We start from the raw sequence: 55,758 nt of genomic DNA on the forward strand, positions 1-55,758 counted from the left end.
AGTGGCCGACGCGCTCTCGCGGCGTTTGATTTCAGTTTTTGAAAAAGACGAAAACGGCCATCGGCCTGTGAACGGGCACGACCGGGTTTATGCCGAAAACCCGCATTTTCAAGACCTCATTTTGTTCTACGAATATTTCCACGGCGACACGGCGCGTGGCGTGGGAGCAAGCCATCAAACAGGCTGGACAGGTGTGGTAGCGGCGTTGATTGGGGAACTAGGGTAAGTGTTTTTTTCGACAGGATTAACATGATTTACAGGATGAAAATGAGTGTGTAAAATCCTGTAAATCATGTTAATCCTGTCGAAACCCCAACAAAAGCAAGGCGATTAATACTCAAACATCTCCGTCAGCAACGCGCACAATTGGAAAGCGGTAGTACCGTCCAACATGCCCAAGTTTTTGACCAAGCGTGTTTTGTCAACTGCCCTGATTTGGTCGAGCGCGATTTGGCCGTTTTTGTCTGCGAAAGTGAAATTCAATCGGGAAGGGTAATTTTTTATCGTGCTTGTCAATGGCGCTGCCAGCACAGTCGCCAAATGGCGGTTCAGCACGTCGGGCGATACTATGACACAAGGTCGGGTCTTGGAGATTTCGCTTCCTTGCACAGGGTCGAGCGACACAAGCCATATCTCAAAACGCTTGACTACCATTTCCAATCGGTTGAGTCAAAGTCGTTCGTCACTCCTTCAAAAAGGTCGGAGTCGGGCATATCGCCTTCGGCTTTGGCTTTTTGAAACTGCTCTTCCCATCCCTCGCGCGGCTGTTTTTTCACGGGACGCAGCACAATCGTTTGACCGACCAAAGCCATCTCTACCTCTTCCTCGATGCCACAGGCTTGCAGGATATTGCGCGGAATGAGGATGCCTTGCGAGTTGCCGATGCGGCGAATGGGTTGAATCATGTTTGCGACATTTTGTTATTACAAAGGTATAACTCCTCAACAATTTTTTGAAATGTAACACAGGTAAATTTTCACCCCGCCCGCCCGCCCGACTTTTGCCTCATCAAATTCAAAAAATCGCTCCGCATGACGAATAACTTATTAACTGTCAATCAAAACGACGAAGAAGACATGAATGCCAAACAAGGTACCATCCTCATCGCCGCGCAAATGGCCAGCCTGCTCGAACGCCTCGACGAAGCCACGTTCACGCGCCCGCTGCCGCTCTTTCACGGCAGCACGATTGGGCAGCATTTCCGGCACATCCTGGAGTTTTACACCTGCCTGTTCGACGGCACGTTGTCGGCGCACGTGGATTACAGCAGCCGCAAGCGCAACCCAGCACTGAGCGAAAAACCGCGTGTCGCGCTGACGGTGCTCGACTACATCTCCGACACGGTGAAACGACAGGACGAGCATCAGTGGCTCAACGTGGAGAGTGAGTTTTCCGATGAAATCGTCGCCCACGTCCAGCGCCCGGTATATATGTCGAGCATGGGGCGCGAGTTGCAATACGCCTTCGACCATGCGGTGCATCACCTCGCCATGATTCGCATGGGTTTGGAGGTTTATTTCCCTGAAATCCCGGTGGATGAGGACTTGGGCGTGGCGCCTTCGACTTTGAAATACAAGAAGGGAGGAAAGAGGGCCCGGCTGGAGGATATGATACCAGAGACGACTTATGGGTGATTTCACAAATCCAAGGCCGCCCGGAGTTTGTCTTTCAACTGCTCAAAAACCGCGGGAGTCACGTTGCCCAGTTCGCCAGAAAAAATGGATTTGTCGAGCGTCGCCAGTTTATCCATTTTGAACACAGAGGATTTTTTCAAACCCGTCAGCCCAAAATCAGGGTGAGTGTCAGGCAAGATGAAATCCGCAACGGAAGGATAGGGCGGAGTGGCAGAAGAAATGAAAGCCACGATAACATCGGGGTCAGCAGGGTCAACTTTGGAAACAACGACGGCTGGCCGCCGCTTCGAGGCGCTCAAATCAGTAAAAGGAAATTTCGTGAGAACGATAGTGCCTCTGTCCATAAGCGCGGGACGAAGAATTTAGTATTTCACTTTGAGGTCAGAATCGGCATAAATGTCCTCTTCTTCTGAAGCCAAAAAGTCGAAGGCTGGGTTTTCCGCATAAAGGGCATGGAGGTCTTTGGCCTCGAACGGCGTTTCCTCGTCGTCGTTGTCAGGATAGTCGAGGAAAATCACAATCACTTGCTGTGGCTTGCTGATGTTCAACTTTTTGGAGAGTTTCAGTTTTTGACCGTCATAAATGGCTCTGACGCTTAGCATCGTAGTTCAATTTTTTTCAAAGGTATGGTTTCTACGCAAATTTTCCACAACGTTGGCACGCCCGCGCTTTTGCAAGTCGCATAATATGCTCGACCATGAGAAACTGCTCCACCTCGCGCGCTTCCGATTCCGAAAGACCTGATTCGCGCTTTTTTTCGAGCAGTTCGTCCACGCGGTTTTGCATGGAAGCAGAAGGTTTGAACGCGAGAATTTCCTGCGGCGAAGGGCCGGAAGCGATGAAGTCAATGATTTCGTCGAAGGCTCGATAAGTGACCATTTTGATATTTTTCTACGGCAAAAATACACAAAAGCCAGTTTGCAAAAAAGACAAATAAAACCATGCTCTCAATCAAAAACACCCACCCCGACTTCAACGAACTCGCCTCGAAAGAATGGCTCGTCGCCAACGGCATCGGCGGCTACGCCTCGTCCACCATCGTCGGGGCGAACACGCGGCGCTATCACGGCCTGCTGGTGGCTTCGCTCAATCCGCCCACCGCCCGCACCGTCATGGTGTCGAAGGTGGAGGAGTGCATCGTGTTCAACCGCGATTGCGCGTTCGGCCTTTCCTCGAATCAATACCCCGGCGCGGTGCATCCGCAGGGTTTTCAATACTTCAAGTTTTTTGAAAGAAAACCCCTGCCGCGCATGAAATTCGAGGCGCACGGCCACCATCTGCTGAAAACGGTTTTTATGGCGCACGGCTCGAACACCACCGTGGTGGAGTACGAAAACACGGGCGAGTCCACGTTCAAACTGCGCCTTACGCCGCTGTTCGTCCACCGCGATTACCACTCATTGACGAAAGAAAACTCGTTCGACAATTATTGGGCGAAACCTCAAAACGGCTGCTATGTGCTCTACGCGCATTATGGAGCGCCGCCGCTTTATTTCAATTTCAGTTCGGGCGAATTTGTGGAGAGCCGCCATTGGTTCAAAAACTTCAAGTACGTCCGCGAGCAAGAGCGCGGCCTCGATTTCCGCGAAGACGCTTTTTCGGTTTTCAATGTTGACGTGGTGCTGAAGCCCGGCGCGAAGGCGCACTTGATTTTCTCCGACAACGAAAAAATGGCGAAAGCCGACCCCGAACTTTTGAAAGTCAAAGAATTGGAACGGCTGGGAAATATCGCGCCCAAAGATTCGGACGACCCGTTTCTGCGGGATTTGATGCTGGCAGGGGAACAGTTCATCGTAAAAAGAAATAGCACAGAGGGCTATTCGTTGCTGGCCGGCTACCACTGGTTCACCGACTGGGGGCGCGACACGATGTTCGCCATGCGCGGCCTCACCATCGCCACCGGCAAGCAGGAGATTTCAAAATCCATCCTCGAAACTTTCCTCCGCTCGACCGACCGGGGGATGCTGCCCAACCGTTTCCCCGACAACCCCAACGACACGGTGGAATACAACACGATTGACGCGACGCTGTGGCTTTTCATTGCCCTCTACGAGTACCACCAGAAGTTTCAGGACTTGAGCTTCGTGGCCGAACACTTCGACACGCTGACCGAAATTTTGGAACATCACCTCGCCGGAACGCGCTACAACATCCGCGTCACGCCCGAAGGATTCCTTTCTGGCGGCGAAGGTTTGACGCAATTGACTTGGATGGACGCCCGCGTTGGCGACTATGTGGTGACGCCTCGACACGGCTGCCCGGTGGAGATTCAGGCACTGTGGTTCAATGCATTGCGCATTTACCAGTATTTCGCCGGCACGCTCGGCAAGCCTTACGAAAAGTATCAGGTCATCGGCGACCAATTGCTGGCGAATTTTAAAAAATACTTCGTGCGGTCGAATGGAAGCCTGAATGACGTGGTGACGGTGGACGGTTCACGGTACACGGCAGACGGTTCCATCAGACCCAACCAAATCTACGTCGTCAGCCTGCCATTTTCCCTGCTGGAAAAAGACGCGGAAAAGCGCGTGGTGGAAGTCGTGCGCCAACATCTTTTGACCGACTACGGCCTGCGCACGCTCTCGCCCGAACACCCTGATTTTAAACCCGAATACGGCGGCGACTCGTGGCGCCGCGACACGGCGTACCATCAAGGCACGGTGTGGCCGTTCCTGCTTGGCGAGTATGTCACGGCTTTTTTGAAAGTAAACGATTGGTCGGAAAAAGCACAAAAAGAGGTGCTCGCGCTGCTCGAACCTTTGAAAAAACATTTTTACCAAAACGACTGCATCCTCGGCATCTCCGAAATTTTCGACGGCAAAATGCCGCGCGCGGGCAAAGGCACGGTGCATCAGGCGTGGTCGGTTGGCGCGATTTTGAAAACCCTGCTCGACCTCAAAGAGCGCCACAAAAAAGGCCGCCGCCGCTCGGTGCTCCCTTTCGCTGAAATCAAGAGCATGATTTTTTAAACACCTCTTTTGTCATGCTGTAAGCATCTGTGCGCTCTACGGGTGGGTCGCGCTCGGTTTTTCTCAACGTAGAGTGGACGGATTCCGATAGAATGACAAAAAAAACACTCACTCATTTTCAAACATTCAGAACCATGAAATTCTCACTCATCGTCATCCTCGGCGTAGCCATCGTTGCTGCCCTGAACTCTGCCAGCAAACCTCAAACAAACCGACAACAAACAACTATCAACGAACAACTACCAAATCAACGCACCAAGCATTTCCGCCTCGACAAAAACCGCGTCGCCATTGACGGCTACGACCCCGTGTCGTACTTCAAAACCGGCGGCCCGAAGAAGGGCAGCGCGAGCCAGGCCTACGACTACGACGGCGTGATTTACTGGTTTGCCAATGCCGACAACTTGACCGAGTTCAAGAAAAACCCAACGAAATACGAGCCCGTTTGGGGCGGCTGGTGCGGCCACGCGATGGCCTTGCGCGGCGAAAAAGTGGAAATCAACCCCGAGTGCTACAAAATCGTGAACGGGCGCAACGTGTTGTTTTTCAAAACTTTTTACGCCAACGCCCTGACCAACTGGGAAAAGGAAATCAAAAAAACGCCCGAAAGCACTCTGATGACGCAGGGCGACGATTTTTGGGGAAAAACGATTGTGAAGTAACCCCCTTTTTTTGTCATCCGCCTTCCGGCGGATGACAAAACCTAAGGATACAAAGGCTTCAAAGACGATTAGAAATCAGGAGGGTGTATGCCGATTGCAATGAGGGCCTTGCGGAAGTTAAGGAGAGTAGGGCGATTGAGTTGCAAGCGTTCAACCGTAGCGCGACCAACCGGAGTGATGCCGATAATGTAGGTGAAATCCTCGCTCCATTGAAAGTGCTCGTTCCAAACGTCGTGACGAGGGTTGAAAAGTCGCACCGTTTGCATGGTTAAAGGGTCGAGAGCAGCGATAGAGGTGAATTTGTGTCCGTTGCAGCCTTGGCAAGAAAAGGCGAGATTATCCAAATCATTGCTGCCTCCTTTCATGGTGGGAATAATATGCTCGGCTGCAAATGGGCCGGGAGAAAAATCAGCGGGCGATAAGCAGTATTCACAATGGCCGTTGGCGCGTTGTTGGACAAATTTTTTGACTGCCTTACTCGTCTTCATACTTGTGGTCTCGAGGGCGTATGCCTAGCTCGGACATTATTTGTTGGACAGGTACGTTGCGCAATTTCGCCAACTGAATCAAGTATTTCAGTCGTTCCACGTTGGCTGTCTCGACCACATCAATGAGGGCTATCAATTCCTGATGCTCTGGTTCGGTGAGCAGTTCTTCGTGCAGCCGTTCGTTCAGATAATCGTACCGCTCCCACACTTTGGGGGCGATGCCCAAGTCAAGATTGATTTTTTTGAGCAACTCCAATTCTGAAAGAGATTCGGGGGGCGCGGATTCTCCGATTTGATGTTCCAGCCCTTGCAGTATCAGGTGGTCAATGCTCACACCTTTTCTCGCGGCCTCCTCCCGGAGTCGGTGTTCCATAGTTGTTGGCAAATCCAAAGTAATCGTCATCTTCTTTCAAATTTTCCACAAAAATAAACCATGCTCCGCACATTCAAAAACAACTGGCCTAACTACCTCATCGAGGCTTGGGCGTTGGGGATGTTCATGCTCTCAGCCACGTTTTTCGCCGGCGTGCTGTGGCTGCCGGGTTGGCCGGGTCACGGCATCGAAGAGCCGCTCCTGCGGCGTTCGCTCATGGGCCTGGCGATGGGTTTGACGGCTGTCGGACTGATTTATTCAGGCTGGGGCCGCCGCAGCGGAGCGCACATGAACCCCGCCGTGACGCTGACTTTTTTGTTTTTGAAAAAAATAGAGCGGCGCGACGCGGCTTGGTACATCCTCTTCCAATGCCTCGGCGGCGCGGCGGCTATGTTATTGTTCAAAAGCCTTTTTCCCGCCTTTGTCGGCGCGCCGGAGGTGAATTTTGTGCAAACCCACCCCGGCATCGCGGGCGTGGCGGGCGCGTTCATCGCCGAGGCGCTCATCTCGTTCGGGTTGGTGCTGACCGTCTTGTATTCGAGCAATTTTGAAAAAACAGCGCGTTGGACGGGCGTTTTCGCTGGCTGCCTGATTTTTCTCTACATCACTTTTGAAGACCCGTTTTCAGGAATGTCCATGAACCCCGCGCGGACGCTGGCTTCGGCAGTGGCGGCAGGCAATTTCATGCACTTTTGGCTCTACCTGACGGCGCCTTTGCTCGGAATGTTGGGCGCGGCGAAAGTTTGGAAGGCGTGGATTTGTCGGAAGGCAGAATTTAAATGCGGGTATCACGGGTAAAGCCGCCATTGAATACAAGTTCATGGAATTTGTTGCGGCTCAAAGGCTGCAGAACTGAAAAAGCCGTCACCTCTCTGGCGAGAAATGACGGCTTCGACGGGTTAGGCTCCAATTTTTTCGTCCCTTATCGCCGCATCACAAACTGGCAGGAGTCAACCACCGGGAATTCGCCGATGTCGGATATGTACAGTACTTTTACCTTGATGCTGCCGTCGCTCTGAAATTTGCCATAAAAACGAGGCAACCCTCTGATGCCGGGGCCGATGTCGCAATACCTGTAACTGACAAAGTCGGTTCCATTAGCAATCGAATCTCCTGACGGAGTTTTGTAGTAGTCCAATATTCCTTCTGAAATTGATACACCTGACCCCATGTTGTGCCGATATCGGATATGGTCGCTGCCAAACTCCAAGATTTTGAAAAAGAAAGTGTCCTGACAGGGACAATCGGTCATAGCAGCGTAGTATTCGTTTGGCTCCAACTCGCGGCAGACACGTTGCGCTTCGAAGCGCCCTTCGGGGCACTCGCATTTGTCATCAACGGACACATAGCCGTCGGCGCATTTTTTCTTTTCGCAAGCTGCGATGCCAATCAGTATTGCGGCAGCAGTTAAGGGTATGATAAGCTTTGAGACTTTCATGGAAAATTTTTTTTTGAAAAATGAAACGCATGAAGGAGAGTAAGGAAACGGCAAGCCAAGCCTGCCGCTTCCTTCTTCGAACCTTACTTGAGAATGACTTTGTGCACGGCATTGCCGCACTCGCCCGACATTTGCAGGATGTAAATGCCGGTGGCTGGAGAAATCCCGCCTTGTTCCATGATAAACTGGCGAACATCGCCCGGCTTCTGAACGTCCTTCCATTGCCGCAGCAAACGGCCGGACAAATCGAACAGGCTGATTTGTACTTTTTCGCCAATAGCAATGACATTGCGGTCATCAGATGGCTCTGTCAAGCCGTGACTATCGCAAAGCGGATTGACCGACACAGCCATCCAGCCGTACTCTTTCGTGATGGGCACTATCCCCGAAAGCGGGTCGGGCGGCACAGGCCAAGGGCTGAAAGCGCCCAAGATGATGCCCACCTCTTTTTTCAAGTCATCGGTGCTCAAGGGTGCGGTGTCGGACGCCAGCACCCAGTTGGCTATCTTTCTGGTGCAGCAGTGGTCTTGTTGGCCTCCGAGCAATCCGCCCGGCACATAGCCCGTGAGGTGAAAGTCGCTGTTGACACGCGACCAACTGAAGAAAGAACGCTTGCCCCCGGCCATCAGGTTGGTGAAACTGAATGCATAGAGGTTCACAGGCTTATTTGGCTCAATGTAAATTAGTGTATCGCCTTTGGCCAAGGTAGCCTGCCTCAACTCGCCAGCAGGGCATGCCTGGTCGGAATAAAAGGGCGTCTGGATGAGCGTCTGGATGCTGTTGGCCAGATTGTTCAGCAGGTTGGTGTATTGCAACCCCGTAGTGTCTGGGACAAAGAAAAACGCTATGTCTCTGGCTACGTCCACAGCATTGACCCAAAAATCAGTGTTCATGGTCAAATTGCATTCAGCGCTTACGGCCAGCCTGTTGGCCCGCAGCACTTTTGTGTTGTTCGACCCTTCGTAATGCAGCATCACCACTGCAATGTCCTCGCCTGCCGCCACAGCATTTTTCTGAAACCAACCTTCCGTGTGCCGCTCGGCGTGCACTTCCAACTCGGTGTCGTACTCGTAGTACAAAGTGACCGGCTTGCGGCAACCACAGTCTGCAGGCAGCTCTGCGTAGTCGTTGCACAAGAGGTTGTAGCGCAACTGCCCCCGCATGGGGCTGATATGCAGCGAATCCGGCATGGTCATCCGCCAACTGCGGTCGGTCGGTCCGGCTTTGGTGGCTTCCATCCACACGCAGTGCCACTTGGCCGCGCCTTTCGACTGGCGCACCCACCAGTAATACGCCTTGTTGCCCACTTTTACCTTGCCTCCTGAATTCTCAATTCTGGGAGAAATCGTACCGTCTGCGTTCAATGTGCCTGGACTGGCCGCCTGCACGGTGTTGAAAATCATCTTGCACTTGCACTCATCAATTGGCAAGGGCGGGCGGAGCGACAGGGGCAACTCCGTCTCGCTGTCGGTCGGCAGCGGCGCGCCGTCGAGGTAATACTGCTGGAAAAACTCCAGCCGCTCGTAGAACGGAATGTCCGTTCGGCTCGACAAATACTGCGAAAACGGCGTGGATTGCCCGGGCGTGGTTTGATACCGAACGATAGCATCGTACAGTCTGGTGGACACGTCAATCATCTCCCTTGAGCCGGTTTGGGTGTCGATGTAGAGCCAATGACCACATCTTCGCCGCAATTGTTGGTTGCCAGCACTTCATACACGCTTTGCGTGTTCAGGTTGGCAATCAGCGCAGAGCCTTCCACCGCTGTCGGAGAAAAGTAAAAAATCGTGCTCTGGCCTGCTTTGCGGTACCGAAAGGTCTGACCCGGCTCCGCGCCCCTGACTTCCACCCATGCCTTCGCATAACCTGCTGAGTAAGTCACAACAGATATGTGGTGAACGAAGGGGCTGCGGCAAGTGTCGTTGAGAATGGCTACAAGTCTGGGGTCGAGCGGATGGTCAATATAGACATCCGTGCTGTCGTCGTCTTCAAATTCCTGCTGGGCAAATGTTATGCTTGCAAAAGCAAAGAGGCAGAGGAGCAATAAAAAGGGCTTTCGGATGAATTCAGCGAAAATCTCGGGACGATGGCGCTGTGACAGATTTGTCCGTCCCGCTTTGAGAAAGCGAGTGTTTTGAAACATGGCGGGTAGTTTTTGTTGATGAAAAAATCGGTTTCGATGCGAAGCAAATAAAAAAAGGCGCCTTTCTGCAAATCGCGGGGCAAAGGTATTGGGGGGGGGGATTCAACAAAACCATGGAGCAATTTTAACATATCGAATTTTTGGGATGCGCCAATGTTTTAGAAATTGGCTTTTCGCAAGCCAAAATTTTTGAAACTTTAATTTACACGGGTCTCTTCGCTGGCTGCCTCGTCGCGCTTTACATCACCTTTGAAGACCCGTTTTCAGGAATGTCCATGAACCCCGCGCGGACGCTGGCTTCGGCAGTGGCGGCAGGCAATTTCATGCACTTTTGGCTCTACCTGACGGCGCCTTTGCTCGGAATGTTGGGCGCGGCGAAAGTTTGGAAAGCGTGGATTTGTCGGAAGGTGGAGTTCAGGTGTGGGTATCACGGGTAAAATTTCGGAATTGTAACCTGCGTAAACTTTCACCCACCGCGCCGCCCCGACTTTTGCGTCATAATTTTGACCTTGACAAGAGTTGGTTTTTTGACACGATAACAGGATTTACATGATTCGTGACTTTTTTGTTTTTGAGGAAAAAATCCTGCAAATCCTGTTCATCCTGTCAAAAAACAAAATACTTCGTCAAACAACGCCAAATCACCAAATCCACCATTCAACAAATCCACAACAAAGATGAAATCCATCATAGTCACCGGCGCGTCCGGCAACATGGGTCAGGCAGTCGTCGAGCGGTTCGCCAAAGACGGTCAAAAAGTGTACGCCGTGCTCGGCCTCGGCGAAAACTCCACGCTGTTCAGCGAGAGTGCTATGGCCAAAAACATTGATGTTCAATTCCTCAACCTGACGGACGAAACCGTGTCGGAAGGCTATGTGAAAGGTATCATCGCCAAAGACCCTGCGGTGGAAGCGGCGGTGTGCATCGTCGGCGGCTGGCAACCCGGCACACTCTCGGAAACAACGGGTTATGAGTTGGACAAGATGTTCAAACTCAACTTTTCCACTGCCTTCAATATCGCCAAACCGCTCATGGAATACTTCGAGCGGCGCGGCGGCGGACAGTTCATCTTCATCGGCGCACGCCCGGCTATTAATCCCGCTGAAGCCAAAAATCAAGTGGCCTACGCGCTCTCCAAATCGCTCGTGTTTCGCCTCGCCGAAATCATCAACGACCAAGGGAAATTCAAAAACATCCGCGCCAGCGTCATCATCCCTTCCATCCTCGACACGCCTCAAAACCGCGCCGCCATGCCCGACGCCGACATGAGCGATTGGGTCACTCCTGAATCGGCTGCTGACACCATCGCCTTCTTGCTAAGCGACACCGGCAGCACGATGCGGGAGACAGTGATAAAATTGTATAATCAAGCCTGAGTTGGTTGTTGGTTCTTGGTTGTTAGTTCTTAGTTCGTAGAGCCGAAAACTGATAACCAACAACTATACCTCGCGCCGCCAAGTTTTCAGCATCGTCTAGGGTAACGTTTACTAAACTTTTGAAGTTTAGTAAACGTGATCTCATCCTTCCAACCATGCTGAAAACTTGGCGGCACGAGGTATAACAACCAATAACCGACAACATGGAAGCATACCGATTTGCCCTCCTGCAACGCCTTTCCAACGGCATCGAAATCCTGAGCGCCGTGGTGCTGCTCACGGGTTTTGCCAAAGGAATGTGGGGCTTTTTGGTCCAGGAATGGCACGAAATGCGCCGCCAGACGGAAGCCTCGTTGGAAGGAATATCGAACCTGCGCCCGATGGTGGGCAATTACATCCTGCTCGGGCTGGACTTTTACATCGTGTCCGACATTCTCGCCACCATGCTCCACCCCGATTGGAACGAACTCGTCAGCCTCGCCGTCATCGGCTTGCTGCGCACCGTGATTGGGTATTTTTTGGGAAAAGAAATCGCGGAAACAAGGGGTTGATGAGGGTTGATATACCTCGTGCCGCCAAGTTTTCAGCATGGTTGGAAGGATGAGATCACGTTTACTAAACTTCAAAAGTTTAGTAAACGTTGCCCTAGACGATGCTGAAAACTTGGCGGCGCGAGGTATAAAAGTTGATAACGTAGAATACGCCGCAATTCATCAACCCTTATCAACCCTATAAACCCTTATCAACCCTTATCAACCCTTATCAACTCTATAAACCCTTATCAACCCTTATCAACTCTATAAACCTTTATCAACCCTTATCAACTCTATAAACCTTTATCAACCCTTATCAACTCTATAAACCTTTATCAACCCTTATCAACTCTATAAACCTTTATCAACCCTTATCAACTCTATAAACCTTTATCAACCCTTATCAACTCTATAAACCTTTATCAACCCTGAGGCCACGTTCGGCTCTTGGGGCATAGACAAGGCAATGAATCGGCTGTTTTTATCGGGCAATACCGTCAGCCGTGTACCGTCAGCCGTTGGCGGCCAACCCATCATCATCGGCATCGAAAACGGCGGCATTCACCGGCTGGCCGAATACTCTCCGTGGAACAATGCGCAGCACGGCGGCGGCAAAGGCGTTCAATACCTTGATTTCGTGTGCGAGACGCTCAAACCATTCGTGGACGAACACTTGCGCACCCTGCCGGGGCGCGAGCACACGGGCATCATGGGCAGCAGCATGGGCGGCCTCATCACGCTGTGCGCGGCCATCGAGCGCCCCGAAGTGTTCGGCATGGCGGGGGTGTTTTCGCCCTCGCTGTGGTTTTCCAAAAGCGTTTTTCAAATGGTCAAAAATCGCAAGCCGGTTTTGCCCGTGAAAATCCTGCTCATGGCGGGCCAGCAGGAGAGCCGCAACATGGTGGGCGAGTTGCTCGATATGTACGAGACTTTGCTCGAAGCGGGCCACGAGGAGGAAAATCTGCACTACGATTTGCACAGTGACGGGGTTCATTCGGAGTGGTTTTGGGCGCGGGAGTTCGAGCACGCTTTGCGCTGGCTTTTTGGCGAAAAACCCGGCCACGAGGGCGACGGCGTTTCGAGCGAGTTGATTCAATTTCGCGTGGACAAAAAGAAGAAAGAACTGATTGTCAATGTTTCGCCCAAAATAACGGCGCCACGCCTTGAAGTGCGCGACTACTGCCACGACCGCCAATTCCACCACGCGCTCGGCCACGCCGACAACCGTATTTCTTACGCCGAATGGGAAAATTGCATTTACTCCATACGTTTGCACACCAGCGGCGATTTGGTGTTTTCGCGGCGGGTGAGTTTGGCATAGCCGTCAGCCTAAGGGTTTTGGGTGTTCCCTACATTTGTCATCCTGTAGGGAACTGTCCGCTCTACGAGGGAAAAGTTCGCGTTTCACCCGCATTAGAGCGGACGGATGCTTACAGCATGACAAAAAAGAGTCATAGCCTGACGGCTATGGTGAGTTTAGGGGCTTAACAGAAGTACGACGGATTTGCAAATCCGTTGTACCAAAAATAATCAAAAAATGGAAAAATCCATCTGGTTTTTCGAGGAAGTGGATTTGTACGAGATTCTTTGCCCGTACAAATACAGCGACCACATCAAGTCGCACCCGTTGAGTTGTTACAACAAGACGGACTTCCTGTTTATGGAAGGGGATGCTGCGCGTGAGATTTTTCTCGTGGCGGAGGGGCGGGTGAAGGTGGGTTTTTACGACAGCGAGGGCAACGAGCAGGTCATCGCCTTTCTCGGTCGCGGCGAGATTTTGGGGGAAATGGCCGTGTTTGGTCAAGCGCGTCACAAAGAGTTCGCCCAAGCCGTCACCGACCGCACGATGATTTGCAAACTCCGGGTGGAAAAAGCGCAGGAACTCGTGCGCGACTATGTGCCGTTTTCGCTCACGCTCACCAAACGCATCGGCGAGCGGATGCAAAAACTCGAACGGCACCTGCAAATCCTCCTCTTCAAAGACGCGCGCCAGCGCCTCGTGGAATTTCTGAAAGACCTCTGCCACGACATCGGAACGCCCTACCGAACGGGGGTGAAAATCATGCTCGACATCACGCAGAGCGACATCGCGGCGCTCATCGGTACCTCGCGCAAAACGGTGTCGCTGCTCTTCACCGACTTGGAGGAGGCGGGGCTGGTGAAATTTTTTGGCCGGAAAGAAATTTATGTGGCGGATGTGGGGAAACTCGCGTGATGTTGCCCTGAACTCTCAATCGGCATCGTTTCCCTTTCCACTTTTACCAGAAGACTCTTTGAGTTCTTTCACCGCACGGTCAAAATCAGAAACGTACTCCCTGTCCTGTACGACGCGGAATTTTTCATACTCCTTTTCAGCCAACTGTTTTGCTACTTCTGCCGACACGCTGCCCGCATTGGTGAGCACTTCGTATTCGTTGAATTTCAGGAAGGCGTCTAATTTTTCCACCCAATCGCGCATTTTCATTGGAATCTGGCGGGCAGCCTGATTTTCCGCGTAGTCGAGGTACATCGAGACGATGCGTTCCAAGTCCTTGATTTCCTTTTCGATGAGGTAGTTTTTGGCAACGGCGACATCCGTTTTCAGGATTTTGCCGTGCGGCGCGTTTTTCCAAGTCTGCAAACCCATGTTAGGCCGGTCGGCTCTGGCGCGGCTGGCGATGATTTCGGCGGCGGTTTTGCCCGTGATGGCCCATTCCAATTTGTTCTGCACCGTTTTGTAAAACGTCATCGTCAGGTCGGACTTTGGGTCGTAGTCCATGCTGCATTGGGCGTAGATGTCGGTGATTTTTTGATAAAAACGGCGTTCGCTGGCGCGAATCTCGCGGATGCGCTCCAGCAACTCGTCGAAGTAGTCGCGGCCAAATTTCTTGTTCAATTTGAGTCGCTCGTCGTCCAGCACAAAACCCTTGACAATAAACTCCTTGAGCGTTTTGGTCGCCCAAATCCTGAATTGCGTGGCCTGATAACTGTTCACCCGATAGCCGACGGCGATGATGGCGTCGAGGTTGTAAAATTCCACGTCGCGGGCTACCTCCCTTGCGCCTTCACGTTGAACTATCCGGATTTTCCGGATAGTTGCCCCTCGTACCAATTCTTTGGAAATGAAAATGTTTTGCAGGTGTTCGTTCACCGTGCGGACATCCACCCCGAACAGTTCGGCCATTTTCTTTTGGCTCAGCCAAAAAGTCTCGGCATCATAAATGACTTCCACCTTCACCTGCCCGTCGGGCGCGGTGTAGAGGAGGAGGTCGTTGAATTGCGGAAGGTCGTTCATGGTAGCAGCATTTGACTGATGGCGAAGGTCGTGATTTGAGGCAACAATTCACTCTTGCTGGATGGATAAAAACCCAATGGGAAAATTTCAGAAAAACGTAACTTTGCCAACATGAACGCTCCACTTTCCGCTACAGAATTGCTCAACAACGCTGCTCGACTTGAAACAAGCGATTTTGAGCAGTTTGTTCAAAATGTGTTGGCGCTCCGTGCCCGACGCAAGGGGTTGGGCTTGGAGACAAAAGAGGCTGAATTGCTCAAGAAAATCAATCGAAAAAGCCTCTCGGAAGCCCAGCAAAAGCGATTCGACTATTTGACCCAATCCGAAACACGCACCGAAGCGGAGCAGCAAGAACTCTTGGCGTTGGTAGAAATTGTCGAACAATTCGACGCGGAGCGCGTGGAACACCTCGCCGAATTAGCCCGTCTGCGCAATGTGCCCGTGCGCACCCTGATGCAGCAATTGGGCATCCTGCCTGCTGCGCAACATGGCTAAACAGCACATTCCCCTCTCCCTTCGCAGGTATGTTTTCCAACGGGCGCAAGGCTGCTGCGAATACTGCAAAAGTCAGGCGGACTTTGCCACTCAATCTTTTGCCACCGAACACATCATCCCCTCCGCAAAAGGCGGTAGCAACGACCCCGACAATCTGGCGTTGGCTTGCCAAGGCTGCAACTCGCACAAAGCCGCCAAGACCGAAGCGACCGACCCAATCACGCAGCAGAAGGTTCTCCTTTTTCATCCACGACAACACAACTGGGGCGACCATTTCGACTGGGACGATACATTCACCCAAGTTGTCGGCCTGACACCCATCGGGCGGGCGACGGTAGAGGCATTGCACCTGAATCGCCCGCAAGTGATGCGCTTGCGGGCGGCGTTGTTTTTGTTGGGAGAACATCCGCCACTGATATAATTTCTCCAACTGTTACCCCCGTAACATCCCACCCACCGCGCCACCCGCACCTTTGTCCCAGAAATGATTTATTCGATTAGTTCGATTAAGCCGATTGATTCGATTGGGTAACTCCGTTAATCGAATCAATCGGATGAATCGAATCAATCGGATGAGTCGAAATCAATCGAACCAATCCATGAAATTCGACATCATCATCATCGGCACCGGCGCGGGCGGCGGCACTTTGGCTTACAAACTCGCCCCCACCGGCAAGCGCATCCTCATCCTCGAGCGCGGCGATTTTTTGCCAAAAGAAAAAGAAAACTGGGACCCGCTCGCCGTGGCGCAAGGCCGCTACAAAACCACCGAAATGTGGCGCGACGCGGCGGGCAAGGAATTTTCCCCCTACCAACACTACTGGGTCGGCGGCAACACCAAGATGTACGGCGGCGCTTTGCTGCGCCTCCGCGAGCGCGACTTCGAGGCCACCGAACACTTTGATGGCCTTTCCCCCGAATGGCCTTTGAAATACGAGGACTTCGCGCCGTGGTACGACGAAGCCGAGGCGCTCTATGCCGTGCACGGCACACGCGGCCTCGACCCCACCGAGCCGCCCGCAAAAAATGGCTACCCCTTCCCTGCGCTGCCCTTCGAGCCGCGCATGGCGGAAGTGACCGAGCAAATCCGTCGGCAAGGCTACCATCCCGCGCCGATTCCGCTCGCCATCCGCCTGCCGCAAGACCTGAACGGCCGCACCAACGACCGCCTCCACGTCGAACTCTACGACGGCTACCCCGACCCCACCGGCGCGAAGGCCGACAGCCACGTCGTGGGGGTGCAAGGCGCGTTGCAATACCCGAACGTGACCTTGCTCCGCAATCGAAAAGCCCTGAAAATAAACACCGACGCAAGCGGTCGGCGGGCAGTGAGCGTCACCGTCGCCTGCGAGGGCATGGAGGAAACTTACCACGCCGACACCATCGTGGTGGCCTGCGGCGCCATCAATTCCGCCGCGCTTTTGCTTCGCTCGGCCAACGAAAAACACCCCCACGGCCTCGCCAACAGCAGCGGTCAGGTGGGGCGCAACCTGATGATTCACAACAACGGTATCGTGTTGGCCTACTCGGCCAAGCCCAACCCTTCGACCTTCCAAAAGGCGATTTTGATTCCCGACTTCTATCACGGCGCTGACGGCGACGCGCGCCCGCTCGGAGCCATCCAGAACATGGGCAAAGCCGACCCGCTCTTGCTTGCCGACGCGGTGGGCGACGATTTGGGCAAGGACGACAAGGACGCGGCGCATTTCGCCAGCCACATCATTGACTACTTCATCACCGCCGAAGATTTGCCAAAATCCGAGAATCGCGTCACGGTGGATTCGCAGGGGAATATCCAACTGCATTACACCCAAAACAACCTCGAAGCCTATCGCCGTTTGCGCGAAAAACTGGTTCAAATCATGGACACGGTGGCTGAAAACGAGGGCGTTGGCGGCAGCACGAAATACTACGGCTTCAAACTCGGCATCGGCGGTGTGAGTCACCAGAACGGCACCTGTCGCTTCGGTCACGACCCTCGCACTTCGGTGCTCGACCTGAACTGCAAAGCCCACGCGCTCGACAATCTCTACGTCGTGGACACTTCATTCTTCCCTTCTTCCGGCGCGGTGAATCCTTCACTCACGGCGATGGCGAATGCGTTGCGGGTCGGAGAGATTTTGAGTCATTTGGGGTAATTGGGGTCATTAAAAAAACACGAGCCATGAAATACTTTTTTCAAGAAATAGCCAACATTTTAGGCGCTTCTTACCAATCATGTTTTTTTTGTCATTCTGTAGGAATCCGTCCGCTCTACGGCGGGAAAAACCGAGCGAGACCCGCTCGTAGAGCGGACAGTTCCTTACAGGATGACAAACATAAAGTACACCGCTTCGTACTTCTGCTGCTGGCTTTTTGCCTGCCACTCGTCGTTTTTCCTCAAAAAGTCACCGCCGTCACGGGCGTGAGCATCACCGTCGAAGACCTCGCTCGCGAGGTGGATTTTTTTGTAAAAAACCTTGATTTTCAAAAAATAAAAGAGGAAACGCTGGCGGGCGAGGAAGTCGCAAAACTCTACGGCTTGCCTGAAAATACGGCCAGTGTGCAAATCGTCACGCTGCAATTGGGCACCGAGAAAATCCAACTCATGGACTTCAGCCCCACCCCGGCCCTCCCCGGTAGGGAGGGAGACTCGCGTCCTGTGCCTCCTGACACTCGTTCGAACGATTTGTGGTTCCAGCACCTCGCCATCGTCGTCAGCGACATGGACGCGGCGTATCAGAGGTTGTTGAAAAACAAAGTCGCGCACGTCAGCACGTCGCCGCAGACTTTGCCTGACTACCTGCCCAATGCCGCCGGCATCGAGGCCTTTTATTTCCGCGACCCGGAAGGCCACAATCTCGAACTCATTTGGTTCCCGACCGATAAAGGCAATCCACGCTGGCAGCCGTCAACTGTGAGCCGCGAACCGTCAACCGTTTTTCTCGGCATTGACCACACGGCCATCGGCATCGCCGACACGGACACGAGCATGGCTTTTTACCGCGACGCGCTGGGGCTTGTTCACAGCGGCCATTCGGAGAATTACGGCACGGAACAGGAGCATCTGAACCAAGTGTTCGGCGCCCGGCTCGACATCAACGGGCTTCACGCGGAGGCAGGCTTCGGTGTGGAATTCCTGCGCTACATCGCCCCGCCCGGTGGCCGCCCTTACCCGACGGACAGCCGACCGACCGACCTTTGGCACTACCAGACTGAATTGGAAGTGGACGATTTGCCGAAGATGCTGGAGAAATTGGAGCACCGAGGTTTTAGAAAAATATCCACAGCCGTCGCCAAAATCGGGAACGCCGAGATGTTCCTCCTGCGCGACCCCGACGGTCATGCGGTGCTGTTGAAATCGCAGGAGAAGAAAAAGAAAGGATAGAATCGTTTTCATATTAGGCTTTTAGGTTTGAGCCGCCTCGCGCAAGTGCGCGAAGGCGGTCTTTTTTTATTTATGAAGCACGAACTCACACTTTCCCAACTCTTCCTCGAAGGTAGGGTATCGCATATACTTCAGCGTCACGCGAATCTTGGTGTCGTTTTCTATGAACTTGCCGAATATTTGCGTGTTCGCCAATTTGCCGTTGATGGGACAGGCAAGCCTTGAGGTAAAAGTTGAATTGGCAGTAGTGTATAAACTGTCCCCGTCTGCCATTTTTATCAAGCCACACCCCGTTTCTTCGTATCCCCATCCTAAGTCAAAACGTACTCTAAGGTTGATATCATTACGCTCGATGATTTCCACAAATATGGTATCCGGGCATGCGCAATGCGCCAGCGATGCGTAGTATTCGTTGGGTTTCAAATCCCGGCACATTCCGTTGCCCACAAACTTGCCGTCGGGGCAGAGGCACTGGTCGTCCACGGAGTTGAACCCTTCGGGGCATTTGTTTTTTTTGCAGGAGGCGAAAGCCAAAACTGCCAATAAAAGGAAGAGGGAACATAGCGAACCCCAATCTGATTTTTCTAAAATGCTCATAATTCTTGTGTTTTGTGGTAAAAGAGCAGCCGCCCGGTCAACTGGGTGGCTGCCTGAATATTTTTTAATCAAGGAAAACTTTGAATGATTTTTTGTCCGATGCCGAGACTGCCTGCACAAGATAAACCCCACTTGCTGCAAAAGGCATCTTTTCCCTAAGGTACTGCCTTAAATCGGGGGGAAGTATTTCTTGGTTGGTTTGAAGCAAAAGTCGGCCAGAGGTATCAAAAACCAACAAGCGGTATGTATTCGGCAATGCCGTCTCGCTTTTGGTTTTCAGCGCTTCCCTATCGTCGCCTTCCCCAATAAGACCGCCGCCGTCCGGACATTCGACGACAGGAACGGACATGGCGTAAATCTCATAAGGTATCTGCGTTGCTCCAGTCCAGGGGTCACTTGGAAATGGCCATGGCGCCCAGGCACCGAGGATAATCCCGACTTCGCGTTTCAGTTCGTCTGTCGTATGCGGGCCTGATTCGGAGCCAAGCACCCAATTGGCGTATTTTTTTGTGCAGCAATACGGCTCTTCCTGGCTGCTAAAACCACCCGGCACATAGCCTGTCAAATAATAGCTGCTCAAAGTCCTGCTCCAGCTATACCATGAGCGCTTGCCGCCTGCCAGCAGGCTCGAATTGCTGAACAAATAGAGATTGATAGGTTGGTTGGGCTGCATATAGACCACTGTATCGCCCCAGCTAGCATTTTCTTCCTTGCAGTTTAGGTTTTCGCAGAAATTTGCAGAATAATAGGGCGTGTTAATCAGGTTGGTGATGCTGCTGGTAAGCCCGTTCAAGCCGAGGTTGAACAGTTGCTGCTGTGTTTGATTGAGTGTATCGCCCGATGAAAGCCCAAAAACCACACCTGCAATATTCAAAGCCAACGTCCCTGCATTAGCCCAGAATTGGGGGTTCACGGTCTGCTCACATTCCGAAGTGGCACGTATCACTTTTCCGCCGCCGCCGGGCACGATAGGTATATTGTTTCCATCACGGCGAATCACAGCAACCGCCACATCTTCCGCAGCCGCCACTGCTTTTTTGCCGCCCCATCCTTCCGGGTGTTTCTCCGCGAAAGCGCACACTTCCGTGTCGTAGCGCCAGTACAACCAAAGCTGTTTGTTGCAAAAGCAATCTGCCGGAACTTGTTGATAATTGGTACACAGCAGATTGTACCGCAAATGGGCATAGTGAGTGCCAACTGTGGCCGTCGAATCGGCCATTCGCATTCTCCAAGTATGCTCTGTCCCGCCCGCCTTTGAGCCTTCGGTCAAAAGAACGTGCCATTTGGCAGGTCCTTTGGAATGCCTGGTCCACCAGTAAGCAGTGTTATCATTGCCGCTTATTTTCTTTTTCGGCTGTGATTCTTTTCTAGGAATAATTTCACCGTTTGCAATATTACCCGGCACGGCGTTCTGTAAAATATTGAACACGAACTTACAGTTGCAGATGGTGGGGGGCATATAGTGGGGCAAAGTTGTGCCGGAGAAAGTGGTTATCGGCTGACCGTTCAGGAAGTATTGCTGTATGAAGTAAACCTTCTCAAAGAAGGCCACGTCTTGGCGGCTTTCTAAAAATTGCCCAAGCGGGGTGGCAGATTCCGCTTGATTTTGGAAATCTCGAATAGCCTTGTAAAGTTCGGGAGAAACTAAGATGGGGTCTTGCGCTTCGGTTTTGGTGTCGATAGTGCCTGCCACCACATATTGCCCGCAGCGGTTCAGCACTTGAATTTCGTACACCTTGTTCGGCAGCAAACTTTGAAATAGTTTCTCCTGACCACCGACGGCAATCGTTGAAAACGAAAACTCGTCGGTTCTTTTGAGACGAACGTCGCCCACATGCTCCGTAAACGTGACATAAGCGACCGGGCCTATCGCATAATGGATAACAGGAGCGAGCCTAACGCCCGGAAAGTCGCAGGTGTCTGCCATTGCTTCCAGAAAATGTTGGTCTTATGGAGCGGGATAGGGTGTTTGCGCTTTTGCCATGTTTACAAAGATAGCTAACATGGTTGCAATCAGGATTGGTTTTTTCATAATCGGCAAAAAATTTTTAGGTGAGAAAAGCGGGTTGAAAAATTTGTCCCCATGGGGCAACTGTGATGCGCATTCACAGCCACAAAAATCAGCCTCCTTTTCACTGGCTTCCAACAACCATAGGTTATACTTTATTCCTTCCCGTTATTTTTTATTCTCTTTGGGAATAATGCAAAAAACCTTCGCTACATTTGCCAACATAACACATCAACTGAACAATCACCTATACGCTGCTTCATGATTTCGTCCCCTGCCGAATTGCTCGACAAAATGCGTCGCTTGCGCAACTATTGCGACCTATCGCAAGAAGCCGTCGCCCGCGAAATGGGCATCAGCCAACCAGCCTACTGCAAATTGGAAAGGGGTCAAACCCGCCTCACCGTCCCCTATCTTCAGGTTTTTGCCGACCTTGTAGGCATCCCGCTGAACGATTTGCTCACCTGCACGATGGACGATCTTATCCACCAAATCAATGACAGGAATTTTTCCGCCCCCCCCCCCGAAAATGAGCGGGCGAACGCATGAAATGTGAGTAGGAATGTCGTAAGTTTGGCGGTTTTCCCGAAAGCCATTTCGCAAACGAAAATAGCCTACTCCACATGAAATTCCTGCTCCCTATCCGCGAAGAATTGACCCCCGAAGCCCTCGAAATCATGGCCGCCTGCGAAGCGAAAGTGGGCTTTGTGCCCAACATCGTGTCCATGCTCGCCTACTCGCCGCCTGCGCTGCGCTCTTACCTGACTTTGTACGGAAATCAAGCGGAAGGCGTGTTCAACGACCAAGAGCGCGAGGCGATTTACCTGCCCGTGTCGCAAGCGAACGGCAGCCCATATTGCCTCGCCGCCCACACCAATTGGGCTAAACTCGCCGGCCTTTCCGAAGAAGAAAACCTCGCCCTCCGCAAAGGCATTCATCACGACGACCCAAAACTCGACTTTCTGGCCCGATTCGGTCGCGCCATCATGGAAACGCACGGCCAAGTGCCGCCCGAACTCATGGACGAGTTCGAGGAACACGGCTACGATGCCCGCGCCTTGCTCGATGTGATTGCCATCGTCGTCGAGTCGGTTTTTTCAAACTTGATTGGAGTGATGATGCGACCTCCGGTGGATTTTCCGGCGGTGAAAGAGGTGTGAGGAGGCATTAAGGGTCATTGGGGGTCATTGGGGGGTATTTTGATGCGTTTGCCCTGTAATACCCCCTCAATGGCCCCTAATGACTCTAATGACCCTCTATGACCCCTAATGACCCTCAATGACTTTAATCACTCCGTTAGCCCTTCCAACACCCGATAAACATCCGTCAGCCGGATGTCGCAGCCGATGGTGTGGAGATGGATTGTGTCAGTCGGGTCGGTGAAAATTTTTACCCGTTGCAGGCCGTTGGCAGGGTCTTCGAGAAAAATCGTTTTGGCCCAAGTTTTTTCAGGCTCGATGAGCAGGTATTCGCGGAAACTTTCGAGTGTGCAGTAGTAGTCGAATTTTTCGCCTTTGTCGTAATCGCGGGTGTCGTCGGAAAGCACTTCCACAATCAGCACGGGGTTGACGATGGCATCGCGGCGTGTTTTCCCGCCGGGTGTCACATAAAATTGCGGCGGTTTGGCGATGACCGTGACATCGGGATAGACGAATTTGCCGAGCGAGGGAAACCATGTTTTCATGTCGCTGTCGAGCACCAAAAAGGGCAATTGGGCAGATTCGATGAGGCTTTTGAGCAGCGAAAAAATTTCGCCTTTGACGAGATTGTGAGCAATATCTCCTCCTGCCATTTCAATAAGTTTTCCGTTATCAAATTCGTGTTTCACCGGCGAACGCGCCTCCGCGTCGAGGTAAGCCTCGGCAGTAAGGACAGGCGTTTCCAACAAAGTGCTTTCCTCGTGCATGACCTTGAATTTTGGCGCAATTTAGTTGATTTCGGCAAAATATCCCGCCTTTTTTCCCAACTGTTACCTGCGTAACGTACCGCCCCCCGCAACGCCCCGACTTTTGTGCCATCAAAATTGAAAAACATTTTTCACCAAACACAAAAGAGCATCAGAACCATGAAAAAATTGATTTTTCTCCTCCTGCCCGCGCTGTCGCTGTTTGCCGCCTGCGTCGGGGCGCAACAGCCCAATCTCGGCAAAGTCGTGGACGGCTACCTCGTCAACGTGGACGAGCAGGGTGTCATCCTGCAAGGCCAAGACGCGGTGAGCCTCCGCGAAGGCAACTCCACGAAAGGCAACGCGCAGTTCCAGACCAAGTACAAAGGCGCGATTTACTACTTCGCCAATGCTGAGAACAAGGCCAAATTCGATGCGAACCCCACGTTCTACGAACCCGAATACGGCGGCTACTGCGCCTACGGCGTGTCGGTCGGTCACCTCGCGCCCATCGAACTGTGGACCTACGACACCACCTATCAAGGCCGCAACATCTACCAGCACAACCAAAAAGCCGTGAACGGCTGGAAAAAAGACATTCCCGGCAACGACGCGCTCGCCAAACAGGAATGGGCGAAGTTTCAGGAAAAGTATGTCAAGAAGGGTTGATTATTTCCCTTTTGTCATGCTGTAAGTATCTGTCCGCTCTACGGCGTACTCTACGTTTGTCATGCTGTAAGTATCTGTCCGCTCTACGGCGTACTCTACGTTTGTCATGCTGTAAGTATCTGTCCGCTCTACGGCGTACTCTACGTTTGTCATCCGCCTTCCGGCGGATGACAAACGTAGAGTACGCCCAAAAAGATAGCCCCCAGACTGTCGGCACTACGTTCTTTTTTAGTCATCTACCCCACATTTACAGGGTTTTAGACATTTCCCGGTATGGGCAGCCGCAGGAGAGTTCGGTAGGTTTGTTGAAAAAATGTTTATGAATAATTTATCCCGACTGGTTTTATCGCTCCTTCTGCCGGCTTTTTTCTTACACACGGCCACTACTCTTTTTGCCCAAAATTCTTTTCAGAAAGTCTATGCTGCCACTGGCATTACCACGAATTCGGGGCAATACGTTCTCCCGGTTGCGGATTCAGGGTACGTTGTGGTGGGTACGGCTCAGGTGCCGGGGCCATTTACTCCGCTCAACTCCTACATCGCAAGAATAGACAAGGACGGCAACGTGCTGTGGTGGAAATTCTACGCGCCACTTTACAATGACATCATTTTCAGGTCTGTGATAGAGGCCAACGACGGCGGCTTCCTCGCGTTCGGTTTTGTCAGATCCGGTATTTCAACTGGGTCGGAAAGGGCGTATGTTTTCAAAACAGACGCGGCTGGCAATTTTCAATGGAGCAAGGCCCTCGTCTTTAATGGCAACGCCATTTGCAATACGGTGCGGTCCGTCCCCGGCGGCTATCTCGTAGCAGGGTGGCAGGATGCTTACACTATCGGGGGGTATTTGGATGCTTGCTTTATCAAAATTGACAACAATGGCAACATCCTTTGGAGCAGAACCTACGGCAGCCTTCAAAAGTCCGCCGGGTTTAGCGATTTTATTGTCGAATCAGATACAATTTATGCCATAGGCGGGGTGGGCGGCACGGCGTTTTTGGGCGCTTTCGATTTGAACAGCGGCGAGCCCTACATGATAAAAAAGTACACGAACCCGCAGGACTCCTCTGTTCCGTGGAACTTCATACGCCCAACCAGCGATGGGCAACTTCTGGTGACTGGCAACATAGGTACTGTCTTCGCAACAGGCATCATCACAAAAATGGGCGTACACAAAATTGGAAAAGACGGCACGGTGATTTTGTCAAAAATGCTGTCTATGAATAACGAAGGCATAGGGGTAGGACATCCTGAAAAAACATCGGACGGCAGTTTTATTATGAGCGGTTCGGTTGGAGTTTCCGGTCAAACGCGGGCAGCATTGGTCAAGATAGATGCGAACGTCAATATCGAAATGGCTTGGCGGTACAACACGCTCGGCCCGCAGTCCAATTTCAGGAAATCCTTTGAAAGCCCCGAAGGCGGTTTTGTCGGCATGGGTTTTTTTGGCAGCAATAGGATGTTGCTGACGAAGACCTTGCCTGATGGGCGGGTGGAAGGTTGCTGCACCGCGCCTTTGTCCATTTTGAAACAAGATTTTTCGTTAACGGCGGCGGATTTGACTGACCTGCAAAGCGGTGACTTTCCAAAAGCAACAGAAGCCTTCGACGCGCTCACGGAAGAACGGCCATTCACAGTCGCTGACCACTGCCCTTATCAGCCGGAACTGCTGTTCAACACGTTGACTTTTTGCCCCGGCGACACCCTGCTGATTGGCGGCACAGCCTACACCCAACCCGGAACGGTGGTTGACACGATTCGACCCATTTTTGACTGCGACACGATTGTTACTTACACGCTGGAATTTGTCACTCCGCCTCAGCCTTCCAACCTGAACATCCTCTGCCCCTCCGATATCACCGTTGAAGTTCCTGCGGGCGTGGCTTCTGCCGTCGTGACGTACAACAATCCAACGGCCTTGTCTGACTGTCTTTGCGGCGATGTGGCCGTGAATATGACGCAGGGTTTGCCCAGCGGTGCAAATTTCCCGGCAGGCGTGACGCAGGTGTGTCATCGAGCATCCGATGATTGCGGCGAATCCCTTTCTTGTTGCTTCACGGTAAGGGTGGAACAAAAGCCGGCTGACAACGAGGCTTGCGATGTCAAAAACACGCCTTGCCTGAAATTTGAAATTCTCGGCATTTTCCAAAATCCGGCGAAACAAAAAACCTATCGGATGCGGGTAACGAACAACTGCTCCAACCCGTTGACCTACACGGCTTTCCAATTGCCCAACGGCCTTGTGGCCGATGCCCCCGCGAACGGCAGCGTGTTCGCCGCCCCCAGTGGCCGCACTTATGAGGTGCGCAACCCGAACGCCTCGCCTTCCCATTCCATTCGCTTTAAAACTATCGGAAACGGCATCGCCAACGGCCTGTCCGACGTGTTCGAATACACCCTGCCGCCGCAGGCCGACCCGACTTTCATCCACGTCGTGGCGCGGTTGGAGCCGCAGGTTTTTTACGAAGCCCATTTGAATGTGTTTGACTGCCCGGTGCAGCAAGCAAGCAACAAATCTGCTGACGAGCGCAGCGCGACGGAAGGACGAGTGAGGCAACTCTTGTTATTCCCAAATCCCGCAGCAGACCTGCTACACATAGATTTGTCCGCTTGGTCAGGGCAGCAAGTGCGCTTGCAGGTGTTCGATGCCATGGGCCGTTTGGCGCTTGAAAAAATGGCGAACAGTGGTGGGGAAATTTTCCAATTGGATATATCCGGCATTGGCTCAAACGGCTTTTACAGCATCGCCATCATTGCCGAAAGCGGCGAGCGACAAATGGGGAAATTTGTGCGGGCAGCGTTTTGAGTTATTGGCCGTGTGTCTCAGAAGTTTGAATTTCGACAGGACTGACAAGATTTACAGGATTTTTCTACAAGTGTTACTTGCGTAACCTTGCGCCCGCCCGCTTGCTCTGACTTTTGTGGAAAAATTTTTCACAACGGTCACTCTCTCACCTATGTATCAACAACCCAACAATCGCCTCAAAAACCAAACCTGCATCGTCACCGGCGCGAACAGCGGCATCGGTCGTGCAGTCGCCATGTCCATGGCCCGCGACGGCGCCAACGTGGTGGTCAACTACGTTTTCGGCGACGAAGCCGCGCAGCAGGTCGTGGATGAAATCGCCCAGATGGGCGGCACGGCCATCGCCTACAAAGCCGACGTCAGCAAGGAAGACCAAGTAATGGCCATGTTTCAAGAAACCATCGCCACCTTCGGCACGGTGGATATTTTGGTCAAAAACGCCGGCTTGCAACGCGACGCGGCTTTCCACAACATGAGCCTGAAAGACTGGCAATTCGTGCTCGACGTGAACCTCACGGGCCAATTCCTCTGCGCCCGCGAAGCCATCCGCGAGTTCCTGCGGCGCGGCCCGCGCCCCGACGTGTCGGTGGCTTTGGGCAAAATTATTTGCATGAGTTCTGTTCACGAGGTGATTCCGTGGGGCGGCCATGTGAATTACGCGGCTTCGAAAGGCGGCGTGATGCTGATGATGAAATCGCTCGCGCAGGAGTACGGCCCGATGAAAATCCGCATCAACTCGGTGGGCCCCGGCGCCATCAAAACGCCCATCAACCGCCCGGCGTGGGAAACGCCCGAAGCCGAGGCAAAACTGCTCGAACTCATTCCTTACCAGCGCGTTGGAGAGACTTCCGACATCGGCGCGGCAGCCGTTTGGCTGGCTTCCGACGAGTCGGACTACATTCACGGCACCACGATTTTTGTGGACGGGGGGATGACGTTGTATCCGGGTTTTACGGAGAATGGTTGAGCGCGGGAAGGGGCGCGTACAGGCATTTGCTTCCTACCCAAAGCTCGGCACGCTTCGCCGGGCTTTTTTTATTGTCCTTTGGTGCTGATTTGAATCTCCTTTGGGATGAATTGTGCGGCATCGGCGCCTCCCACGATGATTTCGCGGACGATAGTGCTGCTGATGTGCGAGTATTCAGGCTGAGAAATCAGAAACACCGTCTCGATGCCGTCGCCGATGATGTGATTGAGCTGGGATATAGTCTTTTCATAGTCGAAGTCAGAGGCATTGCGCAAACCGCGCAGCAGGTAGCGGGCACCGATGCGCTTGCAGTAGTCTGCGGTAAGATTTTCAAAGTAATCCACCTCTACGCTGGGATACTCGGCGAACACCTGACGCAGCCACTCAAGGCGCTGGTCGAGCGAGAAGAGGTTTTTTTTGATGGAGTTGACACCCACGGCGACCACTATTTTGTCGAATAGGGGCAAGGCCCGTTTCACCAAATCCACATGGCCGATGGTGATGGGGTCGAACGACCCGGGAAAGACGGCGATTTTCATATTCTTCGGTTAAAGCAGGGGCGAAGTTGGGGAATTTAGCATATCGTGCCAAGCATGGAGGCGATTTGTGTGGCCCCGCTTTTTTTCTTGATGTTTTGTGTTTGAAGTGTCGTGAATTCGTCCAACATTTGCCGCGTGTTTTTACCTTTCATACGACACAAATGAAAAGGGGAATTACCTGAAAATCCCTACCGAAGAGAGTAAGGCGCGGAAGCCCAAAAGCGATAAGAGTAGGCATCCAAATCTAAAGCGGTTTTTACATGAAAAAAATCTTCCTCTTGCTCCTATTGGTCTTTGGCTTAGCCCAAATGACATCCATCAACGCCACTACAAGCGTCAAAAATGCTGGTGCTGCGGTAGCTGCAAAACTGCTGACTCAAGAAAACGGTCTCGGTGGCATGCTGACAAACATGACCCCCGACGAGTTCTTGAAACTCACGCCCAAAAAGGTAAAGGAAAAGACAGGCAAAAAACTGACCCTCAAGCAGGTCGTTGGGCTGAAAGCCGCACAAAAGGCGGTGAAAAAGCAGATGAAAGATGCCGACGGCACGGCTGGCACCGCAAAAAGTCAATGGGTAGCGTTGCTGTTGTGCTGGTTTTTTGGCATATTGGGTATGCATCGCCTGTATTTGGGCTACAAAAACTGGTGGCTGATGCTCATTACTTTGGGCGGCTGCGGCATTTGGGCCTTGATTGATTTCGTTCGGATTATCATGGGCGACTTGAAACCTGCAGACGGCAGCAACTATGACCCAAGCTTCTAATTGGTGGCTTTACATCAAAATCGGGGTGTTTATTCTGTTCCCGATTGTTTTGCTTGTTTTGCCTGCCGATTTTTTTGATGAGGGGCGGTCAATATGTTTGTCCGTGCTTCTACTCAATGAAGAGTGTTTTGCGTGTGGCCTTACACGCTCCATTATGCACTTGATTCATTTTGACTTTGCAGAAGCATTGTATCACAATTGGTTGGGTTTTATTGTTTTCCCGGCTGTGGCCTACCAATGGCTCCAATGGTTTTTGGCCGATTGGAAAAAACTCCGACAATTGCGAGCTTCCAACTGACTTCAACCTTCTTCGAAGAAGAAAACCAGCCAACGGTGTAGCGATGGCTGGTTTTTTTGTGCCCGTAAATCTGCCAGAGGACTTGGCTGCGCTGAAAAGCGATTTTCCTCATTTTCAATTCTTGACGACGGTTTTTGATTTTTTTGAAAAAAAACTTGCACCGCGTTGCATATTTAACGGAACCCCTACCTTTGGGTCAAACATCACTCACCTTAAATGCTTTCAAATCATTATGAAGAAACTGTTTTTCACCCTTGCACTTGTGTTGGGCTGCTATTTCGCAGCTTTTTCCCAAAAAAACTACACTAACGCCATTGGTTTGCGGCTGGGCTATCCAACATCCATCACCTACAAGCACTTCATCAGCGAACCCGGCGCCATAGAAGTGTTCGCTGGTTTTCGGTCTTACAGCGGCTATGGATGGTTCAACGCGGCAGCAGCCTACGAACACCACTTTGACATTTCGGGTGTGGATGGCCTGAATTGGTACGCAGGTGGCGGCGTGTCGGCCTTTTTCTGGAATGACCGCGATAACATCTTTGTCAACAACAGGGATTACAAGTCCACCAGTATTGGTGTTTTTGGTGTGATTGGCCTTGACTACAAGTTTGCCAACGCTCCTTTAAACCTTTCGGTTGACTGGATGCCTCTTGTCTTCCTCAATGGCTATGGCAGTGGTTTTGGCGGTGGCTATGGTGCCCTTAGCGCGAGGTACGTTCTGAATTAAGCCATCAGGACGTATTTGTCGCAATCCATTGAAAAAGCCCTTTTGGCAGTTGGCCAAAAGGGCTTTTTTACGCTTGCTCTCGACGAGACAACGTCAATTTCTGCCTCCTTTGCCACCTCCCGACGGAGTAGGGGTGGTGGTAGCCGGAGCCGAACCCGGCATGATGGTCTCTTTGCCAAAGGCCTCTCTCATCTGGCGAATGCTTTCCAGCGTGGCGGCATCAGTCTCTACTTTTTCCCATTTGTCGGCAGTAGGGAAAAATTTGTCGCTTTCGTTGTTCACGAAGTAGCAATAAGCGAGGTACTGGTAGGCTGTGGCAAGGTCCTTCTTGTTTTTCTCCACGTCGGCGCTGGCGATTTCGACGTAAGGCTCCAAATACTTGCGAGCGTGGCCGTATTTCAATGCGATGGTCGGATCTGCCTCTATGTCTTCCAGCGACGGGTCTTTGTATTTGGCGGCCTTATGCGCCCACCACCAGCCGATGCCAGCCTGAGGCATGAGTTCCGTCACTTTGCTAAAGACGAGCTCGGCTTTGTCAAAGTTGAGCGAGTCGTCTTTGCAGAAATAGTGCGAAAGGCCCATGAAATATATGTCTTGTGCCTCGTTGGCCTCTGGGGCCGGGATGGAGTCATAGTAGCGATGGAAGGATTCGGCGGCCTCGCAGTTCATGCGACGCGCATATTGCAGTTTTGCGATTTCTTTCCACAGCGGCCATGTGGTGCTGTCCATTTCTATGGATTTTGCCAAGTTGGCGACGGCGGCGGTCGTGTCGCCATTTGTTTTCAGCTGCAAGCGCCCGAGATAGAGGTAGTCGCTGGCGATGATTTTGTCTGGGGGTGCGGTTTTGAAATAGTCGTTTAGAAGGTTCAAGCCACGCTGGTATTCGCCGTTGTCGTAGTCGCAGTAGGCTTTGAGGCGGCGCAGATAGTTTTTCGTGGGGTCTTTGGCGAGTATTTTATCCACGAGCTCGCTGCAAGCTTTGCAGTCTTTGGTGATGTAGAGCGCATTGGCCAACAGCATTTCATCTTCTATATTGACCTCAGAGCCTTTCGACACCAAATCTTTGAGGGCTTGGGCGGCTTTTTCCCATTGGCGACCGAAGTAAAAATGCTCGGCTTTGGCTCGCAAAGCGGGTGTGTAGTTGGGAGCCACACCCAATGTTTTGTCAATGTATGATTCAAATTTGGCGGGTAGTTTGGCGGCCTTGTACACTTTGGCCAACATGAGCTTGGGCAGGGGGTTTTTGGGTTCGAGTTGCTCGGCCAGCTCGTATTGCTGAGCGGCCATACCGCCGTTGCCCTGCTCCTTGTAGGCGTAGCCAAGCGCCATGAGTGTCGGGATGTCTTTGGAATTGACATTGAGCGCGGCGGTCAGCAGCTCGACGGCCCGCGTGAGGTCGGGGCGATTGCTGCCTTGCGGGATGAAGTAGGTGTAGGATTCGCCGATTTGACGATGTGCGTTGATGTCTTTTTTGGCCTTCGAGGCGGCGCGTTTGAACTGCTCGCTGGCCTCTGCGGACTTGCCTTCGAGTAGCAACACTTTGGCGTTGGCCACAAAGGCGAGCGGAGCGTCGGACTTGGCATTGAAGGCTGCTTTGGCGTTTTCCAATGCTTGCGCTTTGTCGCCCTTGGCGAGGTAGGCGCTGGAAAGCGTGAGCAGGGCATCTTGGTCGGCGGGGTCAGCCTTTGAGAGGGCTGTATAGATGCTGATTGCTTTGTCCCATTCTTCCATTTGCATGGCTGCGAGGCCGTCGGCGCGCGTTTGCGCGGAGGCAGAGGCAGCATACGCGATAGCGGATAACAGGAGCGCTTTTCTCAAGAGATTTGTCATTGTTCGGAAAAAGTTTTTGTTTTTGAATACCGCGTGAACGTTTTTCATCGAGCGGCGAAGTTCCGCTTTTCGGACGCTTTTTTTCAAAAAATTCCACACGATTTGGGGCAAAACGCCCATTTCTTATCAGTAGATTAACATTCAACGGGTCTTTTTTGATGTGCTTGCCCTCGAAAAAAGCTCAGCGCGTGGCCTTGATGAGCCGCGTGACGGCATTGACGGGCAACAATCCGTCTTTGAGCACGATGCGTTGCCCGTCGGCTGCCAGATAGGATGCGAAGCCAAGCCCCAAGCCGTTGCGGGCTTGCGCATTGACGACATACACGGTGCGTTTGTAGGGATAGGTGCCTTCTGCCAAATAGGCTTGATAGGGGCCGTAGCCCTCTTTGCCGGGCGCTTCGGCGATGTCGGCGAGTTTTATTGTTTTTAGGAAATTTTGCCTGCCTTCGTCGTCGGTGTCTGAAATCCAGTTGGCGCTGATGATGCCAAGCGCATTGGGGTGTTTGCTCACATAATCAATCACTTCCACGTTGTTTTTCAGTGCGGATGCTTTTGGGGAAATGGCTTGACCCATGAGAACCGAATCCTTCACATAACGCAAAGTGCCCGACAGGGGGTGGTCGAAAACGAGTTGAATGTCGGAGAGCAGCGACTTGGGGTTGAGCTCGGTCCATCGGGTGACGGCGCCCGTCAGGATTTGCCCCATTTGCTCTTTGGTGAACACGGTGTCTTTGTTGCTTGGATGGAGGATGAAGGCTATCGCGTCATAGGCGATAGGAGTCACTTTGGGGGTGAATCCGCGTGCTTGGAAATACTTGTTTTCTTCTTCCGTCAGTTGCCGGGTGATGACGATGACTTTCACCGAATCGTTGAGCAGTGCCGACACGGCCTCGCCTTCCGAGGCGAAGATGGGATGGATTTTGGCGTTGCGATAGATGGAATGAAACACTTGGAGCGAGGTTTCGATGATGGGGCGATAGCCATCGTCGGCGATGATGGTGATTTCGCCCGTCGTGGGCGTGTCGAGTGCTTTGCCCTGTTTGTCTTTGTTGTCGCCGCAAGCAGCCAACAGCAAAGCGAACAGGAGCATTAAGAGGGGATTTTTCATTTTTTCTTTTTTTAAAAATACTCGGAATAGACCCGCCAGCCGCGAAACACGCCGTAGATGAGCACTACCACGGCGAAGATGTTCCGAAACTCGTTCGGTATGTCGGCCATGAAGTTTTTGTCAATGAGGATATAGGCACCAAAACAAACAAAGAAAAAGGACATGGCAGCCCCCATGATGATGAGTGGTGTGCGTAGTTTGGGGCGTTTGCGGATGCGTTCGTCGGTTGACATAGTTAGAAAGTGGAGGGTTGGCGGACCGAGAGACTAGCGGACGGGTCCATTATTCAGATGCTAAATTCCGAAGAAATGGTGGAACGCAAGACGATTATTTTGAAATCCATCTTGATTCGACAAGATTTTTTTGACAACCACGATTGTTGCCTTTTGCTTCAGATGGGTTGCGGCTCCGACCTTGCCACAAATTTGACGACGTGAAACATAAAAAAAAGCCGCGCATGAAGCCTTCGTTTTCAATAGAAAACATCCTGCCCAAGAGCGACTTATGGAAGTTTGATATGGTTGGTGTGCGATTAAGCCAGCCGTAATTTCGCCACCAAAGGTAAACACCAGCAGGAAATGTCGCTCAAAAAAATTAACCTTTTTTTTACACGGGGCTTTCCTGCTTCGCTCGGCAAGGGTTTTCCCGACGGTGGCTAAAACCCGACATCGAAGTTGTTTTTTCGATAGGGGATTTTCAAAAAGTCGAACGTGCCGGGTTTGGCGTTGATAGTGAATAGGTAGGTGCCGCGCACGGGTTGCCAGCTCAGGTTGAGTTGCCAGCAGTGCAGGTCGCGGGCAAAGCCGAGGTCAGGATAGACCAATTGTTTGCTCTGGAAGTCGTAAGAGATATTGCCGATCATGATGGACCACTTCGAGGATAGGGGGATACTGCCGGAGAAGCTGAGGTTGTGCCGCCCGATGACGAAGGTGTCGCGTTCTTCCGCGAAGCCCATGGGGATGAGCCTTCGGTCCACGCCGATGCTGTAATTGATGCGAAAATCGTTGAACCAGCCGAGCAAGTCGTCTTTCACCGTGGGGCGCCCGCCTTGTGGGCCTGACGGCGGCGGCGCGGCGGGTTCGTTGTCTTTTCCCGAAAGGGCATCGCGCAATTGCCTGACGCTGAATGTCGTGTTCAGCTGCACGCCGAAGCCCGTGGTGCGCCATAGTTTTTTGCGTTTGTCAAAGACGAACGTGTTGACTCTTCGCCCGCTTTCGTCGGCCACGTATGGGTCGAAGCGGGCGTTCCACGTCAGGTTGACGATGCCTTTGAAAAAACGGAACAAGCCGCCGGTGGTAATTTCGCTCCAATTGAGCGAATCGGCCGTGATGTTGTAGGAGCCGTTGAAGGCGAGGCCGTCGAAGATGCGTTTTTTCAGCACGGAGTCCCTCTTTGCCGAATAATGCTTGAATTCCAGCACGTTGAGCAGCGAGTAGTTGAGGATGATGTCGCGCCGGGAAGTGTTGCTGGGAGGCCGCCCGAATATGGCATCGTCGAAGATGTTGTACACCAGCGTATCATTGAACTGGGGACGCAAATCGGTTTCGACCGTTCGATAATAATTGCTGTAAGGCCGTCTGGAGAAGTCGGGCCCGAAACCCGCGCTCAGGGTGGGTTTCATCGTGTGGCGGAATCCGCGCAGCCAGCCCCTTTTGAATTGAGGGGTGAAAAACAATGCGGTATTCATGGAAATGCCGGCCGTATATCGGCCAAAGCGATAGAAGCCCCAGTCGCGCAAGGTGGTGTCCACGCCGAACTGGGTGCGTGTGCTGTCCACCACCACAATGACCTCGCTGCCATCCTGAATGGTGTCATAGACGTAGCGAATCTCTGGGAGCAGCTGTCGCTCGGTGGCGTAGGGATACCAGTTTTCCTCATAGTCGAGCCGTGGGGCCACGTTGAAATACTTGAGCACTTTGAAGGTGAAGTCCGTGCTGGCCGAGTGTTGCACCCCCAACCGAGCGCCTTCAAGGGTGCGGCGGGTGAAGAGCAGTGTGTCGGGTGTGCGAAGGCTGTTTTGGAACTTGGAGGAATAGGTGAGCGAGATTTTTTCGTACCACTGTTCCTTGCCCAATGGTACTTTGCGTTTGAAGGGGAAAATGCGCTGCATGGTGAAGTTCACGTTGGGCAAGGTGATGTCCATGATGCGCGTCTGGGTGTTTTGGGAGTGGTTGAAGCTAGCCGCGAAGTTGTAGGGCTTTCCGGGGAAAGTTTTGGAATAGGTCAGGTTGGAGTTCAGCGTGTTGCGATACACGCTTTGGAAGTCGTTGAAATTTCGGTTTTGGTCGCGGTTGGTCTCGATGTTCACCGTGCCGCCGAATCGGCGCGTGGGGTGCGCCTTGCCATCCTGATTGTGTTGCCAAGCGATGCGGAACGACTTGGCGGACAGTTTGTTGGCAAAATTGTCCTCACGCACCCGATTGTTGAAGCTCATCAAGAAATTGCCGTTGTAGGCATACCGCTTGTTGTATCGGGATGTGGCCGCTACGCCCCAGCTGCCACTGACATAAGCGGTGAACATCACCGACAGGTCAATATGCTCCGAAATCGGCTGATACCACCCAAAATCGCGCAATCCAAAGCCCTCCACGCTGGCAAACTCGAAATCTCTGGGGATAATCACCCCCGCTTTTCGAGTTTTCGTGATGGGGAAAAAACCAAACGGCAGCACCAACGGCGTGGGCACCCCTCCCACTTCCACCACCGAGAACCCTGTGACCACAAGTTTGTCGGGAATGACTTTCAGGCGCTTGGTGCGCACGCCAAAATGCGGATTCGGATGGTCGCAAGTGGTGATGATGGCATCCTTGTTATAGATGGTGTTGCGCGAGCGTTGGGTCGTGTCGCTGCTCTCCGCTGCTCCGATGAATTTTGCCCGTTCTCCCAACACATAAAGGTCTTCCTGCCGGGTGCGGGCCTCGTAAATGATGCCTTTGCGGGTTTTGAAATTGTAGCGGAGTTGGTGAGCCGTGAAGTTTTGTGCGCCGTCGTTGAAATCCGGGTAGCCAGTCAGTTGGCCAGTAGTGTCGGCCAAAGGCGCGGCGCTGATTTCGCTCTTGTCGTAGTCGAGCAGAATGTAACCTGCCTTGATGGTCAGGGAGGTGTATTTCACGGAGGCGTTGCCGTAGAGATGCACCTGTTTGTTGATAGCATCGAACCACATGGAGTCTTGCGCCCCGTATTCCACTTCATCGTCGAGTGCGTCGTTGGAAATCCGCAGCCTGCCCAAATCCACCTCCACTGAGTCCGGCGCTCCTTCCGGCGGCACCGTGTCCAAGAGTCCACCCGGCGGTTGGCGCGCGGGGCCAATCGTTGCGGCAGAGTCGAGCGGCACTTGCGCTGAGGCCGTAGCACACGCAATCAGCGCAACTATTTGTAAGAAAAGCCGATATTTGCCCAACAATTTTTTCACGAAAAAAGGATTCGGGATGCAAGCAAGCGTTAGTGGGGGTTCAAATGTGGTTGGATACGCCCCCACATTCAAAACGGGTTGGAAAGGCCGACATTGAGAAGAACCATGACTCGACCTTTTTCATGTGAATATCAATTGTTTATTTTAATCTTCAAGTACGAACGGAACTTTTTCCAGCATTGATGACTGACAATCCGCGTTTTCGCTCGTTTATGGAACATTCTATCCTGAAACGCGCTTCAAACGTCGAATCAACATCATTCCCGCCAGTTTTCATCAACCAATTTTGAAACCAAAAACTGAGTTATGAATTTGAAAATCGCCCTACGAACGCTCTCGCTTCTCGCAGCGTGGCTTGTTTTGCAAAATTTTAACGTCGCTGAAAAACACACAGCCGAAACAACCGGCCTGCGCGTCGCCAGCGGCAAAAGTATGGACTTCCCCCACTTTACCAACTTACTTTCTCCCTCCACCCACCCTACTTACCGCATCAAGAAAGTGGTGCTCGACGCAGGACACGGCGGCAAAGACCCCGGCTGCATCGGCGCTATCTCGAAAGAAAAAGACAACGCGCTCGCCATCGTGCTCAAGCTGGGCGAGATGATAAAAGGAGCCTTTCCAGAGGTAGAAGTGATTTACACCCGCAAAACGGACGAGTTCATCGAACTCAACGAGCGTGCCGCCATCGCCAACCGCAACAAGGCCGACCTGTTCATCAGCGTCCACTGCAACGCGGTGAAAGCCCCCCACATCCACGGCGCGGAAACGTATGTCATGGGGCTGCACACCGCCGACCACAACCTCGAAGTCGCCAAGCGCGAAAACTCCGTCATTTTTTACGAGAAAGACTACCAGAAAAATTACGAAGGCTACGACCCCAACAGCCCCGAAGCACACATCATCGGCAGCGTGTGGCAGAGCGCCTATCTGGAGCAGAGCATCCTGTTCGCCAGTTTTGTGCAGCAGTTTGCTCGCACCACCGCATCGCGTGTTGACAAGGGCGTGAAACAAGCGGGGTTCCTCGTGCTGCGCGAGACAGCCATGCCCTCTGTCCTCATCGAGACGGGCTTCCTCACCAACCGAACGGAAGAAGAATACATCGCCTCCGAAGAAGGGCAGGCGCAGATAGCGCAAGCCATTTTCGAGGCTTTTGAGGCGTATAAGCAGCACGTCGAGGGCGCTGAGGCGGAGCAAAAAAAAGCCAATGCCCAAAAAATCGCCGCCACCTCAAAGCAGCCCGCCTCCACCTCCCCGAAGAACGGGGGCGTCGCCCCTCCCCCCGCTGTGAGCACACCCACCACTTCCAAGCCCTCTCAAACGACCAACACGCCAGCCTCCACCGCGGCCAACACCCAAAAACAGCCATCCAAAACTGCCGCTGCCAACACCTCAAACACACCCCCCAAAACACAAACACCCAAAACGGTGACCCCGCCCGCCGCTACCGCCGAACCTGTCGGCCCCTTCCGCATTTTTCTGATTTCGTGGCCTATGCGTATGGATACCAACACTGGCCAAATGGCGCTATTGGGTGATGTGGTGGAAGAAAAATTGGAAAACAACTACTATTATTTCACAGGCAGATTCGACACCCTCCAAGAGGCAGAACAGATATTGCCGGAAATAAAAAACCTCGGCTTCCGCACGGCAGCCATTGTGTCCGCACGATAAAAAAAGGCGCATGTACCGTCGGAATTTATCAATCTTGCCCCCCAAAAGTCCTCGAACAAACAACACACCGCAACAAAAATGCTCAAAATCAGCAACGAAACAAAAGTCGCCCTCCTTGCCATCGCCGCCATAGCCGTCGGTATCTGGGGATTCAAGTTCCTGAAAGGCCAAAACATGCTCACCTTCTCCAAAGATTTTTATGTGCGCTACGACAATGTGCAGGACTTGCGTGTTTCCGCCCCTGTTTTTATCCGGGGCCTTCAGGTAGGCAGCGTCAAGAAAGTAAGCATAGACCCCAAAGACGGGCAATCCATCATCGTGGTGCTCAATGTGGAGGGCGGGTTCGACGTGCCCAAAGACGCGATGGCCGTCATCACAAGCCCCAGTTTCATGGGGGGGCGAGCCATCGAACTTGAATACGACCGCGTCTGCACCAACGATTGCGCCCAAAGCGGCGATTTTTTGCAAGGCACCTCGCGCTCTTTCCTCGAAGGCATGATTACGCCCGCAGAACTCGATGTCTATACCGACCGCCTGCGAAAAGGGCTGACCATCAATATTGATTCGCTTGCCAAAGCCAATCCCGAAAGTTTTGCCGGCACCTTGGAAGCATTGGACAACTCCCTCAAAAACATAGAGGCGCTCACGCATCGGCTCGACCGATTGATGGCTGCCAGCGAACGAGGCCTGACCGCCACCATCAACAACACCGCCGCGCTGACTGGCTCCTTAGCCACCAACAAAGACCAAATCAGCAGCATCATGCGCAACCTCGACACGCTTAGCCTTCAACTGAAAGGCGCAGGATTCGACCAAAGCGCGCACAAAGCCACCACCACGCTCGACACGCTCACGCAACGCCTCTCCGACTTGCGCCGCACGCTTGCCACCACCGAAAGAACCCTTTCCAGTGTGGACACCCTCGCCCAAAACCTCTTGCACGGCAAGGGCACTGCCAACAAACTGCTAACCGACGAGGTGCTGGCCGAAGACTTGGAACGCACACTCCGCCACACCCAACTCCTCATTCAAGACCTCCGGCTCAACCCAAAGCGCTACACCACCGTAAAATTGAAAGTGTTCGGGAAAAACAAAACCAAAGGCTACGAAACACCGTTCAACGACCCCATCTACACGATGGAGGCCGACAGCCTCGAACGGCTTCTCAGCAAACGACTTCGGGAAAATCAGCCAGACAATTGACAGACCGCCCCCGTCGGAGCATCACTCTGGCCGATGCTGAATAGTTGTCCAAACTATTTTGACCAAACCCCGTTTCCCCTTTTTCGATATTCACACTATACTCATCTTTCCAAGATTTTTAAAAACGATTCTCTCGCAATGGCACATTTCCAACGCACAGCATCCGCCGTATGGCGCGGCACTGGCCTCGAAGGCTCAGGCACGCTCGACGGACCTTCGGGCGTGCTTTCCGGCACCCCTTACTCCACCGCCAAACGCTTTCAAAACGACGACGGCAAAGCAGGCACCAACCCCGAAGAACTCATCGCAGCCGCCCATGCGGGCTGTTTCGTCATGGCACTCAGCTTCCAGCTTGCCGGCGCGGGCTTCACCGCCACGGAGCTCCGCTGCTCATCCACCATTGATATGCAAAAAGGAGATGGCGGAGGCTGGTCATTTGAAAAAATCACCCTTCGCCTCGAAGGCGAGGTGCCAGGCATTTCCGCCGAAAAATTTGCCGAACTGACCAACAACGCCAAGGTAGGCTGCCCAGTGAGCAAGGCACTCGCCGCCGTGCCGATTACTTTGGAAGCAAAATTGGTTTGAGGGTTTGAGGGTTTGGGGGATGCGACCCTTCAAACCCTAAAACCCCTTCAAGTATCGAATCACCGCCCAGCGGATATCGGTCCGCGCATCATTCTTGTCGCCGGGGAGGGGCTTGTGAAAGCTTAGGATATCGGGATTGGCTCCCGCTTTTCCATCTGCGTCGGGCGATGCTTTCAGAAATTCCATTCTATACTCACCGCCCGTCAATAAAAAATCGGGCAACACGACGCGATAAATGCGCGTGTCGTCGAGCGGTTTTTCGGATACCAACCAGCGGCCCGTCTCACCTTGGCGGATGTTGCGCAGCTGCAAGTATCCCCCCTTGCCTTTGTTTTCCAAACTCGCCTCCAACGTGCGGCGCAACAGCGAGCCGCGCATCTCCACCTCCGTGATGCCGCCGCCGAACGGCAACATTCGCACGATGTCCACCTCGGTAAGCGTCGGGGCCAGCACATCGTCCACTCGAATAGAGCCACTGTTCAAGAGGGCGCATTCAGGATTGGTTTTGGCAGCTGCCATCATGGCGGCGGTGATGAGTTCGCCCGCCCTGCACTGTGTGTGTCGCACAATGGCTTCGCGGCAATCCAAAGGCTCGGGCAGCACCGTCACAATTGCGGCAGGCTGAAAACCACTTGATTGCAAAGATTCGTTTTTGATTTTTTCCCACTTGGCCACCACGGCAGCCGTCGCGGGGTCGTCGGCAATGGCCGCGTCCACCCGTCGCAACTCGGATTTTACGGTGGCCGATTTGTTCTTCTTGTCATAGCGGAGCGTATGCACATACACCGTTTTGGCGTTCGCGTCGGCTTTGGCGATGGTGGCTTTGCCCACCTTGTGAATCTGGTTGTCGTGCTCATGGCCGCCCATGATGAGCGGTATGTCGGGCAACATGGCGGATAGTTTCTTGTCGTCTTCGATGCTCAGGTGGGTGAGGGCCACCACCACCTCTGCCCCTTTCCCCTGCTCCGCGTGAAGATTTTTGAGGGCGGCAAAACTATTGTTGGATGCCTCGAAATAGTCGGTGTAAGCCACATAAGGTTTTGTCCCTGTGTTGATGGTGACACCGAACAACCCCAAGCGCACTGAGGTGCCATCGGCATCCCTCACCTCGAAAATGTGAGTGGCGCCGCACTCCTCCATGCTGCCTGCCTTGCGTTTTTCAAAATGCTTCGTCTTAGCATTCTCCACCTGAAACACATTGGAGCCAACCCACAAAAACGCCGACTCATCTATGCGGGCCTGCAAGTCCGCCACATCGTCGTAGTCGAATTCGTGGTTGCCAAACACCACCCAATCGAGGCCGAGCGTGTTCAGCACCTCCACCATCTGCTTGCCCCGGATGCGTTTGCCCTCGTGACGCAACGTGCCGATGACCGACGGGCTGATGAAGTCGCCGGCTAGCACGGTGTAGGTGTTGGGATTTTTGGCCAACAGCCCTCTTCGAATCGTCGCCACCCTTGCCAGCCCCCCCGTATTGTCCGATGGCGCGGGCGATATTTCGTACACGTCGTTCATTTGCAGGAACTGGATTTCGATGTACCCGTCGTCGCCGACCTGTTTTTGAGCAGTCTTGCAAGTGAAAAAGGAGAGGGCCGCGAGGAGCAGCGCGAGCGTTCTTAATACTTTCATCGGAAATTTTTTTTGAAACAAAATGGCGGAATAAGGGGATTTTCGCGGCTAAGGTAATGTCTCAAACATGCTTTAAGTAGTCTCGTTTTTTTATCAACCTCATCGCCTTTATCAACATTTGTCAACATCATGCCCGAATCAAACATCATCACACCACCACTGCTCTGGCAACCCTCCCCCACCCTGCTCAAAGAAAGCCACCTCGCTCGCTACATGGCGTGGCTGGCAAGCGAGAAAGGGTTGCGCTTTCGTCATTACCGCGATTTGTGGAAATGGTCAACCGACCATTTGGAAGACTTTTGGAAAAGCCAGTGGGATTACTTCCAAATCATCAGCCACTCGCCGTACGCCTCCGTCCTTTCTGGCTCGACAATGCCCGACTGTAAGTGGTTTGAAGGCGCGACGCTCAACTACGCGGAACACGTTTTTCGAAGCAAAACCGAGACACGACCCGCCATTTTGTTCAAAAACGAAAGGCAAGGATTGGAGGAAACCAGCTGGGCAGAACTCGAACGCCAGACCGCCTCACTTGCTCGTTTTCTGAAACAATGCGGCGTGCAAAAAGGCGACCGCGTGGCGGCCTATCTGCCCAATTCGCCCCACGCCATCGTGGCCGTGTTGGCCGCCATGAGCATCGGCGCGGTGTGGTCGAGCTGCTCGCCTGATTTTGGCGCGGCGAGCGTGGCCGACCGATTTGTGCAAATTCAGCCGAAGGTCTTGATTGCCGTGGACGGTTACACCTACGGCGGCAAGCATTTTGACAAACGCGACACCGTGCGCGAATTGTGCCAACTGTTGCCATCGGTGGAGCAAGTGATTTTTATCCCCTATTTAGACAAAAACGCACACTTGGCCGTTGAAAAAGAGATAACAAAGTGGGAAAATATCGTCAAACCAGCACCCCTCCTGCCAACTGGCGAAGGGGGAGCGGGGCTGCACTTCGAGCCACTTCCCTTCTCACATCCTGTCTGGATTCTTTACTCCTCCGGCACCACTGGCGTGCCAAAAGCCATCACACACTCGCACGGCGGCAACTTGCTCGAACACCTCAAATACGTCCACCTCCACAACGATGTGCGACCCGGCGAACGCTTCTTCTGGTACTCCACCACTGGCTGGATGATGTGGAATTTTACCCTTGCCACCATGCTCGCAGGGGCGACCATCGTGCTTTACGACGGCAGCCCGGGCTACCCAGATTTGAACGTGCTGTGGGAACTGACCGAACGCGCACCCATTCACCATTTTGGCACTAGCGCCCCCTTTTTGGTCAGCTGCATGAAAGCGGGCGTTTCACCAAAAACAAAATTTGACCTCACCCACCTGCGCAGCATCGGCTCCACCGGCTCGCCCCTGCCACCTGAAGCCTTTGGCTGGGTCTATGAAAACATCAAACCCGACGTGTGGCTCTCCAGCATGGCCGGCGGCACCGATGTTTGCACGGCTTGGGTAGGAGGAAATCCATTGTTGCCCGTGTATCAGGGCGAAATTCAGTGCCGCTGCCTCGGCTGCGCCATGGAAAGTTGGGACGAAAACGGCCGTCCCGTCCCCGTCGGCGAAGTAGGCGAAATGGTGGTGACAAAGCCCATGCCTTCCATGCCTGTGTTTTTTTGGAACGACGCGGATGGCTCCAAATACCGCGCTTCCTATTTTGAGGAATACCCAGGCGTGTGGCGGCACGGCGACTGGCTGCAAATCACGGAGCGCGACACGCTGGTCATACTCGGTCGCTCCGACGCAACGCTCAATCGGCAGGGGGTGCGTATCGGCACGGCGGAGATATATCGGTGTTTGGACAAGCTCGCCGAACTGCGCGACAGCCTCATAATCAATCTCGAGCGCGCCGATGGCTCTGATTGGATGCCGCTGTTCGTAGCGCTGTCGCCCGGCGCCACATTGGACGAAGCCCTCAAAGGCCGCATCAAAGCCGCGCTGCGAGCAGAATACAGCCCCCGCCATGTGCCCGACGATATTCTGGAAATCCCCGACGTGCCCTACACCATCTCCGGGAAAAAAATGGAGACACCCGTAAAGAAGATATTGCAGCAAAAGCCGTTGGAAAAAGCCTTCAACCGCGACTCCATGCGCAACCCCGAAGCCATGGATTTTTTCATCGAGATGGCTAAAAACTTGGCAAAAACTTAGCCGCTCGTATCCGCCCCACCCCCTCCCGCCTTTTGGCGGGGAGAGGGGGACTCGCTAAGTTTTTACAAAACTTGAGCAAATGATCACACTGCCAGACATTTTCAAATTTGCCGCGAAGCCACAAAGACGCAAAGCAAAATACGTATTGACTGGCCGCATTTTGTGCCTTTGTGCCTTTGCAGCACAAAAATAATGTCCAATAGTGTGGCAAATGATGCGCAATCACTGCTCTTTCCGCAGCCTGAACACGCGCACCGTGCCTCGTTCGAGCACCAGACTATCGAGCAAAGGTCGCAGGGCAGGCTGCTCGTCCACTTGCCGTGTATCCGAGTAAAGATATTGAGCGCCCTCGTTGACCATGCCCTTCAACGCGGACGGGGTAAGTCGGTTTTCGGCAAATGCCCAGCCTTTCTTGTTGATGTGGTAGAAAAAAATCTGGTACGAATCGTCGTTGCCGACAACGCAAAGCGCCGAATCCGGTGCCGCCTCGCGCAGTTCTTTCTTGTGCAACAACCAGTCTTTGTTAAATCCGGGCGAATCAGGGTTCCAGCTGTTGCGCGTGCGCAAATAGGCCGTCAGCGGCATCAGCAACAGCAGAAAAACCGCCACGCGCTGGGCAGCGACACCCCCACCAAGCATCTGCATCGCACCGTAGCTCACCAATATGAAAAGCAACGGCACAAAAGGAAAGAGATAGTAGTCGTGCACATTGGCAATCATGTTTATCTCATAGAAAAAATACAGCAAAGCGGCAGCGGAAAGCGCCACCAGCAGCGCGAATCGCCCATCTCGATAAGCCTTTCGCTTGAAAGCAAAATAAAAACCCGCCGCAAAAAATGGCACGGCGGCGTAGTTGAGCAGCATCTCCGGCAAGGTGGAAACAAGATTGTCGAACACGAATCGGAGCAACCTTGACATGGGAAACCGATTGTCCAAAATGCCGCCTACCACATCGGTGCCTTGCCAAGTCGGTATCACCCAAGCATACCAAGCCACAGGCGGAATCAAGAAAATGGCCATCGTCAGCGCCCCCCGCACCGGCTCCCTCCATGCTTTCTTCCGCAAATACTCCTTTGCAAAACACACAAAAGGCACAACAAAATAAATGACAAATGGCAGCTTGCACAGCGCGGCGAGGCTGATGAAAAAACCCGCCGCGAACAATGCGCCCCAGCCCCGGCGCGCATACCAATGAAAGAAAAAAGCAAGTCCCCAGATAGAGCAGCAGAGCGCAAAATTGTCGGGCAGGGGATTCACCATGTAATAGAAAAACGCGGGCGAAAAATGGAGCGCCCATGCCCCTGCCAATGCCGCCAACGAGTCGCCAAACAGGTTTTTTATCAAAAAAAACATACCCAACAGCGCGGAAAGACCCACCACAAAGGTGAGCAAGCGCGTGAGCACGAGGTGCTTGCCAAACACTTTGTACGCCCCCGCAAACAACCACTGCATCAATGGAAACTCTTTGCGCTCCACACCATCGCCGCTGCCCCGCACATCCAGACGCGGATTGAGAATGTTGAAATCCTCCTCAAAAAAATTGATGATGACAGCTTGGGTCTGCGCCTGCCGCCACACATGCACCCCAAGCAAATCGGCATGAAAAGCCCTCCAATGCATGGCCACGCTCAACACCGGGAGCAAGATAAGCAGCACATACAAAGCATTTTTCCTCAAAAAATCCGGGATATTCGACACTTTTGCAACAATATGAAGCGCAAACTTACATTACCTTGCGACATCAACAGACCCGTATCATGCGCTTATTTCACATCCTATTGGCCACCACCCTCCTTGTCGCGGCCTGCTGCAAAGAAGCAACCCTTTCCTTACCGACCTTTCGGGAGCTGCCCAGCCCAGTAGCCGATGATTTTTCGTCCATTTGGATGCTCGACTCGTTGCGTGGCGTAGCCGTGGGCGGCAAGGCGTGGGAGCGCGGATTCATCGTCTCCACAGCGGATGGCGGCCTCACTTGGCGAACAGACACCTTGCTCCAACGGAAAATGGAATGTGTGCGATTCGACCGCACGGGGCAAGGCTATGTGTGCGGGCAGGATTTCGCCCTTTACCGCTCGCCCGACGGCGATTCGTGGGCAGCATGGCGCGTCAACTACCAATGGAATCGCGCTTGTTGGCTACTCGATGGTCAGCGCGGCGCCATGGTGACCGGTGGCGCTTATCGGTTCGGAGAGATTTTTGCTTTCGGGCCGACGGCTTTCTGGCAATTGGACACTTTGCAAAAAACCGAAAACGTGCTTTCAGATGTGACATTCTCGGACAGCACCACTGCCCATGCGGTGGGCTTGGGCTGGGTGCTGCGCTCCGACGACGCAGGGCGAACTTGGCAACGCCTCGACATCACGGGCGACTTTTTTCGCTCGGTTCATTTTCCTGCTCCGCACACAGGCTACATCTGTGGCTCAAGTGGCACCATCCTGAAAACGCTCGATGGCGGGCTTTCTTGGCAGGAAATTAGGAAGGGAGGCAGCCTCGGCAAACGAAACCAACCCCTGCGAGCGTTGTGGTTCGTCAGCCCCGACACGGGCTTTGTGGTGGGCGACGATGGCTTGTTTTGGATGACCGAAAACGGGGGTGTCACATGGGCGCAAGTGGAACAGGCACCCGCAGACGCTGATTTCACCAGCGTGTTCGCCCTTGCAGATTCCGCCTCGCATCATCGCGGTTGGGCGGTCGCTGCCAATGGTCGCATTTTCGGGTTTGAATGGTGAAAAAATTGGGAAACCGATTGAATATCTGACAATAAAAACAAACTGGCACTCAGCCTCCCCCTTCGCCGATGCGATTTTTTGCGACGTGCAGCGTCATAGCGCAATTTTTAAAAAAACAGTTGGGCACTGATATGTGTTGGTGTTGCGGAAAAACCTATTTTTGGAACAAATTATCGAGCCATGTTGCGACCTCTATTCTGCTTGTCGTTTTTAGCCTTCCTAACCTTTGAGGGTTGGTCGCAGGGCTACAGGCCGCCCGTGACGGGCGTTGGCATCGTCTATAACACCGAGACGACTTTCAATTTCAGGCTAACGACCAATCGGGCTTATGCCTTGGGGGTCGAGTTTGGCCGCTTGCGCACCTACTACAAGACCACTTCGTTCAATTTTAGCTTTGGCGAGCTCAAAAGCCCCAAGGAACAGCGCCAAAGCGCAGACCCGGCGGCAAGCCGCTCGTTCAGGCCTTATGTGTTTGGCAAACAAAACAACCTTTTCATGCTGCGCAGCGGGTGGGGCGTGAAGCGATATTTTTCCGAAAAAGCCAAGCAGAAAGGCGTGGCGATTGGGATGAACTATTCCATTGGGCCGTCGCTGGGACTGTTGAAGCCCTATTATTTGGCATTAGCATACACCAACCCCGACGACCCGCGCAATTTCAGGGTATTGCATCAAAAATACTCCGACGGCAACGCCGATGTGTTTCTCAACAACACCCGCATCCTCGGCGCGTCGCCACTCACTCGGGGCATCAGTGAAATCACCCTCCTACCCGGTGCCAGTGGCGCTATTTCGATGCACATTGACTGGGGCGCGTTCGATGAGTTTGTGAAAGCACTCGAAATCGGCTTCATGTTGGATGTCTTTTTGAAAGAAGCGCCCATCCTCGTCGAGCAAAACAGCCCAATGTTTTTCAACTTTTTTGTAAATCTGCAACTCGGAAAAAGAAAATAACGACCGACATCCTAAGCGACCCTAACCCTCCCTCGCCACTCGCCACAACATCACCGACCTGTCGTCGCTGCACGATACGAGGCACTTGGGCAGCCACAGCAGCCGGTTCACCGAATTGATATGCCCACCATGGCGCATCGTGTCTACCACTTTCAAGAGTTCGAATGTTTGCGCGTCCCAGATTTTCAGCGTTTTGTCGCGGCTGGCGGTGGCAAACAAAGTTCCATCTAGCGAAAAAACGATGTGGTTCAGGGTGAACAAGTGAGCTGGCTGCTCTGATACTAGTCGAAAAACATTTTCCAAATCCCACACCCGCAACATCGCGTCGCGCCCACCGCTCAGCAGATGGCGGCCATCGGGCGAGTAGGCGACCGTGAAAACAGAGTTGGTGTGCGCATTTTTCAAAGTGTGGCGCAATTCAAAAGTCTCGGCATCCAACACATAGATTGAATGGTCGCTCGCACCGACGGCGAGTTCTTTTCTTGTTGGGGAAAACGAAATGCTGCGCAAGGCTTGATTGGAAAGATGAAAACTCTCCACGCTGCGGCCTTTTTCCAAATGCCAGCGCGTCAAGACACCGTCGCCGCCGACGGTAAAAACCCAGTTTTCGGCGGTCAAAATGTCGAAAGTCCCTTTTCCGTGATGCTGGATGTTCCGCCCTTTGTCCGGGTCGTTGCGGTCGAGCCAGCGCACCCCACCGTTCATGTCGCCTGCCACGAGGCGGCCGGCAGGCAGGGCGCACAGTGAAAAAATTTGCGTCTCCGCAGAGGCCGCCAGTTGCCCCGTTTCCGGGTCGTCGAGGTTCCACTCTGCCACCCAGCCGTCGCCACCTGCCGACAAAAAATGCTGCTCGTCTTTGCCGAGCGCCAACGCATAGACAGCGGCGCGATGTCCGGTGCAGGTGTGGATTTTTTCGATTTTCATGCGATGACTGGATAACACAGAGCGTGCAGAGGTGTTTCAAGGAGAAATTCGGAGCGTACTCTGCTTGCCCTTTGTGATACCTCTGCACCCTCCAACTTAAAAAACGCACCTCAACTCCTCAACAACACTCAACATTTCTCAACAACCCTATCTCCCCACCATATCCTCCGGGCGCACCCACTGGTCAAATTCTTCTGCCGTCAGGTAGCCAAGCGCCAGCGCCGATTCTTTCAACGTAAGCCCTTCTTTGTGGGCTTTTTGCGCGATTTCGGCAGCCTTGTAATAACCGATTTTGGTGTTCAAAGCCGTCACCAGCATCAAAGAGTTGTTGACGTGTTTCGTGATGTTGTCGCGTAGCGGCTCGATGCCGACGGCGCATTTGTCGTTGAACGAAACGCAGGCTTCGCCGATGAGCCGTGCGGAGTGCAGGAAGTTGTAAATCATCACTGGCTTGAAGACGTTGAGTTCAAAATGGCCGTTGGAGCCGCCGATGTTGATGGCCACATCGTTGCCCATCACTTGGGCGGCCACCATCGTGAGCGCCTCGCATTGGGTCGGGTTCACCTTGCCGGGCATGATGCTGGAGCCGGGTTCGTTGTCGGGGATAAAAATCTCGCCGATACCGGAGCGGGGGCCGGAAGAGAGTATCCGAATGTCGTTGGCTATTTTCATCAGGCTGACTGCGACAGTTTTCAACGCACCGTGCGCCTCCACGATACCGTCGTGAGCAGCGAGGGCCTCGAATTTGTTGGGCGCGGTCACGAAAGGCAAGCCCGTCAGGGCGGCGATGTGGCGTGCCACGTTTTCCGAATAACCTTTTGGCGTGTTGATGCCCGTGCCGACTGCTGTGCCGCCGAGCGCGAGTTCGGTCAGATGTGGAAGGGTGTTGCGAATGGCCCGCAGCCCGTGGTCAAGTTGGGCGACGTAGCCGGAAAATTCTTGGCCGAGGGTCAAAGGTGTGGCATCCATGAAGTGGGTGCGACCGATTTTCACCACGTCCATGAATTGTTCGGATTTGGTTTTGAGCGTATCGCGCAATTTTTCGATGCCCGGAATGGTGACCTCCACGAGCATCTTGTAGGCCGCGATGTGCATTGCCGTCGGGAAGGTGTCGTTCGATGATTGCGACTTGTTCACGTCGTCGTTGGGGTGCACAAACTTTTGCTCGTCGGTGAGCTGGCCGCCGTTCAAGACATGGGCACGGTAAGCGATGACCTCGTTCGAGTTCATGTTGCTTTGGGTGCCGGAGCCAGTTTGCCACACCACGAGCGGGAATTGGTCATCCAATTTGCCTTCCAAAATCTCGTCGCACACACGGGCGATGAGGTCACATTTTTCTTTTGGCAACACGCCTGCCTCGTAGTTGGTGAGCGCAGCAGCTTTTTTCAAATAAGCGAAGGCGCGGATGATTTCGATGGGCATCCGATTGGTGTCGCGAGCGATTTTGAAATTCTCGATGGAACGCTGCGTCTGTGCCCCCCAATACACATGGGCTGGCACTTGCACTTTGCCCATCGTGTCTTTTTCAATACGATAATCCATGTATGGTGATGCGTTGGTTTGCCCGCCTGAACGAGTCCAGTCCGCAGTGGCGCGGTCGGATGGTCAGGCAGGTTGGTTTGTTGAATTGAGCAGGGCAAAGGTAAAATTTGTCGAATCCCAGTTGTTGGAAAGTATGAGTTTTAAGAAGGCGCGAGCCTTCCTTACCCAAACCAAATAGAAGTAAAACCCTTGCGCTCAAGGAGCGCGGTTTCTTGCGCGATGGCTCTTGGGAAGAGGATGTTGCATTCCAGATGATAATGCAAGCGCATATCCGCGTCGAATGCTCGCAGCAACGCATACCACTGCAAGTGTTCAGCCGAGGCATCGAGTGGTGCCACGAATTCCGCTGACAACATTCGGATGTCTTTCAGTAAGTCGGCACATCGGTTGTGTTCGTTTTCAATGACCCGTATGGGTTTTTCTACCCGACCAAATGCTGGCGCCACAAAAGGCAGCTTGCTGAAATAGACATTTTCCATCTCCAAAATGTAGGGAAAGAGCGCGTACTCCACGCTCGTGATGTGCTGCCGCATACAGCTGTCCAATTGGAGCAGGCGTTCGTAAATTTCTCGCGTCTCTGGATGCCGCTCCGCTTCCAATGCGCTCACGACCACACCCACACCCAGCAACTCAGGCATGGTCTTGCGGATATTGACATGGTGTGTGCCCACGATGTGTTCCACCAACGTCTTGGTATCCCATGTCGCGTAGTCAACTGTTGGCATCCCGTTCCCTTTGATGACGATGGGTTGCGTGTTCATTTTTTATAGATTTTATACCTTGATTCGCTAGGATTTGTCAGCTCATCATGATTGTTCTCCGTGATTTTGAACAGATTGCGCTTATTGTCATGCCCAAAACTCGGCGGCGCGAAGTTTACCAAACGCAAAAGTCAGACGCGCCACGCTCCTCGACAATGACACACGACGGTGGCAAGGGTTGATATTTGTCAATGTAGGGTTGATTTGGCGCAACCTCAGAGGATACATTTGCCTGCTTTTTTTCACAACAACCCTTCGCGCACCAAGTCGTGAAGATGCACCATGCCCAGATAACGCCCTTCGTGCAGCACGACCAATTGTGTGATGGAATATTGACGCAAGAGCGCCAATGCATCCACTGCCAATGCGTCCGGGCCGATGCTTTTGGGGTGGGGGGAAAGAATATCGCTGGCCAGCACCCCGGTGAGAGCGCCTCCGCGTTGGAGCATTCGGCGCAGGTCGCCATCGGTGATGATGCCCATGAGATGGTCGCTGTCGTCGAGCACGGCGGTGGCGCCGAGGCGTTTGGAGGAAATTTCGATAATTATCTCGTTCAGTGTGGCATCGGGTCTCACGGCAGGGCGTTCGTGTAGGGTGTAGAGGTCGCGCACCCGCAGGTAGAGTTGTTTGCCCAAAGCGCCGCCGGGATGAAATTTGGCAAAATCGCCCGGCGAGAAGCCTTTGTGCGCAAGCAACGCGACGGCCAAGGCATCGCCCAAGGCCATTTGGGCGGTGGTGCTGGCTGTGGGGGCGAGGTTGTTGGGGTCGGCCTCATGTTCCACTGGCGTCCACAACACATAGTCGGCCTGACGGGCGAGGGTGCTGTTCCGATTGGCGGTCATGGCGATGATGGGGTTTCCGAAATTTTTGACCAAGGGGACGAGCACCTTGATTTCGGACGTCTCGCCGCTTTTTGAAATACAAAGCACAAGGTCGTATTGGCGAATCATGCCCAAGTCGCCATGAATCGCGTCGGCAGCGTGTAGGAACATTGCGGGCGTGCCGGTGGAATTGAGCGTGGCCGTGATTTTCTGCGCCACGATGGCGCTTTTGCCAATGCCCGTGAGCACCACCCGCCCCGGCGACGCGGCAATGGCCTCCACGCAGGCAGGGAAGTCAGTGGTATCGTCGAGGCTATCGGCTAAGGCCATCAGCGTGTTGGCCTCGATACGGATAGTTTGGCAAGCAATGTGCAGGATGTTGGATGCGCCTTCTGTGTGCATTTTTTTCAATCATTAAAAGGGCGGCAAAGATATAAGCCGCTTGCGTATCTTTGTGCCGTATAAAACGCTCAAAGCCAGTAGGCTTCCCATATCATGCCCATTGATTTGATATTCCTGATAGTGTTTGGCTACGGCTTCTGGCAAGGCTACAACAGGGGCATCGTCAGCACTGTTTTCAACATACTGGCCTACGTTTTTGGCGTTGTGTTCGCTTTCAAAATCACACCGCTCACCACCAACATCCTCGAACGGATGTTCAACTCTCAGAACCCCACGCTTTTTGCGGCCGCTTTTATCCTCAACATGGCGCTCATCATGTTCATGATGCGCGCCACCGCAAAAGCATTTGAGCGCGGGTTGCAAGCTGTCTATCTCGGTTTTCTCAATCGAACGCTTGGCGGTGCGCTGATGGCCAGCTTGGCCGTCCTGATTTACAGCATCTTGCTTTGGTTTGCCGTGAAGGTTCAGTTCGTCAACCAAGCCACGCTCGACGAGTCACGCACTTATTACAAAATACTCGAAAAATTGCCCGGCGGCGCCAAACAGGTGGCCTCGCAGCTGCGCCCTTTTGCCGAAGAAGCTTGGGACACTTCGCTCAACTGGCTCGACCGACTCGACAAATACGGCATTCAAAAAACAGAATCCGCGCCCAACGTGTATAAGCCGAAAGGCGGCGCCGTAGAGACCGCACCCGAAGGCACCGACAAACGCCCCACCTACACCTATCCGACCGACGACGACGGCATCGAGGAATAGCCGCGATGAATATTCTCCTGCTCGACAACTACGATTCTTTCACGTACAACCTGTACGATTACCTGCTCCAGACAGGAGCAGACTGTCAAGTGGTGCGCAATGATGCCCTCCAGCTCCAATCCCTCGAACGCCTCGACTTTGATGCCTTGGTCTTTTCGCCCGGCCCCAAGCGCCCCGCGTCGGCGGGCCTGATGATGGCGCTCATCGAGCGTTTTCACCGCGAAGTGCCCATGCTGGGTGTTTGCCTCGGCCATCAGGCGCTGGGCGAGTTTTTCGGTGCGAGGCTCGTGAAAGCGAAAACCCCGATGCACGGCAAAACCACCGAAATACAGCACTATGGCCACCCGCTCTTTGCCGGCATCCCGTCCAGATTCGGCGTGATGCGCTATCACTCCTTGCTTTTGGATGCACTGGATGGAACCCCGCTCGACTGTCTGGCCATCTCTGATTCGGGCGAAATCATGGCGCTGGCGCACCGCACACTCCCGCTCGTAGGCGTTCAATTTCATCCTGAATCCATCCTGACCGAACACGGCTTGCAAATACTGCGCAATTGGGTGGGCATGGTGGGACGCAGTTAGCCTTGTCTGAACACCCAACGCAAAAAATCCGGCATGGCTGCTCCCCAAGTCATGGGTTCGTGCCGACCACCCTCCATTTCCAAATATCGGATTTGCCCGTCGCCCACGCCCTTTGTTTTTAGTACCCGAATCAAATCGAGCGTATCGTCAATCGAATCAATCACGCCATTGCCGTTGCGGTCGTCCTCCTCGTCCAACGTGCCGCACTGGAACCAAAACCGCTGCCGAACGTCCCACTGAACCGACGTAGCCACAATGTCGTGCATGATGCGGTCGGCATCCGGGTCGTGAGGGTCAACAGGCGACCACCGCCACCACAACGAGCCAGAAAACACGCCTGCCACGCCAAAAATCTGCGGGTAGGCCCATGCGATATCCAAGGCCGACAAGCCACCGAGCGAAAACCCGGCATAAGCCGTCTCCGCCCGATGGCCCGATATGCGAAATTGCCGATGCAGGTAAGGCAACAATTCCTCCAAAACAAAATCGCGGTAAAATCGCGCCTTGTCGCCCCGCCCCTTGTAGTCGGCTTGGCGCACCGTGCCGTATTCGCGCATTCGTTCGCCGGAGGCATATAACCCCACCACGATGCACCCCGGAATTTCTTTTTTGAAAAAAAGCCGTTCCAAAATGCGGGCAAAACCCATGCGGGGCAAATCCTGCCCGTCGTTGAAAAGCACCAATGGGTAGTGTCGCCCCCGCGAGAAATGATAGTCAGGTGGCAGATACACGTCGAAATCCACCTCGCGCTCGAGCACAGCGGAAGGGAAATGGCGCACCTGACGGAGATGTGGCGCCTTGCGCCGCAGCAACTCCTGAAGCGTCTCAATGGGTTTTTGCCAAAAATTCATGGGCATATTTGGAATCGAGCACAATAAAACGGTCACTGGCGAAAATGAGCAACAGCAGCGACAGATATCCCGCTCCAACAAATGAACGAGAAACACGACACGCGGATGTGGCGGCAAAAATTTGGAAAATTTGGAGAATCAATGCTAGCGTTGAAAAAAACGTAAAAACTTTGGGTAGAAGGTGGACGGGGAAGGTAGAGGGTTTTGAGACTTGCTTTGAGGCAGCTTACTGTTCCAATAAATATGCGAGTCAGGGCAAACGCATCAAAATGGCACAAACCTCGTAGAGGTCAAATGTTGGTAGAAACGCCCCATTTTCGCGGTGTGTACGACCCCAGCGGGGTCGAATGTTGGTGACCTGTTCGCTGCGATAGACATTTGACCTCTCCGAGGTCGTGATAATTATCACAAAAACACGCCATCTCTACCAACATTTGACCTCTCCGAGGTCGGTTGTATTTTGATGCGTTTGCCGGGGGGGGGGAATTTCTTGGCGTTTGAGATTCAACCTTATTCAGGCGGTGATTTTAAATCATTGCCTGAATAGCACGTTTTTTTGCTTTATACGTCAACCACAAATTCGCATTAAATCTGAAGTCCGCCCTCTGCCTCCTACCTAAATTTTCTCAAAAATATTGGCAAGAACAGCAAATGAAGCGACCTTTGAACGCTAAACAAAGAGAGCGCGTCTCATGATTGTCACAACCTATCTCCAAACCCCCATCGGATGGTTCGAAATCAGCGGTAGCGAATTGGGCGTTCGCACTGTGCACTATTGCGACAAGCCCAGCGAACCCGCATCAGCCTTGCCCGACGCTCACCCGGTGGCGATATGCCGCAACCAATTGGAAGCCTACTTTGAGGGCACACGCACCCACTTCGACGTGAAAATTGATTGGAGCGGCCAGCCCGAGTTTCATCGTCAGGTGTGGGCCCAACTCTTGCAAATCCCTTACGGCACCACCACTTCATACTCCGAAATCGCCCAAAAACTGGGAAATCCCTCGGCAGTGCGGGCCGTGGGCATGGCCAATCGCTCCAATCCATTGGCCATCGTCGTGCCATGCCACCGGGTCATCGGGAAAGCAGGAGAGCTGCGCGGCTACTTTTATGGTTTGGATACGAAAATGCAACTGCTCCGACACGAGAACCCCTCCCGCTTCGCAGAGCAAGGAGCACTGTTTTGAGGTTAGGATGCACATAATCGTTCGGGAGTTTCCCTACAAAAGTGGGCGCAAAGTCTGCCACACTGTTTCCGCCAAAATCCGATGCCCCTCCACGTTGGGGTGAATGCCATCAGGCAGATTGAGCGAAGGGTCGCCGCCCACGCCTTCGAGGATAAAAGGGATGAGCGCGGCGTTGTTGCGCTTGGCGAGCGCCGGAAAAATATCGTGAAATTCCTTCGCGTAGGAACCGAGGTTGGGAGGAGCCATCATGCCCGCCACGATGATTTTGCAATCAGGATATTTCGCCTTCACCTTATCAATTATCAATTGCAAATTCTTTTTCGATTCCGAGAGCGGCAAGCCGCGCAGGGCATCGTTGCCACCGAGTTCGAGCACGAAAATATCAATGGGTTGTTCCAAAATCCAATCAATACGGCTCACCCCATCGGCGGTGGTCTCGCCGCTCAGCCCCGCATTCACGCAGGTGTAAGGCAGACCGAGCGAGTCAATTTTCATTTGAACAAGATGGGTGAAGCCCTGTTCGGGCGAAAGTTGGTAAGCAGCCGTGATGCTGTTGCCAAAGAAAACGATGTGTTTGCGAGGAGCGGGCGCCGCGTCCTGTCGGGCTTCGGCTGGGGCATTGGCCGAATCCGAAGCAGCTGGTGTTTTTGCGTCGTTTTTA

At 53.1% G+C, this 55,758-nt stretch carries 59 protein-coding genes (2 of these 59 running past the window's edge); 31 read left to right on the forward strand and 28 right to left on the reverse strand.

Going from position 1 to position 55,758, the window contains the following annotated elements:
* Positions 1 to 226 carry the end of a glucosidase gene (locus KIS77_19545; protein MCW5924521.1) on the forward strand. It extends 2,561 nt beyond the left edge of the window, so only the last 226 of its 2,787 coding nucleotides appear in the window; its start codon lies beyond the left edge, outside the window; the stop codon is at positions 224 to 226.
* A 104-nt stretch (positions 227 to 330) separates the two neighbouring features.
* On the opposite strand, the gene KIS77_19550 is transcribed toward KIS77_19545, so the two are convergent.
* Together KIS77_19550 and KIS77_19555 are read right to left on the reverse strand one after the other, a co-directional pair.
* Positions 331 to 654: a type II toxin-antitoxin system PemK/MazF family toxin gene (locus tag KIS77_19550; protein MCW5924522.1), complete on the reverse strand. Its 324-nt coding sequence runs from the start codon at positions 652 to 654 to the stop codon at positions 331 to 333.
* On the reverse strand, positions 648 to 905 hold the full coding sequence (locus KIS77_19555; protein ID MCW5924523.1) for an AbrB/MazE/SpoVT family DNA-binding domain-containing protein: 258 nt from the start codon (positions 903 to 905) through the stop codon (positions 648 to 650). The genes KIS77_19550 and KIS77_19555 overlap by 7 nt, the downstream gene beginning before the upstream one ends.
* 126 nt (positions 906 to 1,031) lie before the next feature.
* Here KIS77_19555 and KIS77_19560 point away from each other — a divergent pair, with 126 nt between their 5' ends.
* Positions 1,032 to 1,634 carry a hypothetical protein gene (locus KIS77_19560; protein ID MCW5924524.1) on the forward strand — a complete coding sequence of 201 codons (603 nt, stop codon included), beginning with the start codon at positions 1,032 to 1,034 and terminating at the stop codon, positions 1,632 to 1,634.
* A gap of 2 nt (positions 1,635 to 1,636) precedes the next feature.
* On the opposite strand, the gene KIS77_19565 is transcribed toward KIS77_19560, so the two are convergent.
* The 3 genes from KIS77_19565 to KIS77_19575 are packed head-to-tail and all read right to left on the reverse strand — an operon-like array spanning position 1,637 to position 2,513.
* Positions 1,637 to 1,978, reverse strand: a complete 342-nt coding sequence (locus KIS77_19565; GenBank protein ID MCW5924525.1) for a type II toxin-antitoxin system PemK/MazF family toxin — start codon at positions 1,976 to 1,978, stop codon at positions 1,637 to 1,639.
* 18 nt (positions 1,979 to 1,996) lie between these two features.
* Positions 1,997 to 2,236, reverse strand: a complete 240-nt coding sequence (locus tag KIS77_19570) for a hypothetical protein (GenBank protein MCW5924526.1) — start codon at positions 2,234 to 2,236, stop codon at positions 1,997 to 1,999.
* 31 nt (positions 2,237 to 2,267) lie between these two features.
* Positions 2,268 to 2,513 carry a hypothetical protein gene (locus KIS77_19575; protein ID MCW5924527.1) on the reverse strand — a complete coding sequence of 82 codons (246 nt, stop codon included), beginning with the start codon at positions 2,511 to 2,513 and terminating at the stop codon, positions 2,268 to 2,270.
* A 62-nt stretch (positions 2,514 to 2,575) separates the two neighbouring features.
* Between KIS77_19575 and KIS77_19580 the strand changes: the two genes are divergently transcribed.
* Together KIS77_19580 and KIS77_19585 are read left to right on the forward strand one after the other, a co-directional pair.
* Positions 2,576 to 4,603, forward strand: a complete 2,028-nt coding sequence (locus KIS77_19580) for a glycogen debranching enzyme N-terminal domain-containing protein (protein MCW5924528.1) — start codon at positions 2,576 to 2,578, stop codon at positions 4,601 to 4,603.
* Positions 4,604 to 4,737: 134 nt separating this feature from the next.
* Positions 4,738 to 5,265 (forward strand): hypothetical protein, encoded by a 528-nt coding sequence (locus tag KIS77_19585; GenBank protein MCW5924529.1) that lies wholly within the window; start codon positions 4,738 to 4,740, stop codon positions 5,263 to 5,265.
* A gap of 68 nt (positions 5,266 to 5,333) precedes the next feature.
* Here the strand turns inward: KIS77_19585 and KIS77_19590 are convergent, their stop codons facing one another.
* On the reverse strand, positions 5,334 to 5,753 hold the full coding sequence (locus tag KIS77_19590; GenBank protein ID MCW5924530.1) for an HNH endonuclease: 420 nt from the start codon (positions 5,751 to 5,753) through the stop codon (positions 5,334 to 5,336).
* On the reverse strand, positions 5,740 to 6,126 hold the full coding sequence (locus KIS77_19595; GenBank protein ID MCW5924531.1) for a hypothetical protein: 387 nt from the start codon (positions 6,124 to 6,126) through the stop codon (positions 5,740 to 5,742). The genes KIS77_19590 and KIS77_19595 overlap by 14 nt, the downstream gene beginning before the upstream one ends.
* 60 nt (positions 6,127 to 6,186) lie before the next feature.
* On the opposite strand from KIS77_19595, the gene KIS77_19600 reads away from it, so the two are divergent.
* The gene (locus tag KIS77_19600; GenBank protein MCW5924532.1) at positions 6,187 to 6,924 is read left to right on the forward strand and encodes an aquaporin; all 738 of its coding nucleotides are present in this window, start codon (positions 6,187 to 6,189) and stop codon (positions 6,922 to 6,924) included.
* A gap of 124 nt (positions 6,925 to 7,048) precedes the next feature.
* Here the strand turns inward: KIS77_19600 and KIS77_19605 are convergent, their stop codons facing one another.
* The 3 genes from KIS77_19605 to KIS77_19615 form a co-directional block, all read right to left on the reverse strand.
* Positions 7,049 to 7,564 (reverse strand): hypothetical protein, encoded by a 516-nt coding sequence (locus tag KIS77_19605; GenBank protein ID MCW5924533.1) that lies wholly within the window; start codon positions 7,562 to 7,564, stop codon positions 7,049 to 7,051.
* Positions 7,565 to 7,647: 83 nt separating this feature from the next.
* Complete coding sequence (locus KIS77_19610; protein MCW5924534.1) at positions 7,648 to 9,201, reverse strand: T9SS type A sorting domain-containing protein; 1,554 nt, start codon at positions 9,199 to 9,201, stop codon at positions 7,648 to 7,650.
* Positions 9,198 to 9,707 carry a hypothetical protein gene (locus tag KIS77_19615; GenBank protein ID MCW5924535.1) on the reverse strand — a complete coding sequence of 170 codons (510 nt, stop codon included), beginning with the start codon at positions 9,705 to 9,707 and terminating at the stop codon, positions 9,198 to 9,200. The genes KIS77_19610 and KIS77_19615 overlap by 4 nt, the downstream gene beginning before the upstream one ends.
* 140 nt (positions 9,708 to 9,847) lie before the next feature.
* Here KIS77_19615 and KIS77_19620 point away from each other — a divergent pair, with 140 nt between their 5' ends.
* The 5 genes from KIS77_19620 to KIS77_19640 all read left to right on the forward strand — a co-directional run bounded on the left by KIS77_19620 (position 9,848) and on the right by KIS77_19640 (position 13,831).
* Positions 9,848 to 10,144, forward strand: a complete 297-nt coding sequence (locus KIS77_19620) for an aquaporin (protein ID MCW5924536.1) — start codon at positions 9,848 to 9,850, stop codon at positions 10,142 to 10,144.
* Positions 10,145 to 10,384: 240 nt separating this feature from the next.
* The gene (locus KIS77_19625) at positions 10,385 to 11,083 is read left to right on the forward strand and encodes an SDR family NAD(P)-dependent oxidoreductase (protein MCW5924537.1); all 699 of its coding nucleotides are present in this window, start codon (positions 10,385 to 10,387) and stop codon (positions 11,081 to 11,083) included.
* Between the two features lie 203 nt (positions 11,084 to 11,286).
* Complete coding sequence (locus KIS77_19630; GenBank protein MCW5924538.1) at positions 11,287 to 11,634, forward strand: DUF1622 domain-containing protein; 348 nt, start codon at positions 11,287 to 11,289, stop codon at positions 11,632 to 11,634.
* A gap of 448 nt (positions 11,635 to 12,082) precedes the next feature.
* Complete coding sequence (locus KIS77_19635; protein MCW5924539.1) at positions 12,083 to 12,937, forward strand: alpha/beta hydrolase; 855 nt, start codon at positions 12,083 to 12,085, stop codon at positions 12,935 to 12,937.
* Between the two features lie 216 nt (positions 12,938 to 13,153).
* Complete coding sequence (locus KIS77_19640) at positions 13,154 to 13,831, forward strand: Crp/Fnr family transcriptional regulator (GenBank protein ID MCW5924540.1); 678 nt, start codon at positions 13,154 to 13,156, stop codon at positions 13,829 to 13,831.
* A gap of 15 nt (positions 13,832 to 13,846) precedes the next feature.
* Here KIS77_19640 and KIS77_19645 read toward each other — a convergent pair whose 3' ends face one another.
* Positions 13,847 to 14,890, reverse strand: coding sequence for a virulence RhuM family protein (locus tag KIS77_19645; GenBank protein MCW5924541.1), 1,044 nt, complete (start codon positions 14,888 to 14,890; stop codon positions 13,847 to 13,849).
* A gap of 111 nt (positions 14,891 to 15,001) precedes the next feature.
* Between KIS77_19645 and KIS77_19650 the strand changes: the two genes are divergently transcribed.
* The 4 genes from KIS77_19650 (at position 15,002) to KIS77_19665 (ending at position 18,752) form a co-directional block, all read left to right on the forward strand.
* A complete protein-coding gene (locus tag KIS77_19650; GenBank protein MCW5924542.1) occupies positions 15,002 to 15,385 on the forward strand; it encodes a hypothetical protein in 384 nt (127 codons plus the stop codon).
* Positions 15,378 to 15,806 (forward strand): HNH endonuclease, encoded by a 429-nt coding sequence (locus KIS77_19655; protein ID MCW5924543.1) that lies wholly within the window; start codon positions 15,378 to 15,380, stop codon positions 15,804 to 15,806. Before KIS77_19650 ends, KIS77_19655 begins: the two co-directional genes overlap by 8 nt.
* A 178-nt stretch (positions 15,807 to 15,984) precedes the next feature.
* On the forward strand, positions 15,985 to 17,523 hold the full coding sequence (locus tag KIS77_19660) for a GMC family oxidoreductase (GenBank protein MCW5924544.1): 1,539 nt from the start codon (positions 15,985 to 15,987) through the stop codon (positions 17,521 to 17,523).
* A gap of 26 nt (positions 17,524 to 17,549) precedes the next feature.
* Positions 17,550 to 18,752, forward strand: coding sequence for a VOC family protein (locus tag KIS77_19665; GenBank protein ID MCW5924545.1), 1,203 nt, complete (start codon positions 17,550 to 17,552; stop codon positions 18,750 to 18,752).
* Between the two features lie 66 nt (positions 18,753 to 18,818).
* Here the strand turns inward: KIS77_19665 and KIS77_19670 are convergent, their stop codons facing one another.
* Positions 18,819 to 19,349: a hypothetical protein gene (locus KIS77_19670; GenBank protein ID MCW5924546.1), complete on the reverse strand. Its 531-nt coding sequence runs from the start codon at positions 19,347 to 19,349 to the stop codon at positions 18,819 to 18,821.
* Positions 19,350 to 19,413: 64 nt separating this feature from the next.
* Entirely contained in the window at positions 19,414 to 21,276 is a 1,863-nt protein-coding gene (locus tag KIS77_19675; protein MCW5924547.1) for a hypothetical protein, read from the reverse strand.
* Positions 21,277 to 21,618: 342 nt separating this feature from the next.
* Between KIS77_19675 and KIS77_19680 the strand changes: the two genes are divergently transcribed.
* Positions 21,619 to 21,906, forward strand: coding sequence for a helix-turn-helix transcriptional regulator (locus tag KIS77_19680; GenBank protein ID MCW5924548.1), 288 nt, complete (start codon positions 21,619 to 21,621; stop codon positions 21,904 to 21,906).
* Positions 21,907 to 21,980: 74 nt separating this feature from the next.
* The gene (locus KIS77_19685; GenBank protein ID MCW5924549.1) at positions 21,981 to 22,517 is read left to right on the forward strand and encodes a carboxymuconolactone decarboxylase family protein; all 537 of its coding nucleotides are present in this window, start codon (positions 21,981 to 21,983) and stop codon (positions 22,515 to 22,517) included.
* Positions 22,518 to 22,645: 128 nt separating this feature from the next.
* On the opposite strand, the gene KIS77_19690 is transcribed toward KIS77_19685, so the two are convergent.
* Positions 22,646 to 23,263: a Uma2 family endonuclease gene (locus KIS77_19690; GenBank protein MCW5924550.1), complete on the reverse strand. Its 618-nt coding sequence runs from the start codon at positions 23,261 to 23,263 to the stop codon at positions 22,646 to 22,648.
* 159 nt (positions 23,264 to 23,422) lie between these two features.
* Here KIS77_19690 and KIS77_19695 point away from each other — a divergent pair, with 159 nt between their 5' ends.
* Positions 23,423 to 23,911, forward strand: coding sequence for a YHS domain-containing protein (locus tag KIS77_19695; protein MCW5924551.1), 489 nt, complete (start codon positions 23,423 to 23,425; stop codon positions 23,909 to 23,911).
* Here KIS77_19695 and KIS77_19700 read toward each other — a convergent pair whose 3' ends face one another.
* On the reverse strand, positions 23,912 to 24,064 hold the full coding sequence (locus tag KIS77_19700) for a hypothetical protein (protein ID MCW5924552.1): 153 nt from the start codon (positions 24,062 to 24,064) through the stop codon (positions 23,912 to 23,914).
* A gap of 166 nt (positions 24,065 to 24,230) precedes the next feature.
* Between KIS77_19700 and KIS77_19705 the strand changes: the two genes are divergently transcribed.
* Positions 24,231 to 26,714, forward strand: a complete 2,484-nt coding sequence (locus KIS77_19705; GenBank protein MCW5924553.1) for an HYR domain-containing protein — start codon at positions 24,231 to 24,233, stop codon at positions 26,712 to 26,714.
* 151 nt (positions 26,715 to 26,865) lie between these two features.
* Positions 26,866 to 27,681, forward strand: coding sequence for an SDR family oxidoreductase (locus tag KIS77_19710; GenBank protein MCW5924554.1), 816 nt, complete (start codon positions 26,866 to 26,868; stop codon positions 27,679 to 27,681).
* 68 nt (positions 27,682 to 27,749) lie between these two features.
* On the opposite strand, the gene coaD is transcribed toward KIS77_19710, so the two are convergent.
* Positions 27,750 to 28,220 carry a pantetheine-phosphate adenylyltransferase gene (gene coaD, locus KIS77_19715; GenBank protein ID MCW5924555.1) on the reverse strand — a complete coding sequence of 157 codons (471 nt, stop codon included), beginning with the start codon at positions 28,218 to 28,220 and terminating at the stop codon, positions 27,750 to 27,752.
* Positions 28,221 to 28,480: 260 nt separating this feature from the next.
* Between coaD and KIS77_19720 the strand changes: the two genes are divergently transcribed.
* From KIS77_19720 to KIS77_19730, 3 genes are all read left to right on the forward strand, one after another.
* Positions 28,481 to 28,984 carry a TM2 domain-containing protein gene (locus KIS77_19720; protein ID MCW5924556.1) on the forward strand — a complete coding sequence of 168 codons (504 nt, stop codon included), beginning with the start codon at positions 28,481 to 28,483 and terminating at the stop codon, positions 28,982 to 28,984.
* A 103-nt stretch (positions 28,985 to 29,087) separates the two neighbouring features.
* On the forward strand, positions 29,088 to 29,282 hold the full coding sequence (locus KIS77_19725) for a DUF2752 domain-containing protein (protein ID MCW5924557.1): 195 nt from the start codon (positions 29,088 to 29,090) through the stop codon (positions 29,280 to 29,282).
* Between the two features lie 232 nt (positions 29,283 to 29,514).
* The gene (locus KIS77_19730) at positions 29,515 to 30,009 is read left to right on the forward strand and encodes a hypothetical protein (protein MCW5924558.1); all 495 of its coding nucleotides are present in this window, start codon (positions 29,515 to 29,517) and stop codon (positions 30,007 to 30,009) included.
* Between the two features lie 93 nt (positions 30,010 to 30,102).
* Here the strand turns inward: KIS77_19730 and KIS77_19735 are convergent, their stop codons facing one another.
* The 4 genes from KIS77_19735 to KIS77_19750 form a co-directional block, all read right to left on the reverse strand.
* Positions 30,103 to 31,839 carry a hypothetical protein gene (locus KIS77_19735; GenBank protein ID MCW5924559.1) on the reverse strand — a complete coding sequence of 579 codons (1,737 nt, stop codon included), beginning with the start codon at positions 31,837 to 31,839 and terminating at the stop codon, positions 30,103 to 30,105.
* 181 nt (positions 31,840 to 32,020) lie between these two features.
* The gene (locus KIS77_19740; protein MCW5924560.1) at positions 32,021 to 32,947 is read right to left on the reverse strand and encodes a substrate-binding domain-containing protein; all 927 of its coding nucleotides are present in this window, start codon (positions 32,945 to 32,947) and stop codon (positions 32,021 to 32,023) included.
* An 11-nt stretch (positions 32,948 to 32,958) separates the two neighbouring features.
* Entirely contained in the window at positions 32,959 to 33,180 is a 222-nt protein-coding gene (locus KIS77_19745) for a hypothetical protein (GenBank protein ID MCW5924561.1), read from the reverse strand.
* Positions 33,181 to 33,602: 422 nt separating this feature from the next.
* A complete protein-coding gene (locus KIS77_19750) occupies positions 33,603 to 36,359 on the reverse strand; it encodes an LPS-assembly protein LptD (GenBank protein ID MCW5924562.1) in 2,757 nt (918 codons plus the stop codon).
* Positions 36,360 to 36,665: 306 nt separating this feature from the next.
* Between KIS77_19750 and KIS77_19755 the strand changes: the two genes are divergently transcribed.
* The 3 genes from KIS77_19755 (at position 36,666) to KIS77_19765 (ending at position 39,818) form a co-directional block, all read left to right on the forward strand.
* A complete protein-coding gene (locus tag KIS77_19755) occupies positions 36,666 to 38,030 on the forward strand; it encodes an N-acetylmuramoyl-L-alanine amidase (protein ID MCW5924563.1) in 1,365 nt (454 codons plus the stop codon).
* A gap of 78 nt (positions 38,031 to 38,108) precedes the next feature.
* The gene (locus KIS77_19760) at positions 38,109 to 39,233 is read left to right on the forward strand and encodes an MCE family protein (GenBank protein MCW5924564.1); all 1,125 of its coding nucleotides are present in this window, start codon (positions 38,109 to 38,111) and stop codon (positions 39,231 to 39,233) included.
* 138 nt (positions 39,234 to 39,371) lie between these two features.
* Positions 39,372 to 39,818: an OsmC family protein gene (locus KIS77_19765; GenBank protein ID MCW5924565.1), complete on the forward strand. Its 447-nt coding sequence runs from the start codon at positions 39,372 to 39,374 to the stop codon at positions 39,816 to 39,818.
* A gap of 36 nt (positions 39,819 to 39,854) precedes the next feature.
* Here KIS77_19765 and KIS77_19770 read toward each other — a convergent pair whose 3' ends face one another.
* A complete protein-coding gene (locus tag KIS77_19770) occupies positions 39,855 to 41,447 on the reverse strand; it encodes a bifunctional metallophosphatase/5'-nucleotidase (GenBank protein MCW5924566.1) in 1,593 nt (530 codons plus the stop codon).
* A gap of 147 nt (positions 41,448 to 41,594) precedes the next feature.
* On the opposite strand from KIS77_19770, the gene KIS77_19775 reads away from it, so the two are divergent.
* Positions 41,595 to 43,592 carry an acetoacetate--CoA ligase gene (locus KIS77_19775; GenBank protein ID MCW5924567.1) on the forward strand — a complete coding sequence of 666 codons (1,998 nt, stop codon included), beginning with the start codon at positions 41,595 to 41,597 and terminating at the stop codon, positions 43,590 to 43,592.
* Positions 43,593 to 43,814: 222 nt separating this feature from the next.
* Here KIS77_19775 and KIS77_19780 read toward each other — a convergent pair whose 3' ends face one another.
* Positions 43,815 to 45,290, reverse strand: a complete 1,476-nt coding sequence (locus KIS77_19780) for a glycosyltransferase family 39 protein (protein ID MCW5924568.1) — start codon at positions 45,288 to 45,290, stop codon at positions 43,815 to 43,817.
* Between the two features lie 59 nt (positions 45,291 to 45,349).
* Between KIS77_19780 and KIS77_19785 the strand changes: the two genes are divergently transcribed.
* Together KIS77_19785 and KIS77_19790 are read left to right on the forward strand one after the other, a co-directional pair.
* Entirely contained in the window at positions 45,350 to 46,321 is a 972-nt protein-coding gene (locus tag KIS77_19785; GenBank protein ID MCW5924569.1) for a hypothetical protein, read from the forward strand.
* Positions 46,322 to 46,501: 180 nt separating this feature from the next.
* The gene (locus KIS77_19790; GenBank protein ID MCW5924570.1) at positions 46,502 to 47,272 is read left to right on the forward strand and encodes a hypothetical protein; all 771 of its coding nucleotides are present in this window, start codon (positions 46,502 to 46,504) and stop codon (positions 47,270 to 47,272) included.
* Positions 47,273 to 47,293: 21 nt separating this feature from the next.
* Here the strand turns inward: KIS77_19790 and KIS77_19795 are convergent, their stop codons facing one another.
* From KIS77_19795 to KIS77_19810, 4 genes are all read right to left on the reverse strand, one after another.
* A complete protein-coding gene (locus KIS77_19795) occupies positions 47,294 to 48,196 on the reverse strand; it encodes a WD40 repeat domain-containing protein (protein ID MCW5924571.1) in 903 nt (300 codons plus the stop codon).
* A gap of 147 nt (positions 48,197 to 48,343) precedes the next feature.
* Positions 48,344 to 49,738 carry a class II fumarate hydratase gene (gene fumC / locus KIS77_19800; GenBank protein MCW5924572.1) on the reverse strand — a complete coding sequence of 465 codons (1,395 nt, stop codon included), beginning with the start codon at positions 49,736 to 49,738 and terminating at the stop codon, positions 48,344 to 48,346.
* A gap of 161 nt (positions 49,739 to 49,899) precedes the next feature.
* Positions 49,900 to 50,499 (reverse strand): hemerythrin domain-containing protein, encoded by a 600-nt coding sequence (locus KIS77_19805; protein ID MCW5924573.1) that lies wholly within the window; start codon positions 50,497 to 50,499, stop codon positions 49,900 to 49,902.
* A 242-nt stretch (positions 50,500 to 50,741) separates the two neighbouring features.
* Positions 50,742 to 51,722 (reverse strand): KpsF/GutQ family sugar-phosphate isomerase, encoded by a 981-nt coding sequence (locus tag KIS77_19810; GenBank protein MCW5924574.1) that lies wholly within the window; start codon positions 51,720 to 51,722, stop codon positions 50,742 to 50,744.
* Between the two features lie 93 nt (positions 51,723 to 51,815).
* On the opposite strand from KIS77_19810, the gene KIS77_19815 reads away from it, so the two are divergent.
* Positions 51,816 to 52,478, forward strand: coding sequence for a CvpA family protein (locus tag KIS77_19815; protein ID MCW5924575.1), 663 nt, complete (start codon positions 51,816 to 51,818; stop codon positions 52,476 to 52,478).
* 5 nt (positions 52,479 to 52,483) lie between these two features.
* A complete protein-coding gene (locus KIS77_19820) occupies positions 52,484 to 53,059 on the forward strand; it encodes an aminodeoxychorismate/anthranilate synthase component II (protein ID MCW5924576.1) in 576 nt (191 codons plus the stop codon).
* Here the strand turns inward: KIS77_19820 and KIS77_19825 are convergent.
* Positions 53,056 to 53,910 carry an esterase family protein gene (locus KIS77_19825; protein MCW5924577.1) on the reverse strand — a complete coding sequence of 285 codons (855 nt, stop codon included), beginning with the start codon at positions 53,908 to 53,910 and terminating at the stop codon, positions 53,056 to 53,058. The two genes, KIS77_19820 and KIS77_19825, sit on opposite strands and share 4 nt — an antisense overlap.
* 692 nt (positions 53,911 to 54,602) lie before the next feature.
* On the opposite strand from KIS77_19825, the gene KIS77_19830 reads away from it, so the two are divergent.
* The gene (locus KIS77_19830; protein ID MCW5924578.1) at positions 54,603 to 55,097 is read left to right on the forward strand and encodes a methylated-DNA--[protein]-cysteine S-methyltransferase; all 495 of its coding nucleotides are present in this window, start codon (positions 54,603 to 54,605) and stop codon (positions 55,095 to 55,097) included.
* A 33-nt stretch (positions 55,098 to 55,130) separates the two neighbouring features.
* Here the strand turns inward: KIS77_19830 and KIS77_19835 are convergent, their stop codons facing one another.
* A protein-coding gene (locus KIS77_19835) for an arylesterase (GenBank protein MCW5924579.1) crosses the window boundary here: on the reverse strand, positions 55,131 to 55,758 show its 3' portion. The gene runs 62 nt beyond the window's last position; 628 of the gene's 690 nt are visible here — the last part of the coding sequence; the start codon falls outside the window, past its right edge; the stop codon is at positions 55,131 to 55,133.

The organism is Saprospiraceae bacterium (assembly GCA_026129545.1).
Classification (GTDB): Bacteria; Bacteroidota; Bacteroidia; order Chitinophagales; family Saprospiraceae; genus M3007.

Bases quoted from the DNA above. Each gene is read 5' to 3' on its own strand.
- KIS77_19585 (MCW5924529.1), top strand. From the start codon at position 4,738: ATGAAATTCTCACTCATCGTCATCCTCGGCGTAGCCATCGTTGCTGCC.
- KIS77_19790 (MCW5924570.1), top strand. From the start codon at position 46,502: ATGTTGCGACCTCTATTCTGCTTGTCGTTTTTAGCCTTCCTAACCTTT.
- KIS77_19560 (MCW5924524.1), top strand. From the start codon at position 1,032: ATGACGAATAACTTATTAACTGTCAATCAAAACGACGAAGAAGACATG.
- KIS77_19685 (MCW5924549.1), top strand. From the start codon at position 21,981: ATGAAATTCCTGCTCCCTATCCGCGAAGAATTGACCCCCGAAGCCCTC.
- KIS77_19680 (MCW5924548.1), top strand. From the start codon at position 21,619: ATGATTTCGTCCCCTGCCGAATTGCTCGACAAAATGCGTCGCTTGCGC.
- coaD (MCW5924555.1), bottom strand. From the start codon at position 28,220: ATGAAAATCGCCGTCTTTCCCGGGTCGTTCGACCCCATCACCATCGGC.
- KIS77_19605 (MCW5924533.1), bottom strand. From the start codon at position 7,564: ATGAAAGTCTCAAAGCTTATCATACCCTTAACTGCTGCCGCAATACTG.
- KIS77_19650 (MCW5924542.1), top strand. From the start codon at position 15,002: ATGAACGCTCCACTTTCCGCTACAGAATTGCTCAACAACGCTGCTCGA.
- KIS77_19635 (MCW5924539.1), top strand. From the start codon at position 12,083: ATGAATCGGCTGTTTTTATCGGGCAATACCGTCAGCCGTGTACCGTCA.
- KIS77_19630 (MCW5924538.1), top strand. From the start codon at position 11,287: ATGGAAGCATACCGATTTGCCCTCCTGCAACGCCTTTCCAACGGCATC.
- KIS77_19820 (MCW5924576.1), top strand. From the start codon at position 52,484: ATGAATATTCTCCTGCTCGACAACTACGATTCTTTCACGTACAACCTG.
- KIS77_19745 (MCW5924561.1), bottom strand. From the start codon at position 33,180: ATGTCAACCGACGAACGCATCCGCAAACGCCCCAAACTACGCACACCA.
- KIS77_19720 (MCW5924556.1), top strand. From the start codon at position 28,481: ATGAAAAAAATCTTCCTCTTGCTCCTATTGGTCTTTGGCTTAGCCCAA.
- KIS77_19645 (MCW5924541.1), bottom strand. From the start codon at position 14,890: ATGAACGACCTTCCGCAATTCAACGACCTCCTCCTCTACACCGCGCCC.
- KIS77_19555 (MCW5924523.1), bottom strand. From the start codon at position 905: ATGATTCAACCCATTCGCCGCATCGGCAACTCGCAAGGCATCCTCATT.
- KIS77_19575 (MCW5924527.1), bottom strand. From the start codon at position 2,513: ATGGTCACTTATCGAGCCTTCGACGAAATCATTGACTTCATCGCTTCC.
- KIS77_19655 (MCW5924543.1), top strand. From the start codon at position 15,378: ATGGCTAAACAGCACATTCCCCTCTCCCTTCGCAGGTATGTTTTCCAA.
- KIS77_19700 (MCW5924552.1), bottom strand. From the start codon at position 24,064: ATGACAAACGTAGAGTACGCCGTAGAGCGGACAGATACTTACAGCATG.
- KIS77_19795 (MCW5924571.1), bottom strand. From the start codon at position 48,196: ATGAAAATCGAAAAAATCCACACCTGCACCGGACATCGCGCCGCTGTC.
- KIS77_19785 (MCW5924569.1), top strand. From the start codon at position 45,350: ATGCGCTTATTTCACATCCTATTGGCCACCACCCTCCTTGTCGCGGCC.
- KIS77_19760 (MCW5924564.1), top strand. From the start codon at position 38,109: ATGCTCAAAATCAGCAACGAAACAAAAGTCGCCCTCCTTGCCATCGCC.
- fumC (MCW5924572.1), bottom strand. From the start codon at position 49,738: ATGGATTATCGTATTGAAAAAGACACGATGGGCAAAGTGCAAGTGCCA.
- KIS77_19550 (MCW5924522.1), bottom strand. From the start codon at position 654: ATGGTAGTCAAGCGTTTTGAGATATGGCTTGTGTCGCTCGACCCTGTG.
- KIS77_19755 (MCW5924563.1), top strand. From the start codon at position 36,666: ATGAATTTGAAAATCGCCCTACGAACGCTCTCGCTTCTCGCAGCGTGG.
- KIS77_19710 (MCW5924554.1), top strand. From the start codon at position 26,866: ATGTATCAACAACCCAACAATCGCCTCAAAAACCAAACCTGCATCGTC.
- KIS77_19660 (MCW5924544.1), top strand. From the start codon at position 15,985: ATGAAATTCGACATCATCATCATCGGCACCGGCGCGGGCGGCGGCACT.
- KIS77_19735 (MCW5924559.1), bottom strand. From the start codon at position 31,839: ATGACAAATCTCTTGAGAAAAGCGCTCCTGTTATCCGCTATCGCGTAT.
- KIS77_19590 (MCW5924530.1), bottom strand. From the start codon at position 5,753: ATGAAGACGAGTAAGGCAGTCAAAAAATTTGTCCAACAACGCGCCAAC.
- KIS77_19730 (MCW5924558.1), top strand. From the start codon at position 29,515: ATGAAGAAACTGTTTTTCACCCTTGCACTTGTGTTGGGCTGCTATTTC.
- KIS77_19570 (MCW5924526.1), bottom strand. From the start codon at position 2,236: ATGCTAAGCGTCAGAGCCATTTATGACGGTCAAAAACTGAAACTCTCC.
- KIS77_19830 (MCW5924578.1), top strand. From the start codon at position 54,603: ATGATTGTCACAACCTATCTCCAAACCCCCATCGGATGGTTCGAAATC.
- KIS77_19675 (MCW5924547.1), bottom strand. From the start codon at position 21,276: ATGGCAGACACCTGCGACTTTCCGGGCGTTAGGCTCGCTCCTGTTATC.
- KIS77_19690 (MCW5924550.1), bottom strand. From the start codon at position 23,263: ATGCACGAGGAAAGCACTTTGTTGGAAACGCCTGTCCTTACTGCCGAG.
- KIS77_19670 (MCW5924546.1), bottom strand. From the start codon at position 19,349: ATGAGCATTTTAGAAAAATCAGATTGGGGTTCGCTATGTTCCCTCTTC.
- KIS77_19770 (MCW5924566.1), bottom strand. From the start codon at position 41,447: ATGAAAGTATTAAGAACGCTCGCGCTGCTCCTCGCGGCCCTCTCCTTT.
- KIS77_19600 (MCW5924532.1), top strand. From the start codon at position 6,187: ATGCTCCGCACATTCAAAAACAACTGGCCTAACTACCTCATCGAGGCT.
- KIS77_19595 (MCW5924531.1), bottom strand. From the start codon at position 6,126: ATGGAACACCGACTCCGGGAGGAGGCCGCGAGAAAAGGTGTGAGCATT.
- KIS77_19805 (MCW5924573.1), bottom strand. From the start codon at position 50,499: ATGAACACGCAACCCATCGTCATCAAAGGGAACGGGATGCCAACAGTT.
- KIS77_19565 (MCW5924525.1), bottom strand. From the start codon at position 1,978: ATGGACAGAGGCACTATCGTTCTCACGAAATTTCCTTTTACTGATTTG.
- KIS77_19665 (MCW5924545.1), top strand. From the start codon at position 17,550: ATGAAATACTTTTTTCAAGAAATAGCCAACATTTTAGGCGCTTCTTAC.
- KIS77_19705 (MCW5924553.1), top strand. From the start codon at position 24,231: ATGAATAATTTATCCCGACTGGTTTTATCGCTCCTTCTGCCGGCTTTT.
- KIS77_19615 (MCW5924535.1), bottom strand. From the start codon at position 9,707: ATGTTTCAAAACACTCGCTTTCTCAAAGCGGGACGGACAAATCTGTCA.
- KIS77_19640 (MCW5924540.1), top strand. From the start codon at position 13,154: ATGGAAAAATCCATCTGGTTTTTCGAGGAAGTGGATTTGTACGAGATT.
- KIS77_19810 (MCW5924574.1), bottom strand. From the start codon at position 51,722: ATGCACACAGAAGGCGCATCCAACATCCTGCACATTGCTTGCCAAACT.
- KIS77_19825 (MCW5924577.1), bottom strand. From the start codon at position 53,910: ATGAATTTTTGGCAAAAACCCATTGAGACGCTTCAGGAGTTGCTGCGG.
- KIS77_19625 (MCW5924537.1), top strand. From the start codon at position 10,385: ATGAAATCCATCATAGTCACCGGCGCGTCCGGCAACATGGGTCAGGCA.
- KIS77_19765 (MCW5924565.1), top strand. From the start codon at position 39,372: ATGGCACATTTCCAACGCACAGCATCCGCCGTATGGCGCGGCACTGGC.
- KIS77_19740 (MCW5924560.1), bottom strand. From the start codon at position 32,947: ATGAAAAATCCCCTCTTAATGCTCCTGTTCGCTTTGCTGTTGGCTGCT.
- KIS77_19815 (MCW5924575.1), top strand. From the start codon at position 51,816: ATGCCCATTGATTTGATATTCCTGATAGTGTTTGGCTACGGCTTCTGG.
- KIS77_19610 (MCW5924534.1), bottom strand. From the start codon at position 9,201: ATGATTGACGTGTCCACCAGACTGTACGATGCTATCGTTCGGTATCAA.
- KIS77_19695 (MCW5924551.1), top strand. From the start codon at position 23,423: ATGAAAAAATTGATTTTTCTCCTCCTGCCCGCGCTGTCGCTGTTTGCC.
- KIS77_19580 (MCW5924528.1), top strand. From the start codon at position 2,576: ATGCTCTCAATCAAAAACACCCACCCCGACTTCAACGAACTCGCCTCG.